Consider the following 54,280-nt stretch of genomic DNA (forward strand, 5'->3'; position numbering starts at 1 on the left):
AGGGTGGTGGTGTGGGAGTCGCAGCAGACGATCGTCATCCCGGGCCGTACGAGGCCGAGCTCGGGTCCGATGACGTGCACGATGCCCTGGCCCGCGGAGCCCAGCCGGTGCAGCGGGATGCCGAACTCCTCGCAGTTCGCCCGCATCAGCGTGGTCTGCCTGCGGCCCGCCGGGTCCTTGATGATCTTGTCGATGGCGACGGTGGGGGTGTTGTGGTCCTCCGTGCCCACCGTCAGATCGGGCCTGCGCACCGTGCGTCCGGCTGCCCGCAGGTCGTCGAAAGCCTGCGGGGTGTTGACCTCGTGCAGCAAGTGCATATCGACGTAGAGGAGATCGTCGCCGGACCTGCCGGGGCGTACGACATGGGCATCCCACGTCTTCTGCGCCAATGTCGAACCCATGGAACCTTTAACTCCTTGTGAATTGCTGCGTTCGCTTCTACGAGGGCGTGGCACCCGACGGGCGCCCCCTGTGCGGCGGCGTCCGATCCCGGGTGAAATCCGGCCGACCGGCCGGGTTTCGTCGGTCTTTTCCCCGTCTGGCCAGGTCAGAGCGTTCCCCCGCGGCGGGTCACCGTCCGGTTCGCGCCATGGGTTTTCGGCCACGTGGGCGTCAAGTGCCGTGCGCCCGACGCCCGTTGAACTGTGAAATTCCCCTCACTGACAAAGGAGGAAGCGAGGAGGACATGTATCCTTCCGGCTATTAACGAGGGGGGATCTCGTGGAAACGCATATCTTTGCTGATGATTGGTTTACAAACGGCCGGGTCGCCGAACCCGAAGCCCGCATTCTGCTCGCCGACCAGGACCCGATTTCCCGGCACGTGCTGGGCGGAGTGGTCCACCGGGCCGACCGGCTGACCCTGGTGGCCAGCGTCGACATCCGCCAGCCGCTCACCCAGTGGCCGCTCGGCCAGGTCGACGTCGCGGTGCTGGGAATGGGCTACCACTGCGAACCCGCCGACACGGTCCGCGAACTCGTCGCCCACCATGTCGCGGTCCTGCTGATCGGGGTCGGCTGGACCAGGGAGAAACTGGACACCGTGCTGGAGGCCGGCGCGAAGGGCTGCCTGCTGAAGGACACCCGGATCGGAGGTCTGGCGGCGGCCACCCGGGCGGTGGCGTCCGGCCACACGGTCCTCTCGCCGGAACTGGACGCGATGTACCGCTCCCCGTCCGCCCGGCGCCCCGTGCGGCACGCCGCCGAGGCGCCGCCGAAGGCCGACGCGGACCCGGCGCAGCAGATACTGGGCGTGCTCACCGAGCGCGAGCGCGAGGTGCTCGGGCTGCTCACCGACGGCCTGTCCACGGTCGAGGCGGCGGACCGCCTCCAGGTCTCCTCGGCGACCATCAAGAGCCACATCTCGCACACGCTCACCAAGCTGGGCGTGCGCAACCGGCTGGAGGCCGTCCTGCTGATGCGCGGCACCGGCACGCCCAAGCCGCAGCACACCCCGCACGGCCGCCCGGGAGAGACGCGGACCCCGCGCGAACCGGTCCCCGGCCGGAGCCCGTCCCGACCGGGGACCGGCCGGGGCCCGTCCCGGCCGGGGTCCGCTCTCGCCGGGACCCAGGGCCTGTCCTAGTCGCCCACGCGGCCGCGGACGCCGTCGACCCACTTGTCCGCGTGCTGCTCGGCCATCGCCTCGTCGCGGAAGGCGTACGTCTTCAGCAGCCACCGCGAGCGGGCCCGCTCCGGGTCGATGACCTCGATCTTGTCGCGGCTGTGCAGACCGTCCTGGTTGGCGAAGGAGAACAGGTCGCCGGTGAGGATCCGGTGGCGCTTCTTCTCCGCGCGGACCAGGGCGTTCTTCAGCGCGATCAGGGTGTCCTTGGCCTCCGGCGGACTGTCGGGGGCCACGGTCGTGTGGGTGTCCAGGTAGCGGATGCTGTGCGCGCGCTCCAGGATCGGGTGCGCCTCGGACACCGTGAGGTTCTTGTTGTTGTCCCGTGAGAAGACGTCGAACGGCGTCACGAAGTACGGCTTGCGCAGGATCTCCTGCTCCTCGGCCGTCAGGTGCGCCAGCAGCGCGCGTCCCTCCACGAACCCGGTGTAGGTGAGTTCGCCCTCGGGGCAGCGCATGCCCACGAGCGAGATGAAGTCCGCGCGCACCGGGTGGGCGGTGCGGTCGTTGTGGAAGACCAGTTCACCGTCGCTGAACCCGGTCTGCTTGCCGCTGTAGCGGTTGATCGCGATGACGTCCGTGAAGAAGTCGCCGTTGAAACGGGTGTCGTACGCGAGCAGCGGTGTGCCGGCGAGCTGCGCGAACAGTTCGAGCAGCACCTCGGCCACGAAAGTCGTCTTCTTCGCGTACTTGTCCGCGAGGGGGTCGTCGTGCCCCAGGACCGGGACTTCCTCGTCGATGGGGCAGTTGCGCAGCACGTGCGCGTCCGAGGCGCCCGCCTCGCGCTCCGCGCGGATTCCCGCCACGGCCTCGGAGAAGAACGCCGGAACGTCGCCGCGGTCCACCAGGTCGCTCACCGAGCGGGAGAAGGCCGGGTAGTCCTCGTACGGGCTCTTGGTGACCGAAGCCAGAGCTGCGCCGAGCTCATCGCGCTCGGCGTCGGTGAGTACATAGAAGGGCTGCATTGCTCGCAATTCCGATTCGAGGGGCGATCGCTTGGACGATCGCTGTGGCGGCCATTCTGTGCCCGGCCGGCGGCCCCGGGCATCGGCCGAAGGAGGAAGTCCGGGGCCCCGTCTCCACCTTGGTGGAGACCTCCACCCCCGAAAGTGGAGGGAATTGACCGGGCTGCTCCTTTGGGCGTAGGCGGGATTATGGAAGCGCCGAACCATGCTTGACAAGGCTTTCGGCAGGTTGCTTTGATCCAGCGGCGCAGCGAGGAACTTTCCCCGAGCCGGGCAATTCATGCCTTCGATTTCCTTCCGGCCCCGGGGCGCGAAATGAACTCTGCCTATTCTGCGCGATTTTCCAGGCGTGACGCCCGAGAGGTTCAGGTAAAAGAAGTGGGCATGTTGAGCAGGCGGACGGTCCTCACCGGGGCCGCCGCGGGGGTCGCCGGCGCGACCGTACTGGGGAACCCGTCGGCCGCGGTCGCGGACGACGCCACCGTGGTGGAGCCCGCGGCTACCGTCCTGCCGGGCGACGCCCGGTACCAGGAGATGACGGTCGGCCACAACACCCGCTGGGTCGGCACCCCGGACGCCGTGAAGGTGGTGCACAACACCACCCAGGCGGTGGCCGCGGTGCAGGAGGCGGTCACCGCGAACAAGCGCCTCGCGGTGCGCGGCGGCGGCCACTGCTACGCCGACTTCGTCTTCAACCCCGCGGTGCGCACGCTCATCGACATGACGCAGATGGACGAGGTCTACTACGACACGTACCGCAAGGCGTTCGTGGTCGAGGCGGGAGCGACCCTCCTGCACGCCTACCAGGCCCTCTACAAGGGCTGGGGGGTCGCACTGCCCGCCGGCCTGTGCTACTCGGTGGGCATCGGCGGACACGTGGCGGGCGGCGGCTTCGGCCTGCTGTCCCGGCAGTACGGTGTCACCGTCGACCACCTCTACGGGGTCGAGGTGGTGGTCGTCGACGCCACCGGCCGGGCCAAGAGCGTGGTGGCCACCCGGGAGGCCGCCGACCCCCGGCGCGACCTGTGGTGGGCCCACACCGGGGGCGGCGGCGGCAACTTCGGCCTGGTGACGCGGTACTTCTTCCGCTCGCCCGACGCCACCGGCACCGCGGCGAAGGACCAGCTCATGAAGCCGCCGAAGGACGTCTACCTGAGCGCGGTCTCACTGCCCTGGGCGGACTTCGACAAGGCCAGGTTCACCGCCCTGGTACGCCACTACGGCGACTGGCACGAGCGCAACAGCACGATGGAGTCGCCGAGTTCGGGCCTGACCAGCCTGCTGGTGATGAACCACAGGTCCAACGGCGGCATAGGCATCATCACGCAGCTCGACGCCGCCGTGCCGAACGCCCAGCAGTTGATCGAGAGTTACCTCGCCGAGATCACCGACCCGACCGGGGTGGACACCGCGCCGCTGGCCAAGGCGGTCGGCGAACAGGGCCCGCTGCCCGCGTTCTTCACCCCGCGCAAGCTGCCCTGGCTGACCTCGGTGCGCCTGCTCGGCACGAACAACCCGGCGCTGACCAACCCGACCCTGCGGTCGGCGAACAAGTCGGCCTACCACCGCAAGGGCTTCACCGTCGCCCAGGCCGGCGCGCTCTACAACCACCTGACCCGCACCGACTTCAGCAACCCGGTGGCCAACGTGATGCTCTTCGGCTACGGCTCGAAGGTCAACACCGTCCCCGCCGCGGACACGGCGTCCGCACAGCGGGACTCGGTCTTCAAGGCGCTCTACGCCACCCAGTGGTCGACGCCCGCCGACGACGCCAGGAACACCGCCTGGCTGCGCGAGGTGTACGCCGAGGTGTACTCCTCCAGCGGCGGCTACCCGGTGCCCAACGCGAGCACCGACGGCTGCTACGTGAACTACCCCGACGTGGACATCACCGACCCCGCGCAGAACACGTCCGGGGTTCCCTGGACGACGCTCTACTACAAGGAGCACTACCCGCGCCTGCAACAGGTGAAGAAGGCGTACGACCCCAAGAACGTGTTCCGGCACGCCCAGTCGATCGCCCTCCCGTAACGCAGGCCGCGCCCACAGACCGCAGCTGCCCGTCGCTGTGTGCGGCCGGCCGGCCGACGGGCCCCGTGCCGACGGCCGACCGCACTCCCGGCTCCCCCGAGCCGCACCCCGGCTTCAGAGGGCCGTACCCCGGCCCGGCAAGCCTCCTCCGCACCGGTGGTCCCACCGGTTCCCCACAGACAGGAATCCACCTCTCATGTCCAAGAAGCTCGCATTCTTCGGCGCCACCGGCACCTTCGGCTCGCGCATCCTGACCGAGGCGCTGAACCGCGGCTACGACGTCACCGCGGTCGTCCGGCCCGGCGCGTCCGAGCCCGCCGTGTCGCACCCGAACCTGAAGGTCACCACCGGTGACGTGCTCGACCCCGCGTCGGTCGCCGAGGCCGCCAAGGGCGCCTACGCGGTCGTCTCCGCGGTCGGCGGCGGCTACACCGACGGCAAGGCGCACGCCGCCTTCGTGCGCCAGGCCGCCCAGTCCCTCGTCGAGGGCCTGCGCACCCTCGGCGCCGACGCCCCGCGCTTCGTCTCGGTCGGCGGCGCCGGCTCCCTCAGCACCCCTGACGGGAAGAAGGTCTGGGACACCCCGGGCCTGCCGGAGCTGGTCACCCAGGTCATGCACGGCCAGGGCGAGGCCCTGGACTACCTGCGCACCGTCACCGACGTGAAGTGGACCCACTTCTCCCCGGCCGCGCAGATCGAGCCGGGCGAGCGCACGGGCGCCTACCGCCTGGGCCTCGACGACCTGATCATCGGCGCGGACGGCAACAGCCGCATCAGCGCCGAGGACTACGCGGTCGCGTTCGTCGACGAGCTGGACGAGCCCAAGCACGTCCAGAAGCGCTTCACCGTCGGCTACTGAGCCACCGGTGAACCGGCTCCCGGGACACCCGTCACCGTGAGCCGCCCCCGCCGGGAAAGGGGGAGGCGTGCCCCCACGAGCGCCTCCCCCGCCCCGCGCGCCGCGCCCCGCGCCGCTCCAGACGACCCGCCCGTGCACCGCACGACGATCCGCCCGAGGGGAAACTTCCGTGAAGAGCCGTATGGCGACCCGCTTCTCGCAGCTGGAGAGGTCGGCGACCGTCGCCCTCCTGGACCAGGTCCACGCACTGCGGGCGCAGGGCGTCGCCGTCCTGGACCTCAACGGCGGGGAGCCGGACTTCGCCACCGCGGACCACATCGCCGCCGAGGCGGGCGCCGCCCTGCGCGAGGGGTTCACCCACTACACCCCCAGCCGCGGTCTGCTCGCGCTGCGCGAGGCCATCGGCGAGAAGCTGGCGAAGGACAACGGGATCACGGCGGACCCCGCGACGGACATCATCGTCACCCCGTCCGCCAAACACGCCCTCTTCATCTCCCTGCTCGCGGTACTGGACCCGGGCGACGAGCTGATCGTCCCCACCCCGGGCTGGGTCAGTTACTCCTCGATGGCGCAGCTCGCGGGGGCACGCGCCGTGCCCGCCGAGCTCAGCGCCGACGACGGGTTCCGCCTCACCCGGGAGATCCTCGAAAGCCGGGTCTCCCCGCGCAGCAAGGCCGTCCTGATCAACACCCCGAACAATCCGACCGGTCGCCTGCTGACCCGCGAAGAGGCCCGGACCGTGGCCGAGTTCGCCGTCGCGCACGACCTGTTCGTCATCGCCGACGAGATCTACGAGAAGATCCGCTACGACGGCGCCGAGCACCACTCGCCCGCCGTGCTCCCCGGCTGCGCCGAGCGCACCCTCACCGTGAACGGATTCTCCAAGGGCTACGCCATGACCGGCTGGCGGCTCGGCTACGTCGCGGGCTCCGCCGACGTCATCTCCCAGGTGCTCAAGGCCCAGGAGCACACGGTCGGCTGCGCCGGCTCCTTCGTCCAGCGGGGCGGCGTCGCCGCGCTCACCGGTCCGCAGGACACCGTGGCGGAGATGGCCGCCGAGTACGCCGTGCGCCGCGACCTCCTCGTCAGCGGCCTCAACTCGCTCCCCGGCGTGCGCTGTCCGCTGCCGGAGGGCGCCTTCTACGCCTTCGCCGACATCCGCGGCACCGGCTTCCCGACGAGCGCCGACTTCGCGTCCTGGGCGCTGGACGCGGCCGGTGTGGCGCTGACCCCCGGGTCGGCGTTCGGGCCCGGCGGCGAAGGACACGTACGCCTCTCCTTCGCGACGTCGCAGCAGGTCATCGAGGAAGCGGTGACCCGCCTCTCCGCGGCCCTCGCCCGTCGCTAGACCGCGTCTCCGCGGCTCTCGCCCGTCGCCGGACCGCGTCTCTCCGCGGCCCTCGCCCGTCGCCGGACCGCGCCTCACCACGCTTTCGGACCGTGCCACTCATCTCAGTCCCAGGGGGAACAATGTCCCACCCGCCCGCCACCCGACGGATATCCGTCTTCGACACCACACTGCGTGACGGCGAGCAGGCGCCCGCCAACGCGATGAGCCCCGAACAGAAGCTGGACATGGCCCTGCGCATCGAGGCGCTCGGCGTGGACTCGGTGGAGGCGGGCTTCCCCGCCTCCTCGCCCAGTGACTTCGAGGCCACCCAGCTCATCGCGAAGGAGCTGACCCGGGCCCGCTTCGCCACCTTCTCCCGCACCGTCCGGCGCGACGTGGAGACCGCGGTGGAGGCCGGCGGAACGGTGAACCACGAGGTCCAGATGGTCGCCACCGGCAGCGACCTGCACCTGAAGTACAAGCGCGGCATCAGCCGCGAGCAGTCCGTCGCCGAGGTGACCGACACGGTGGCCTTCGCCCGGTCACTGGGCATCGAGCACATCTCCGTCGGCATCGAGGACGCCACGCGCAGCGAGGACGTCTTCCTCCAGGCGCTCACCGAGAGCGCCGTCGAGGCGGGCGCGACCTGCATCATCATCGCCGACACCTCGGGCTGCACCACCCCCGACCAGTACGGCACCCTCATCGGCAAGATCCGCCGCTGGGCCCCGGCCCCCATCCGGCTGTCCACCCACTGCCACGACGACTTCGGCCTCTCCCTCGCCAACGCCCTCGCCGGCATCGAGGCGGGTGCGGACGAGGTCCAGGCCACCCTGGGCGGCATCGGCGAACGCGCGGGCAACACCGCCCTGGAGGAGCTGGCCGGGCTCCTCGCGTACAAGAGCGACCACCTCGGCGTGCACACGGACATCGACATCTCCGCCATGTACGACGCCTACACGGCGCTGCGCGGGATCATCGCGCTGGAACAGCCCCGCAACAAGGCGATCTTCGGTACGTACGCCTTCGGCACCACGGCGGGCATCCACCAGCAGGGCATCCTCGCCAACCCGGAGACGTACGAGTACGTGGAGCCCTCGCGGTTCGGGCGCGAGCGCTCCCTGCTCATCGGCCGCCACTCCGGCCGCGCCGTGCTGCGCCACCTGCTGGAGCAGTTGGGCATCGAGGTCGACGACGAGCGGCTGCACGAGCTGTACCGGGTGCACATCGCCGAGCGGGCCGGAGGCGACTGCGAGGACCTGGACGTCGTCCGGGCGCGGCTGGCCCTGGAGCTCGGGCAGACGCCCGTACTGGTGTCCTGACCCGGCCCCGGCCCCGCCGTCCGACCACGCACCCATCCGCCGAAGGAGACCTGCCGTGTCCCACGCCACCGCCGCACCCCGCACCGGAGTCCCCGCCCACGCCCCGGACGCCGACGCCGCCGTCCTGCGCCTCCGCGACCGCATCGACGAGATCGACGGACGGCTGATCGCCCTGGTCGAGGAGCGCGTCGCCGTCTCCTCCGAGGTCCAGCGCATCCGCAAGGACGCGGGCGGGCCGCATCTCGCCCTGTCCCGCGAGGCACAGGTCATCGGCCGCTACCGCGCCCGCCTCGGCAGGCTCGGCACCGACCTCGCGATGCTCGTGCTGCGGCTGTCCCGCGGCGGAACCGGTGAGGGCTGAGCACCGGTGACCTACGCCTATCTGGGCCCCCGCGGAACCTTCGCCGAGGCCGCCCTGCGACTGCTCCCGGCGGCCGAGGGCGCCCCCTGGACACCGTGCGCCACGGTCCGCGCGGCACTGGACGCCGTGCGTGACGGCACGGCCTCCACCGCCGTGGTGCCGCTGGAGAACTCGGTACGGGGCGTGGTGCCCGCGACGCTCGACGAGCTCGCGGTGAGCGGCAGCGCCCTGCACATCACCGCCGAGATCGAACTTCCCGTCGGCTTCGCGCTGATGGCCAAGCCCGGCACCGCGCTCGAAGACGTCGACCGCGTGCTGAGCCACCCGCACGCCCACGGGCAGTGCCGCCAGTGGCTGTCCGCCCGGCTGCCGGACGCCCGGGTGCTGCTCTCCACGTCCACCGCGGGCGCCGCCCGGGAAGTGTCCGAGTCCGGTCTGTCGTGCGACGCGGCCATCGCCGCCCCCGTCGCCGCCGAACGGTACGGGCTGCGCGTCCTGGCCACGGACATCGGGGAGCGCGTCGACGCGGTCACCCGGTTCGTCGCCCTGCGCAAGGGCGGCCCCGCGGCGGCGCCCACCGGCCGGGACCGCACCTCGTTCCTCGTGCCGTCCGAAGCGGTCGCGGGACGCCCGGTGACGGAACTGCTGACCACGTTCGCGGCCCGGGGCGTGGACGTGACCTGGATGCAGTCCTGGCCCGCCGGTACGCGGCTGGGCAGTTACCACTTCTTCCTGGACGTCGACGGCCACATCGACGACGAGGGGGTGGGCCGCGCGATCACCGCCCTGCACCAGAAGGGGATCGACGTGCGCTTCCTGGGCAGTTACCCGCACGCGCGCGCCCTGGAGCCGGTGCCGAAGGCGACGGAGGAAACCCTCCTGGCATGACGCCGGGTTGCACCTCTCGCAGCGGCATGTGATCCGGTGGACCTCCGTCCCGCTCCACCGAAAGAGGTCCGGCCGTGCACGCGTCCTTCGTTCCGCCCCGGCAGGTCAAGATCGGTGACGCGGCGGCCTTCGTCGGCGTCACCCCCCGGGCGATCCGGCACTACCACGCCGTCGGCCTGCTCCCCGAGCCCGAGCGCGGTGGGGACGGCCGTCGGCGCTACGGCTACGAAGACCTGGTCCGGCTCCTGTGGGTCCGGCGCATGGCCGACGCCGGTATCGCCCTGGAGGACATCCGTGACGCCGCCGACGGCGAGGCCCACGGCCGTGCGGGCGGTACGGACATCGCGCACGTCCTGGAACGGCTGGAGCAGTCCCTCGCCGCCCAGCAGGCCGAACTGCGCCACCGGCGCACCGCCGTCCGGCGCATGCGCGCCGAAGGCAGCCGGCTCGGCCTGCTCTCCGACTTCGTCGCCCGCCGCCTCCAGGACCTGCCCGACGGCTCCCTGCGCCAGGCGGACCTGGACAGCCTGCTCGTCACCGAGCGCGTCTTCGGGCCGCTCGGCGCGGCCGTCCAGGCCGGCCGGTTCCTCGCCCTGGCCACCCACCCGGACCTGCGCGAGCGGTCCGACCGGGTCGACGCGGCCGAGGAGGCACTCGACGACGCCGTCGCCGTCGACGACCCCCGCGTCGCCCAAGTGGCCGCCGAACGCCACGCCTTCGAGGAGGCCCTGCACGCCCGCATCGAGGACTCCGGCCTGGCCCGGGACGACGACACGCTCTTCGACGCCTGGGAGGCCCTGCACCCCGCCCCCGCCCCGGGCCCCGGCGCGATGAGCGCCGCCGCCGCCCTCGGGAAGCTGCCCCACGGCCTCTCCCCCGCCCGCCTGCGCTGCATGGAGCTGGCCGCGGAACTCGACGCCCAGGAGCCCCGGAAATCCAAGGAGCCCCAGGAGCCCTAGCGGTCCCGGGCCGCCCTGTTCGCCCGGACCGACGCCGCGCCGAGCAGGCCCAGCACCGCCACCAGTCCGCCGACGGGGACGGCCAGGACCGCCGCGCTCCCGTCGCCGCCCGCCACCCCCGTCACCAGCACCGTCGCCACCCCCGCCGCGTACGCCGTGCGGAACGTCGCCGTCAGCAACGGGCCCGCCGCCGCATGGCCCCGCTCCCAGCCCTCGTCCGAAGCCAGCGTGGCCCTCGTCCTGATCCCGATCATCGAGTTCCGCCCCAGGCCCCCGGCCCCTCCCCCCGCGTGCCGCCGCACGAACTGGACGCACGCGCCCAGCACCAGCAGCCCCACCCCGCACACCCATCCCGCGACCAGGTCCATTCCCTCTCCCGACGGCCTCTGCCCGTGCCACCACCCTGTGGCGCCACACTTACGACGATCCTTCCCCCTCCCCGCCCCGCACTTCACTGCCGCCTCCCGGCAGACCCGCACCCCTCCCCGCTGCCGCCCCCGGCCACTTCAGTTCCGCCCACACCGTCTTGCCGGGGTTGCGGTCCGTGACGCCCCAGTCGTCGGCCAGTTCCTCCACCAGGACCAGCCCGAGCCCGCCCTCGACCACCTGCGGCGGGTGCGGGCGCGGACGCCGTACGGGCCGCCGTTCACCCCGCGTGTCCGACACCTCGATGCGCAGTACGTCACCGAGCGCCATCCGCAGCGCGAAGTCCCGCCCCTGCACGTGCCCGTGCAGCACGGCGTTCGCGGCCAGCTCCGCCACGACCGCCACCACCGCGTCCGCGAACTCGCATCCGTACGGCACCCCCCACTCCTGGAGCTGCCGCTCCGCCAGCAGCCGTGCGAGCCGGGCCCCCCGCCGCGTGGAACTGATCCGCTGCCCGAACTCCACGTCCCGCGTACTCATTTCGCTGTTCATGTGACGCAGCGTGGTCGGTCGGCTCTACGCTGAACAGGTGCGGCGTGGCGACCGTGAGTAGTTGTACGGGTGCGTCACGCGTGTTGTACGGCCAGTCCACCGTGACCCCCCAAGGCGGCCCGCGTGCTCGTGAACCCGGACAAGAACCCCACCCCCGAGACTCCGTCCCAGGAGGACGGAACCGCCCATCTGTTCAGCGCCCTCGGCAAGCAGATCAAGGCCCTGCGCGAACACCGGGGCATGAAGCAGGTCGAGTTGGCCACCGCCGTGTGCTTCGGCCCGGACCTCGTCTCCGCGATCGAACGCGGCGCGCGCACCCCCCAGCCCGACTTCCTGCGGGCCGCCGATCCGGTGCTCGGTGCGCACGGGGCCCTCATCGCGGTGATCCCGGACGTGGAAGAGGCGCTCAAGCGCAGTCGTACCCGGCACCCCGACTGGTACCGGAACTACGCCAAGCTGGAGGCTGAGGCGCTGGAGATCCACCACTACGGGAACCAGGTCGTGCACGGGCTGCTCCAGACGGAGGCGTACGCGCAGGCCATCTTCACCCAACGCCGTCCCCTGTACAGCGAGGAGACCGTGGAGAAGCGGGTGGCAGACCGGCTGTCGCGGCAGGTGGTGCTGGAGAAGTGGCCGCCGACTCAGTTCGGCTTCATCTTCGAGGAGGTCGTCCTGCGGCGTCCGATCGGCGGCCGTGCAGTCCATCACGAACAGTTGCATCGGCTACTGACACTTGGAAGTCAGCGCCACATCACCCTCCAGGTCGTGGAAACCGGCTGCGAGGAACATCCCAACATGGATGGCGCGCTCACGCTGCTGACGGCTAAGAATGAACAACGCGTGGCGTACACGGAGGTACAAGGCCATCCGCGCCTGATCGTCGATCCCACCGAGGTAAGAGAGATCCAAGAGCGTTATGGAATCATGCAAACGCTGGCTCTCAGGCCGGACGCCTCCATGGCGATGATCGAGAGAATTCTGGGAGACCGATGAAGACGGAAACGCTCACCTGGTTCAAGTCGAGCTACAGCGGCGGCGAGGGCGGCGAATGCCTCGAAGTCGCCTACGAGTGGCGCAAGTCGAGTTACAGCGGCGGCGCGGGCGGCGACTGCTTGGAGATCGCCTACGACTGGAAGAAGTCCACCCACAGCAGCGGCGAAGGCGGCCAGTGCGTCGAGGTTGCCGCGCACCCCGCCACCATCCACGTCCGCGACTCCAAGCTCGACGACGCCGGTCCGCAGCTCGGCCTCTCCCCCGCCGCCTGGAGCGACTTCCTCGCGTACGCGCGCGCCTGATCACCCACACGAGGGAAGATTCCCAAAGAGCAGCAGGAGATGGGGAGTTGATGCGCTAGCGTCAGCGCTCCATCACGCTCCGCATGCCGTACGGCACGTAGAGCGGCCCCCGCAGGTGTTAGCAGCACCAGACGCGAGGGCCTCACCCCCGAAGGCTTACAAGGAGCCCCAGGAATGTTCCTGCATGCTATCTCGCCCTCGCGTTCCTTCACCAAGGTGCCGAACGCCCTCTTCCGCCGCACCGAACTGGACGCCGCCTCCCGTCTGCTCCTCGCGCACATCGGCGGGCTCCCGTCCGCCGAGCGGTACGCGCCGCTCAGCAAGCACGCCGAGGACCTCGGGCTGAAGCCGGGAACGTACAAGAGGGTGAAGAAGGAACTCCTCCAGCACGGTTACGTGCACGACTACCGGGCGCAGGGCGAGGACGGGCGCTGGTACACCGACCAGTGGGTCAGCAACGTACCGCTGACCAAGGAGGAGTTCACCGCGCTGCGCACCGGCGCGGCGACGGCGGCTCCGGGTGGGCCGGAACCGACGGCCGGTGCGCCGGGTGACCGATCCGTCGGCCGCTCCACCGGTACTGCTCAGACGAACAGCAAGACATCTCCCACCCGCCCACCCCAAGACACCCGGGAAGCCCCGGCGGTGGCGGAGACGGCCGCGAACACCCCGCAGTCCGGCGGCAACACCGACCGCGCTCCGCACTTCGCCCGCGCGGAACAGATCCTCTGGGGGCTCAAGACCGTTCGCAAGGACCTGTCGCTCACCTTCCGCGACGTGCGCTACCTGGCCGCGAACATCGCCGACCGGCTGCACCTCGGCGTCCCGGCCTGGGAGATCCACAGCGCGCTGACCCACGGCCTTCCCGCCGACCCCATCCGCAACGCGGCGGGCTTCGTCACCCACCGCCTCGCGACCCAGGTCCCGGACGCTGCTGCCCTCGCCGCCGCCGACGCGGCCAGGCAGCAGCAGGCGGCGGAAGCGGAGGCCGCACGGGCCGCCGTCGCGTCCCGGCAGGGGCCCAGGGAGTGCGGAGGGCCGGGGCGGCCCGGACCGCACGCCTTCGTGCCCCTCGGGGACGAGACGCTGTGCGACCCCTGCCGCCGCGAGTACCCGATGCTGGCGGAGCTGGTGGAGGAGGAACGGGGCGGCGCCTGGGCCCCGTTGCGGGCCCGGGTCCACCCGGACCCCGCCTTCTGACTCAGCGCGGGTCCAGGCGTCCCAGGAACTCCACCACGCGCGCGGTGAGGAGTCCGGCGGCCTCCGGGTCGTACGACGGCAGGGAACTGTCCATGAAGAGGTGCTGGTCGCCGGGGTAGAGGCACAGCTCCGCGTCGTCGGCCTCCGCGACGAGCGCGCGGGCGGCGGCCAGGTCCTCGGCGACGAGCGGATCGGCGTCCTTCGCGTGCACCCGCACCGGCACGCCCGCAGGCCACGGCGTACCGAACTCCTCGGGCGGGACGCAGGCGTCGACCAGCAGCGCGCCGCGCGCGCCCGTCCGCGTCTGCGCGAGCTTCTGGGCGGGCAGCACGCCGAGCGAGAGCCCGGCGTACACGACGCCGTCCTGCGGCAGCCGCTCGGCCGCGCGGACGCCCCGCTCGACGACCTCCCCGAACCCGACCTTCTCGACGTACGCCATCCCGTCCCGGAGGGAACCGAAGACGCGCCCCTCGAAGAGGTCGGGCGTACGCACGGCGTGCCCGGCCGCGCGCAACGCGTCCGCGAACGCGAGGACTCCGGGCGTCAGCCCCTGCGCGTGGTGGAACAGTACGACCTCGACCATGCCCGGACTCCTCGCCTGCGGCCAGCAACGGAGCCGCCACCCTATAGCTTTCGAACACCCATACGGGTACAGAGGAGTGCAGGCGCGCACGGGGCGGGAGGGGGCGGCATGGGGTGGGGACGGAAGCTCGCGGTGGCGGTCGTGAGCGGGGCCCTGGTGACGGGCCTCGCCGGATGCGAGGAGGCACGGGAGCCGGTCCGGCAGAAGGCCGAGGTCCCCGTACGGGAGGAACGGCGGCCGGTGGAGCGCCGCTTCCCCGCGTTCGGGGAGTTCGTCCGGGCACGCTGGGTGGGCGTCACGCTCAGCGACCCCCGGCTTCCCGGGCCCACGGACGTCCGGATGGCCGGCGTGGTGGACCTCTCGTCGCGGGACGCCGAGCGGCTGCGCACGGGGTACGAGTGGCGGGAGGCCACCGCGCCTTCCGTCCCCGAGGCCGTCACCCCGCTGCTGCCGGCCGGCGCCCGATGGCGGACCAGCGAGGGCTTCGAGGGGGCGGTGACCGGGGGCGGCCGGTACGCCGCGAGCTTCCACGTCGACTTCGAGAAGCGCGTCCTCGTCTTCGACGCCCTCGATCCGGTCCCGGTGGACCTGGCGACACCGTCCAGCGAACCTTCCAACTCACCGTAAAGCGGACGATGATCATCCTGATGTAAAGGTGTTGTGAGGGCCGGTCTACCCTGAGGCGACCATTCCTGCCTTTCTTGATCACCTCGGGGAACCACTCGTGAAGTACACGCGCATGTCCGCGCTCGTCGCCTCCGCCGCCATCGCGCCGGCCGTCCTGTTCGCCGCACCCGCCCAGGCCGCCGACCTCCGGGCCGCGTTCGTCGCGGCGCCGCAGGCCGCCTCCCCGTCGGCGGAGGACGACCGCGTCGAGGTCGTCCGCATCTACGGGTCCAAGGACTCGGGTCCGGGCGTCAAGGAGGCCGCGCTCAAGGCGCTCGACGGCACCCCGGCGGACCTCCGGGAGTTCCTGGAGAAGGGCCAGTTCCAGGCTCGTGTCGTCGACAACCGGGTGCTGGCCACCCGGATCTACGGCAAGGGCGGGCCGGGCGTGAAGGAAGCCGCCCTGAAGGCGCTGAAGGGCACGCCCGAGGACGTGCAGGCGTTCCTCGACAAGGGCCAGCACGAAGCCCGCGCGACCGACAACCGGGTGCTGGTCGGCCAGGTCATGAGCACCGGCGGCCCCCGGGTGCGGGAAGCCGGGAAGAAGGCCCTCCAGGGCACGCCCGCCGACGTACAGGCGTTCCTCGACAAGGGCCAGCACGAGGCCCGCAAGCAGGACGAGGCCGACGCGGCCGGTTCGAAGGAGCCGGGCAAGGAGACGGGCAAGCCGTCCCCGAAGCCCTCCAAGGACGCCACCACGGGCGCCCCCGGCGACAAGGGCACCCCCGCGCCCGACGCCTCCAAGGGAACCGGCACGGCCGGCACCACCGGTGCCCCGGGCACCTCGGGCACCGGCGGCGCCGGAGCGGGCGAGACCTCCGGCAAGCCGGCGGCCGAGGGTGACAAGAACACCCCGGTCCCCGCCACCGGCGGCTCCGACCTCGCCTCCACCGGCGCGGGCGACTCCCTGCCGTGGGCGGCCGGCGCCACCGCCGCCGCGCTGGCCGTGGGCGCGGGCCTGCTGGTGGCCTCGCGCCGCCGCCGCAACGCCCGGGGCTGAGCCAGGGGTCCGGTCGGACCGGCTCGCGGTCCTGGAGGGTGCGACCGCCCTCCAGGACGCGCGCGTCGGGGGCCGGGGCCGCGCACGGCCTCAGGGCGTCCTCGCGCTTGATGTGCGCGCCCGGGAGCCGGTCGGGACGCTTTTTGGCCGAACATCGCGTAGACCGGATAGATGCTTGGGGCATCTAGTGGAAGGTGATCGGTAGAGGTTCCTCCGCTTGCCCGTGAGTGAGGTTGTCCGTGACGCAGTCGCCCGCACCCGCATCGTCCGCACCCGCATCTCCCACGCCCGGATCGTCCACGCCCATATCGCCCACGACCACGCCGCCCGTCGTCTTTCCGCAGAGCCGCACCTGTCCGTACGACCCCCCGCCCGGCTACGACCCCGTGCGGGTCACCGGACAACCCCTGAACCGGGTCGAACTCTTCGACGGCACCGAGGTGTGGATGGTGAGCGGCCTCGCCGAGGCCCGCGCACTCCTCGCCGACCAGCGGCTCTCCTCCGACCGCGAACGGCCCGACTTCCCCGTCTTCGCCGAACGGCTCGTCGGCATCGAGCGCCGCCGCGTCGAACTGCTCGGCGTGGACGACCCCGAACACAACGCCCAGCGGCGCAAGTTGATCCCCGGCTTCACCCTGAAGCGCACGGCGGCGCTGCGCCCGGCCATCCAGGCCACGGTGGACCGCCTGCTGGACGACATGGTCGCGCAGGGCTCCCCCGCCGACCTGGTCGCCTCCTTCGCCCTGCCGGTCCCGTCCATCGTCATCTGCGCGCTGCTCGGGGTCCCGTACGCGGACCACGACTTCTTCGAAGGGGCTTCGCGGCGGCTGCTGCGCGGGCCCGGGAAGGAGGACGTGGAGGCGGCGCGGGACGCGTTGGACGCGTACCTCAACGACTTGGTCGACCGCAAGCAGGCCGCCGAGCCGGGGCTCCCCGAGGGTCTGCTCGACGACATGACCGGCGTCTTCGACGACCGCGACGAACTGGTCAACCTGGCGCTGATCCTGCTGCTCGCCGGGCACGAGACGACCGCGAACATGATCGCGCTCGGCACGTACACCCTGCTGGAGCACCCGGAGCAGCTCGCCCGCTTCAAGGCGGCGGACCCGGCCGGAGTGTCCCTGGCCTGCGAGGAGCTCCTCCGCTTCCTGTCCATCGCGGACGGGATGACCCGGCTGGCGACCGAGGACATCGACATCGCCGGGGAGACGATCCGGGCCGGGGAGGCGGTCGTCCTCGCCACCTCCCTGATCAACCGCGACCCGGCCGTCTACGCCGCCCCCGACACACTCGACCTGACCCGGCCCGACCGCCACCTGGCCTTCGGCTTCGGCATCCACCAGTGCCTGGGCCAGAACCTGGCCCGCGCGGAACTGGAGATCGCCCTGCCCGCCCTCTTCCGCCGCCTGCCGGGCCTGCGCCTGGGCGCCCCGGCGGACCGCATCCCATGCAAACCGGGCGACCAGATCCAGGGGCTGGCGGAACTGCCGGTGGAGTGGTGAGGAGAGACGTGGACAGGCGTATCGCGATCGACACGGACGTGTGCATCGGGGCGGGCCAGTGCGTCCTCACCGCGCCGGAGACCTTCACCCAGGACGACGACGGCTTCTCGGAGGTACTGCCGGACGCCAACCCCCGGAGCCCCCGGGTGACCCTGGCGATCCAGGCGTGCCCGGTGGGGGCGATCTCGGTGCGGGAGGCGGGATAGAGGGGGCGCTCCGCCAGGGGCGCGGGGAACTCCGCGCCCCACCCCAACGCTCCCGCACGGCTTCCACCCGGGGCGACGCCCCTTCAGGGGCGCGGGGAACTGCGCGACCAGCCACGACGCTCCTGCACGGCTTCCACCCCGGGTGACACCCCGCCAGGGGCGCGGGGAACTGCGCGACCAGCCACCCACTCACCTGCACGGGAACCGTGCGCCTGGCCGCGCGGCGAGCGCTTTAGGGAAAGGGGCGGGTCCGGGGCCTCTCTGCCCGAGCCGGGCGGGGCTGACGCGTCCGGTACGGGGCTGGGGTCTCGACCTTGACGGGGTCGGCGTCCGGCACAGGCGCTGACGCGAGGGGCGGCACCCGGGCGGGCCGGGAGCGGGAGGGGCCGCCCCCTTGCCCGCCCGTCCCGCCCCCTTGGGGCGGCCCCGTCGCCCAAGGGAGCGGGGGTGCAGGGCGGCTGCGAAAGCCCAAGGGGACGGGGGGCAGGGCGGCTGCGACGCCCAAGGGGACGGCGGCCCCGTTGTCCGGGAAGGTGTCGCGTACGGGCCCCCGCAGCGGGCAAACGGGAGGCGAACGCCGCCGATCACCCCGCAGGGAGTAGGACCATGGCCGATCGCTATCTGCACTTCACGGGCACCGCACCCGGCCGCTTCCTCACCCGCAGACTCGGCCTCCCACAACCGGCCCCCCTGCCCCGCTGGTCCCCCGAACGCCCCACCTTCGAGGGCGAGTTGCTGCACCTCACCGCGGGAACCTCCCCGCACACGGACGCCCTCGACGACCTCCTCCCCCGCACCGGCCTGCGCGTCGCACGCCCCGGCTCCGCCTCCGCCGCCACGCCCCCCGCCGTGGTCCTGGACGCGACGGGCGTGGGCACCGTGGAGGACCTCGCCGGGGTCCACGCCGCCCTGCACCCGGTCGTACGGTCCATAGCCGCCGGCGGCCGCGTCCTCGTGCTCGGCGCGCACCTCTCCCCCGCCGACCCCGAACAGGCCGCCGCCCAGCAGGCCCTGGAGGGCTTCACCCGCTCCCTCGCCAAGGAACTCGGGCAGGGCCGCACCGCCCAGCTCCTGCGGCTCGCCCCCGGCGGCCTCTCCGGTGCGGAGTCCACCCTGCGCTTCCTGCTGTCCCCGAGGTCGGCGTACGTGAGCGGGCAGGTCGTCCAACTCGCCGACGCCGGGGGCCCGCTGCCGTACGACATCGACTGGGACCGCCCGCTCGCCGGCCGTACGGCACTGGTGACCGGCGCCGCCCGGGGCATCGGCGCGGCCGTCGCGACGACGCTGGCCAGGGACGGGGCGCACGTGGTGTGCCTGGACGTGCCCCAGGTGGCCGAGGACCTGGAGCGTACGGCGGTACGGGTCGGGGGCACGGCCCTGCCGCTGGACATCACCGCACCGGACGCCGCCGAGCGCATGGTGGCGGCGGGCCCGCTGGACGTCCTGGTCCACAACGCGGGCATCACGCGCGACAGACGCCTCGCCGGCATGACGGCGGAGGCGTGGAGTTCGGTTCTCGACGTCAACCTCGGCGCGGTCATCCGCACCACCCAGTCGCTCGTGAAGTCGGGCGCGCTGGGCGAGGGCGCGCGGATCGTCGCCACCTCCTCGATCGCGGGGATCGCGGGCAACGCGGGGCAGACGAACTACGCGGCGAGCAAGGCGGGCGTCGCGGGCCTGGTGCGGGCCCTGGCGCCGGGCCTCGCCGCGTACGGCATCACGGTGAACGCGGTGGCCCCCGGCTTCATCGAGTCGCGGATGACGGCGGCCGTCCCGCTGATGATCCGCGAGGCGGGCCGCCGGATGAACTCCCTCGGCCAGGGCGGCCTCCCGGAGGACGTGGCCGAGACGACGGCGTGGCTGGCGCATCCGGGGTCGGGCGCGGTCACGGGGCAGGTGGTCCGGGTGTGCGGGCAGAGCCTGCTGGGGGCCTGAACCCGGCCGAGGCCGACCACCGCTCCCCCTTCATCAGGTTCTCCAGCCCCGGCCAGGCGAAGTTCATCAGGGTGGCGGCGGCGTCCCGGGCGGTGACGCCGGGGGTGTCGTTCGCCCAGGCCGCGAGGGACTCGGCCGCGCCGACCAGGGCCTCGCCGAGCCCGGCGACCTCGCGGTCGGCGAGGTGGGGATCGCAGCGGGCCGCACGGGCGGCGTCCCCGATGAGGTGGTTCACGAAGGCCGTGATCTCCGCGCGCATCGCGGCGACCTCGGCGGCGAACGGCTCGCCGTGGGTGCGGGCCTGGCTGTGCAGGACGGACCAGCCGTCGGGGTTCTCGGCGGTGTGGGTGAAGAAGGCGGTGAGCCCGTCCCACAACTGCCGGTCGGCGGGCAGACCGGGCTCGACCCCGGCCCGTACCGCCGCCACGAGCGCGCCCGCCTCCCGCCGGATGCAGGCGGTGAACAGCTCGTCCTTGGAGTGCAGGTACAGGTACACCAGCGGCTTCGACACCCCCGCCAGCTCGGCGATCCGGTCCATGGAGGCCGCCCGGTACCCGTGCCGCGCGAAGGTCCGCACGGCGGCGTCCAGCATCTGCCGCTCCCGCACGGCCCGGGGCATCCGCCGGGTCCTCGCGGGGGCGCTCCCCGCCTGCTGCCCGGCGCCCGGCCCCGCCGCACCGCTCTCCTCGGACACCCCGTCCGCCCCCATCCGCTCGTCCCCTCCGCGCACCCGTCGTTGCCCCCCGGCAAGGGTACGCACGGAGCCCCCCGGCCCGGGGAGGGGCAGGGGGGCTCGGGTGCGTACGGGGAAGTACGGGAAAGCGGTCAGACCGTGACGGGCTGCTTGGCCGGGGCGGCGGCGTAGCTGTCGTCCAGCGGGGACGACGACGCCGAGTTGTACGCGTCGAGGTCGAGGATCTTCTCGCGGGCCGAGACCAGCACCGGGACCAGCGCCTGGCCCGCGACGTTGGTGGCCGTGCGGATCATGTCCAGGATCGGGTCGATGGCCAGCAGCAGGCCGACGCCCTCCAGGGGCAGCCCCAGCGTGGACAGGGTCAGGGTCAGCATGACCGTCGCACCGGTGAGACCGGCGGTGGCCGCCGAGCCGACGACCGACACGAACGCGATCAGCAGGTACTCCTTGACGCCGAGCTGCACGTCGAAGATCTGCGCGATGAAGATCGCGGCGAGCGCCGGGTAGATCGCGGCGCAGCCGTCCATCTTGGTGGTGGCGCCGAAGGGCACCGCGAAGGACGCGTACTCCTTCGGAACGCCCAGGCGCTCGGTGACCCGCTGGGTGACCGGCATGGTGCCGACCGAGGAGCGGGAGACGAAGGCGAGCTGGATGGCCGGCCAGGCGCCCTTGAAGAACTGGATCGGGTTGACCTTGGCGACCGTCGCGAGGAGCAGCGGGTAGACGCCGAAGAGGACCAGGGCGCAACCGACGTAGATGTCGATGGTGAAGGTCGCGTACGGGCCGAGCAGGTCCCAGCCGTACTGTGAGACCGCCTTGCCGATGAGGCCGATGGTGCCGATCGGGGCGAGCAGGATGACCCACCACAGGGCCTTCTGGAGCAGCTCCAGGACCGAGGAGGACAGCGTCAGGATCGGCTGGGCCTTCTCGCCGAGGGCGAGGGCGGCGATGCCCGCGACGACCGCCATGAAGACGATCTGGAGGACTTCCAGCTCCTGGAACGGCGTGATGACGTCGGTCGGGATGATGCCGGTGAGGAAGTCGAGCCAGGAGCCCGAGCCCTCCGGCTTCTTGCCGTCCGCCGGGGTCAGGCCGGTGCCGGAGCCAGGGTTGGTGAAGAGGCCGAGCAGCAGGCCGATCGCGACCGCGATCAGCGAGGTGATCATGAACCAGAGCAGGGTGCGTCCGGCGAGCCGGGCGGCGTTGTTGACCTGGCGGAGGTTGGTGATCGAGACGAGGATCGCGAAGAAGACCAGCGGGGCGACGGCCAGCTTCAGCAGGCCGACGAAGGTCTTGCCGATGGTCTCCAGGGTGGTGGAGAGCCAGGCGATCTCGAACTGGCGGGCCAGGTAGCCGAAGACCACGCCCAGGACGAGACCGGCGACGATCTGCACCCAGAAGGGTATGCGGGAGAGCGGGTTCTTCTTCTTGGCCTGGACCTGTGGCTGGGCGGCGGGCTGCCGATCGGCCTGGGAGACCTGCTGCGGCTCGTCGGGGGACGCGGACGCGGACACGGACACACTCCGGTGAAGGAAGCTGCGTAAAGGCAGGAGAGAGGGAAGAGAGGGGTCGCGCTGAAACTTCAGACGGAGCGGCGACAGGCGGCCGAGACGCGGCGGCAGAGATCGACATGCAGGCGCGCCACGAGCGGGACGCTCATGGGGTTCTGGGGCGCGGCGGATGTCGTCATGTCCGACACGTTAACACCGGTACTTTGAGAACATCAAAGGTCTTCTTTGGGCAGGAGCGGTGCGGAAGTGGCGCGGGTGCCGTGAAAAACGTGCGGCGCCCCGGGAGTTGAGCCAGTGGCTCACTCCCGGGGCGCCGTCGAGTGTGACGCAGCTTACCCGGCGCTCACGCCAGGTCCTCCTGGTTGCGGTTGGTCTCCAGGCGGGCCTTGGTCCGGTCGACCCTGGCCACGATGTGCTCCGACATCGCGTCCCGCTGCTTGCGCAGGAGCACGAAGCTCAGGGGCGCGGAGAGGACGATCGCGAGCAGCAGCACCCACAGCACGTTCGACATGCCGCCGAGGCCGGACGGCAGGACACGCAGGCTCACCAGGACCCAGACGACCGCGAAGCAGGCGGCGAAGACACCGAGGCGCAGGGCGGTGTAGCGGAGCGTGGCGTGCTTGGTGCTCACGGCGTGACCTTCTTCGTGGCGACGGAGACATACGGCTCCTCCAGTACAGCACAGGGGCCCGGCGGCGCTGCCGGGCCCCTGTGCTTCGCGGTACGGGCGGACCGCGCCCCCTGTCAGGCCCCCAGCTCCAGCAGCATGATCACGTCGTCCCGGTCGTCGCCCGGGGCCACCCGGATCGCGCCCGGCACCCGTCCGACCTCCTGGTATCCGCACGCCGTGTAGAAGGCGTCGGTGCCCGTGCCGCCCCGGCAGGTCAGGCGGATCGCCTCGACGCCGGGGAGCGTCCGGGCGGCGTCGGCGGCGGCGGCCATGAGGTCGCGGCCGCAGCCCTTGCCCTGGTGCCCGGGGTGGACCATCACGGTGTAGAGCCAGATCCAGTGGGTCATCAGGCGGTGGTCGTTCAGGGCCAGGAACGCCGCCGCGGCGACCGTGCCGTCCGCGTCGTACCCGACGAGCAGCCGGGTGCGGCCCCGCGCCATCGCGACGAGGTGGCGCACGAGTTCGGGCCGGATCTCCTCCGGGTCGGCGGGCGGCACGAAGCCGACCGACCCGCCCGCGTCGGTGACGTCGGCCCACAGGGCGAGGAGTCCGTCCCGGAGGGCCGCGTCGACGGGCGGGTCGAAGACGAAGCGGAGAGAGGTACGAGCTGTCATGCCCGGCACGCTAACGCCAGAAGCCGGGAGCCCCGGCCGCGGGGTCGGCCGGGACCCCCGTACGGAACGCGGGAGCCCCGGCCGTGGGGTCGGCCGGGGCTCCCGTGCGGAACGCGGAAGGACAGGTCAGACGCGCATCGCCTGCGGGCTCTCGCGGCGCGCGGCGTCCGGGCCCTCGTACTCCTTGATGATCTCGTAGCGCGTGTTGCGCTCGACCGGGCGGAACCCGGCGTCGCGGATCAGCTCCAGCAGGTCGTCGCGGCCGAGCTTGTTCGGCGTGCCGTAGTCGTCCGCGTCGTGCGTGATCTTGTACTCGACCACCGAGCCGTCCATGTCGTCCGCGCCGTGCTGGAGCGCGAGCTGCGCGGTCTGGACGCCGTGCATCACCCAGAAGACCTTGACGTGCGGGACGTTGTCGAAGAGCAGCCGGGAGACCGCGAAGGTCTTCAGCGCCTCGGCGCCCGTCGCCATCGTCGTCCGCGCCTGGAGCTTGTTGCGGACCTTGCCGTCCTTCATGTCCACGAAGTCGTGCTGGTAGCGCAGCGGGATGAAGACCTGGAAGCCGTTCGTCTCGTCCTGCATCTCGCGCAGCCGCAGCACGTGGTCCACGCGGTGGCGGGGCTCCTCGATGTGGCCGTAGAGCATGGTGGCCGGGGTCTTGAGGCCCTTCTCGTGGGCGAGGCGGTGGATGCGCGACCAGTCCTCCCAGTGGGTGTTGTGGTCCACGATGTGCTGCCTCACCTCCCAGTCGAAGATCTCGGCGCCGCCGCCGGTCAGCGACTCCAGACCGGCCTCGATCAGCTCGTCCAGGATCTCGGAGGCGGAGAGCCCGGAGATCGTCTCGAAGTGGTGGATCTCGGTGGCGGTGAACGCCTTGAGGGAGACCTGCGGAAGGGCCTCCTTCAGGGCGGACAGCGAGCGCGGGTAGTAGCGCCACGGCAGGGTCGGGTGCAGGCCGTTGACGATGTGCAGCTCGGTGAGGTTCTCGTTCTCCATCGCCTTGGCGAGGCGGACGGCCTCCTCGATGCGCATCGTGTACGCGTCCTTCTCGCCCGGCTTGCGCTGGAAGGAGCAGTAGGCGCAGGAGGCGGTGCAGACGTTCGTCATGTTGAGGTGACGGTTGACGTTGAAGTGGACGACGTCGCCGTTCTTCCGCGTCCGCACCTCGTGGGCGAGGCCGCCCAGCCAGGCCAGGTCGTCCGACGCGTAGAGCGCGATGCCGTCCTCGCGGCTCAGCCGCTCCCCGGCCCGGACCTTCTGCTCCAGCTCGCGCTTGAGTCCCGCGTCCATACCCGGCCGCCTCCTATGTCTGTACGTGCCAACAAGCCTTGACCACGGTACTCCCCCGCCCTTCGGGCGCGAGATGCCCCCGATGCGGCGCCCGCGCGCCTAGCTCTCCTCGGGCAGTTCTCCGACCCGGTTCTCCCACTTGGTGGAGAGCACGATGGTGGTGCGGGTCCGGGAGACGCCCCGGGTCCCGCTCAGCCGGCGGATCGTGCGCTCCAGGCCGTCCACGTCCCCGGCGCGGATCTTGAGCATGTACGAGTCGTCGCCCGCGATGAACCAGCAGTCCTCGATCTCCTCCAGGTCCTTCAGCCGGCGGGCCACGTCCTCGTGGTCGGCGGCGTCGGACAGCGAGATGCCGATCAGGGCGGTGACGCCGAGACCGAGCGACTTGGCGTCGACGGTGGCGCGGTAGCCGGTGATGACCCCCGCCGATTCGAGCCGGTTGATGCGGTCGGTGACGCTCGGGCCGGAGAGGCCGACGAGGCGTCCCAGCTCGGCGTACGAGGCCCTGCCGTTCTCCCGAAGGGCCTGGATGAGCTGCCTGTCCACGGCGTCCATATGCCTGAAGCCTTCCATTGTTCAGCGATACCGCGAGTTTATGAGTAGAACCTAAGGCACAGGGGCCGACTCCCCTGCGGATCTTCACCAACTGGGCCGAGCGGGGGTGAGGCGGTCCCTGCTACGGGTTGCGGGCGGCGGGGTTCCCCGGCGCCGGGGTGCCGGACGCGGGGTCGCGGGAGGCTCCGCCGAGCTCGCCCTCCCACCGGCGGTAGAGGCCGTGCGGCACACCGGCCGCGTCGAGCACCCGCCCCGCGACGAAGTCCACCAGGTCCTGGATGTGCGTCGCCCCGGCGTAGAACGCGGGCGAGGCGGGCAGCACCACGGCGCCCGCCTCGTCCAGCGTCACCAGGTGCTTGAGCGTCTGACCGTTCAGCGGGGTCTCCCGGACCGCCACCACCAGCCGCCGCCGCTCCTTGAGCGTGACGCTCGCGGCCCGCTGCAACAGGTCCTTCGACAGCCCCAGCGCGACCCCGGCGACACTCGCCGTGGAGGCCGGGACGATCAGCATCCCCTTGACGGCGTACGACCCGGACGACGGACCCGCCGCGAGGTCCCCGGCGCTCCAGTGCCGCACGTCGGACAGGTCCAGGCCGGTGAAGGTGTCCGGCTTGCCGTCCGCGCCCCGGGCCAGCCAGGCCGCGAGGTCCTCGCGCCAGTGGCTGTCGCGGTAGGAGATCCCCGTCTCGTCCAGGATGGTCAGCCGGGAGGCCCGGCTGACGACGAGGTCGACGGCCTCGCCCGCGGCGAGCAGACCACGCAGGACGGCGGCGGCGTACGGGGTTCCGGAGGCGCCGGAGACCCCTACCACCCAGGGGGTACGGGCGCGGTGCGCGGCGGGCTCAGTCATGGGCGGAGCTTATCGGGGGCCGGATCGGGGCCGGTTCCCGGGAACCGGGGAAGGCACGGGGACGTTCTAGGGAACACCAGGGGGTGACGGACATGACGTATCTGCCGCAGGCACAGCCACGACCGCCGGCCAGGGGTGCCCGGGTGAAGGCCGCCGCCGGGCTGATGCTGCTCTGGGCCGCCCTGCTGTGGGTCCTCGAAGCGGTCGACTCCGCGACCGGCGCGCTCCACACCTTCGGCCTGTCCCCGCGCTCGCTCCCGGAGCTGCGGGACGTGATCCCGATGGCCTTCCTGCACCACGGCTTCGACCACCTCGCGTCGAACACCCTGCCGCTGCTGGTCCTGGGCTTCATCGCGGCGCTCGGCGGGATACGCAGGTTCGCCGCCGTGGTCCTGACGATCATGCTGGTCGGCGGCCTGGGCGTCTGGCTGACGGCCCCCGCGTACTCGGTCACGGCCGGGGCGTCGGGCGTGGTGTTCGGCCTCTTCGGCTACCTGGTGGTGCGGGGCTTCGTGGACCGCCGCCCGTGGGACGTGGTGACCGGCCTGGTCGTCGCCGTCGTGTACGGGTCGATCCTGTGGGGCGTCCTGCCGACGAACCCGGCGGTGAGCTGGCAGGGCCACTTGTTCGGGCTGGTGGGAGGGGTGCTGGCGGCGTTCTGGTTCAGGCGGGGGCGGATACCCGCCTGAACCGCCGTGCGGTCAGGACACGGGCGGCGTTCCCGGGTCCGTGGGAAGCTTCGCGGTGTCGACGGTGAAGCTGCCGATACCGGATGCGACCACGACCGGCTTGCCGTACGGAATGGAGTCCCTGCCCAGGTAGCCGTCCGGGCCGGGGTTCCACATGGTCACGCAGTGGCCCCGGTACGGATCGAAGATCAGGTAGTGCGGGATGCCGCGACGGGCGTACTCGCGGACCTTGACTTCGTAATCGTTGCGGACGCTGCTCGGGGAGACGACCTCGACGGCCACCTCGATCAGCTCCGGCGCGTAGGCGCCGAGGTTCTTGGCCACCTCGGCGGCCGGGATCACGGCGAGGTCGGGGCAGAACTCGTTGTCGTCGTCAAAGGGGACCGCCACGTCCGAGATGAACGCCCAGCCCTCGGGGACCTGCTCCTCCAACGCGTTCCACACCCGCCGGATCGTCTCGCCGTGGTGCGGCTTGACCGGACTCATCACAATGTTGCCCTCGACAATCTCTGTCCGGTAACCGGGGAACTGGTCCTCGAACCGGCTGAGCTGCGAGTGCAGGCGGTCGATCTCCGAGATGGTCACGTCGGCTCTCCCTTCCCTGCTCTCGATGGTAGGCGGCAACGTACCTACACGGTCAGACCACGAACCAGGAGATCCAGCAGGGCGCACACGAACAGGGCAATGCCGATGAACCCGTTGACGGTGAAGAAGGCCCGGTTCAGGCGCGAGAGGTCGTGCGGGCGGACGATCGTGTGCTCGTACACGAAGGCCGCCGCCACGATCACCATGCCGATCCAGAAGAAGACACCGGCGTCGGTGCGCAGCCCGTACCAGACCAGCAGCGCGGTGGTGACCACGTGGCAGGCGCGCGCCCCGTGCAGGGCCGCCGGGATGCCGAAGCGCGCCGGGACCGACTTCACGCCGTGGGCGCGGTCCGCCTGGACGTCCTGCGAGCCGAAGATCAGGTCGAAGCCGCCGATCCAGACGCCGACCGCGAGGCCGAGCACGACCGCGTCCCAGGACCACTCCCCGGTGACCGCGATCCACGCGCCGACCGGGCCCATCGCCTGGGCCAGGCCCAGGATCGCGTGCGGGAAGTTCGTGAAGCGCTTGCCGTACGGATAGACGACCATCGGGACGACCGCGACGGGGGCCAGCGCCAGGCACAAAGGATTCAGCAGCGCCGCGGCGCCCAGGAAGAAGAGCAGGGCGATGCCCGCCCCCGTCCACGCGGACTTGACGCTGACGGCGCCCGTGACGATCTCGCGGTGCGCGGTGCGCGGGTTACGGGCGTCGATCTCGCGGTCGATGATGCGGTTGGCCGCCATGGCGAAGGTCCGCAGGCCGACCATCGCGACGGTCACCAGGAGCAGCCGGCCCCAGTGGATGTTCCCGTCGAGCCGGTACATGGCCGTCAGCGCGGCGATGTACGCGAAGGGCAGCGCGAAGACCGAGTGCTCGATGAGCACCAGGTTCAGGAACGCGCGGACCTTCCCGGGCGGGGGCCCCGGCTGCGGCTGCGGGATTGCTGCTGCGGCGCTGCTCACAGGCCGTATTCCTTCCAGCGGCGGTCGACCTTGGAGGCCGTCGCCGGGTCCGACTCGACCATGTTCGGCCAGCCACCGTCTCGGGTGTATCCCTCTTCGGGGAGCTTCTTCGTGGCGTCGACGCCCGCCTTGCCGCCCCAGTACTGCTGGTAGGAGGCGTGGTCGAGGTGGTCGACCGGGCCCTCCACGACGACCAGGTCGCGGGAGTAGTCGACGTTCCCGAAGGCCCGCCAGGACACCTCGTGGTAGTTGCGTACGTCGCAGTCGCTGTCCACGACCACGATCAGCTTCTCCAGGGACAGCATGTGCGCGCCCCAGATCGCCGACATCACCTTCTGCGCGTGCTTCGGGTACTTCTTGTCGATCGACACGATGATGCAGTTGTGGAAGCCGCCCGACTCGGGGAGGTGGTAGTCCACGATGTCCGGCACGATGATCTTCAGCAGCGGCAGGAAGAAGCTCTCGGTGGCCCGGCCCAGCGGCCCGTCCTCGGTCGGCGGCCGTCCCACCACGATCGACTGCAACAGGGGCCGCTTGCGCATCGTGATCGTGTCGATCGTCAGCGCGGGGAAGTCCTCCTGCGGCGTGTAGAACCCGGTGTGGTCGCCGAACGGCCCCTCGGGCAGCATCCGCCCCGGCTCCAGCCAGCCCTCCAGGACGACCTCGGCGTGCGCCGGCACCTGGAGCGGCACGGTCTTGCAGTCGACCATCTCCACCCGCTTCCCCTGGAGGAACCCGGCGAAGAGGTACTCGTCGATGTCCCCCGGCAGCGGCGCGGTGGAGGCGTACGTCACGGCGGGCGGCGCGCCGAAGGCGATCGCGACCGGCAGCTTCTCGCCCCGCTTGGCGGCCACCTGGTAGTGGTTGCGGCTGTCCTTGTGGATCTGCCAGTGCATGCCGATGGTGCGCTTGTCGTGGCGCTGGAGGCGGTAGAGCCCGAGGTTGCGGATCCCGGTCTCCGGGTGCTTGGTGTGCGTCAGCCCGAGGTTGAAGAACGACCCGCCGTCCTCCGGCCAGGTGAACAGCGCCGGGAGCTTGTCGAGGTCGACCTCCTCCCCCCGCAGCACGACCTCCTGGACCGGGGCCTCCTTCACCTTCTTCGGCGGCACGTGGGCCATCGACCCCAGCTTGCCGAAGGCCTCCCGGACCCCCACGAAGCCCTGCGGCAGCTCGGGCTTCAGCAGCCCGCCGATCTGCTCGCTGATCTCGCCGTACGACTTCAGGCCGAGGGCCTTGAGCAGGCGCCGGTCGGTCCCGAAGACGTTCATGGCCAGCGGCATCGCCGAGCCCTTGACGTTCTCGAAGAGGAGGGCCGGGCCCCCGGCCTTGTTCACCCGGTCGACGATCTCCCCGACTTCCAGGTGGGGGTCGACTTCGGCGGTGATGCGCTTGAGGTCGCCCTCGCGGTCCAGGGCACGGAGGAACGAGCGAAGATCGTCGTAAGCCATGCCGTCCAGTATCGGACACCGACTACCCTGGGCCCCTCACCGGGGCCGCCCGTACGGCCCGTCTGACGTTCCCAGGGGGAAGCACTCCATGCTCAGGGCACTGATGTTCATCCTGCCGCTGGCGCTGACGATCTACGCGTTCATCGACTGCCTGAACACCCCCGAGGACGAGGCCAAGCACCTGCCGAAGGTCGCCTGGGTCTTCATCATCCTGCTCTTCTGGATCGTCGGCCCGATCGTCTGGCTCGCCGCGGGCAAGGACCGCCGCCCGCCGCGGGGCGGGCGCACCCCCTCCGAGTGGCACCGGGGTCACCGCTCGGCCTGGGTGGCGCCGGACGACAACCCCGAGTTCCTGAAGTCCATCAAGGACGAGAACAAGAAGGACGAGTCCCTCCTCAAGGACTGGGAGGCCGACCTGCGCCGCCGCGAGGAGGAACTGAAGCGCCGCGACGGCAACGAGGACGGCCCCAAGGGCCCGGAGGACCCGGCGAAGTAGCCCGCGCCGCATATTCGCTGGCCGCCGCGCCCGCCGGTGCGTCACTGTGACGCGCATGGCATCCCTCGAAGTGCCCCAGCGGCAGATACGCGCCCTGCACACCGACGAGACCGTCACCGTGTACCAGGCCTACCGGCCCGGGATCGGGCTGGCGGCGGCGCGGGACGGGCGGTTCCCGGGGAGTTGGAAGCGGGACCGGATGACGTGGATCAAGCCGTCGTTCCTGTGGATGATGTACCGCTGCGGCTGGGCCCGGAAGGAGGGCCAGGAGGTCGTTCTCGCCGTGGAGATCCGGCGCGAGGGCTTCGACTGGGCGCTGCGCAACGCCGTGCTGTCGCACTACGCGCCCGGAGTGCACCCCGACCGGGCGGCCTGGCAACGGGAGCTGAAGCACTCGTCGGTACGGGTCCAGTGGGACCCGGAGCGGGACGTGCGGCTGCGTCCGCTGCCCTACCGCTCGCTCCAGCTCGGCCTCGCCGGGGAGGCGGCGCGGCGGTACGCGGACGAGTGGATCGTCGGCATCCGGGACGTGACCCCGCTGGCCAGGGCCATGGCCGGCAGCGCGGAGAGCGCGGCGTCGCTGATGCCGGCCGAGTCGCCGTATCCGGTGCCGGACGGCGTGCGGGCGGGGGTCAGCGGGACGTGTACGCCCTGAGCAGTTCCTCGTAGCGGGACGGGGACCAGGTGGACCAGTCGTGGGGGGCGCCCGCCAGGGACCGGGCCAGGAGTTCCAGGTGGAGGTGCCAGCCGACGAGGCGGCCGGCGCGTTCGGCGGCGGTGAGGTCGGGGACCTCGTTGGTGAGGCGCAGCACGGTCCCGGCGGGCCCGTTGGGCTCCAGGTGGAAGCGGAGGCGGCCGTGGACGGCGAGGGTGTACTCGGCGACCCGGCCGGGGTCCCAGGCGGTGATCCGGCCCTCGTCGACCGTCGGCGGGTCGCCGTCCCGGCCGGTGTCCTGCCAGGTGAAGGCGGTGGCCGCGCCGGGTCTCGGGTCCCAGGGGTCGGGGACGGCCAGCCACTGGCCCAGCCCGGCCGGGGTGGCCACCGCGGCCCAGACGTGGTCCAGGGGATGGGGCAGCGGCAGCTCGTGGCGGAGGTACCAGACGTTTCCGGGGCGCGGTTCGGCCGTGCCGTACGGGACTTCGGTCATGGCAGACAGCGTGGCCCGGCCGCGTGCGGGACGCGACCGGGCCGGGCTGGATGGAGCAGCGGCGGCTACACGCCCGCGTAGGAGTGCTTGCCGGAGAGGAAGATGTTCACGCCGTAGTAGTTCCAGAGCCAGGTCGCGAAGGCGAAGAGGGCCAGGTAGGCGGCCTTGCGGCCCTTCCAGCCCGCGGTGGCGCGGGCGTGCAGGTAGGCGGCGTACGCGATCCACGTGACGAAGGACCAGACCTCCTTGGGGTCCCAGCCCCAGAAGCGGCCCCAGGCGTCGCCCGCCCAGATGGCGCCCGCGACGATCGTGAACGTCCACAGCGGGAAGACGCCCGCGTTGATGCGGTACGAGAACTTGTCGAGCGAGGCCGCCGAGGGCAGCCGGGAGACCGCGCTGTCCATGACGCGGCGCAGCGGGACGCGGGCGGCGCGGACGGTCGTCACGAAGGGGTTGGCCTTCGGGAGGGCGGCCAGGTGCGCCTTGAGCGTGTCGGCGGTCTCGCCCAGCTCGGCGCGGACCTCGTAGCGGTCGCGGAGCAGGTAGCCGATGGTGCCGACGGCGCCGACGTAGAAGATCGCACCGCAGATGATCGCGGTGGAGACGTGGATCCACAGCCAGTAGGAGTCCAGCGCGGGGACGAGCTGGTCGCTGTCGGTGTAGAGCCACTTGGTGGCGATGCCGAGGTCGAGCAGGACCGTGGTGACCAGCGGCAGCCCCACCCAGCGCACGTTCATCTTCGTGAGGAGGAAGGCGAGGTAGACGCCGACCGCGACCGTGGAGAAGGTGATCGAGAACTCGTACATGTTGCCCCAGGGGGCCCGCTGCACGGAGAGCGCCCGGGTGGCGACGCCGCCCGCGGCGACCAGGAACGCCAGCACCGTGAGGGAGATCGCGATGCGGCCGTAGAGGTCGCCCTTCTCGGTGCCGCCCGCCGCGCCCGCGCCGTCCTCGGCGTCCCGCGCACCGGCGGCGGCCCGGGTGACGACCTGGGGCTTGTCGAGGACCGCGGTGCCGCCCCGGGAGCGGACGGTCACGGCGGGGGCCGCGGCCGGGCGGGTCAGCGCGGCGGCGGTGCGGCCGACCTTGCTGCGGCTGCCGAAGGTCCACTCGGCGATGTGCGCCAGGAAGGCCAGGGTGTAGACGGCCATCGCGGAGTAGATCAGGACGTTGCTGGTCTCCGCCAGGCTCTGATTGGTCTCGGTGACTGCGGCGGCTGCGAGGATCACGCGCGCGCTCCTTCGGCAGGGGGTTCTTCGGCGGGCGAGGCGGACGGGGCGGGAGGGGGCGTCGCGGTCGTCGGCGCCCGGGTGTGCAGGGTTTCGGCCAGGGCGGCCAGCTCCTCGGGGAGGCGGCCGGACTCGCTGCGCCCGAGGCCCGCCATCTCGACGAGGGTGGTGCCGTCGTCGGACCGTACGGCACGGACCCAGACGCGGCGGCGCTGGATGAAGAGCGAGCCCGCGAGTCCCAGGATGGCGGCGATCGCGCCCGCGAGGGCCCACATGTTGCCGGGCTGCTGGGAGACCTGGAAGGTCGCCCACTCCTTGATGTCCTTCTCGAAGGTGACCGAGCCCGCCCCGTCGGGCAGGGTCATGGTCTCGCCGGGCAGGAGCATCTTGGCGAAGGGGCTGCCGTCGGGCTTCTTGAACTGGGTCATCTTGCGGGTGTCGAGCTGGTACACGTTCTGCGGCAGGCCCGCGTCGACGCCGAGGCTGCCGTGGTAGCCGGTCAGGGCGAGCGCCGGGTAGTCCAGGCCCGGGTACTTGGAGAACATGCTGCCCTTGCCCGCACCGCCGAAGGTCGGCACGAAGACCGCGGTGAAGCCGAGCTGGGTCCGCTTGCCGTTCTTGTCCCGGTAGCCGTCCATCACCTTGATCGCGCCGGTGGAGGTGACATTGGAGTCGGTGGGCAGGAGCGGCGCGGGGCCCCGGAAGACCGCCTTGCCGCGGCCGTCGCGGACGGTGATCGTGGGCGCGTAGCCGTGGCCGATGAGGTGGACCTTGGAGCCGCCGACCGTCAGCGGGGTGTTGACCTCGATGACGCCCTTCTTCTCCTTGCCGTCGGCGCCCTCGGAGTACGTGATGTGGGCCTCGTAGACGCGGGGGGTGCCGCGCTGCGGGCCGGAGCGCTCGTAGGTGCCGACGAAGTCGTCGAGGCGGAAGCCGAAGGGCTCCAGGTCGTGGTCGCGGTCGAAGAGCGAGCCCGACTTGAAGTCGTCGTACTGGGTGAGGGTGTTGGAGAAGCCGCTGCCCTCGGTGATCAGCTTGCCGCCCTCGGACTTGAAGAGCTGGCCGGTCGCGAAGGCCAGGAGCAGCACGATCAACGCGATGTGGAAGATCAGGTTCCCGGCTTCGCGCAGATAGCCCTTCTCGGCGGTGACGGCGGTGCCGTCCACGTGCGCGCGGAAGCGCTTCTTCTTCAGCATCGCCAGCGCGAGCGCGCGGACCTCGTCGGGGGTCTTGTCCGTGCGCCAGCTCGTGTACGCCGGCATGCGCGTCAGGCGGCCGGGCGCGCCCGGCGGACGGCCGCGGAGCTGGCCGACGAACTGCCAGCTCCGGGGCACGATGCAGCCGATGAGGGAGACGAACAGCAGGATGTAGATCGCGGAGAACCACACCGAGCTGTAGACGTCGAAGAGCTGCACCTTGTCGTAGAGCGGTGCGAGCGTCTCGTGCGCCTTGAAGAAGTCGTCGACCTTCGTCTGGTCCACGCTGCGCTGCGGGACCAGCGAGCCGGGGATCGAGGCGATCGACAGCATGAACAGCAGGATCAGCGCGACCCGCATCGAGGTGAGCTGCCGCCAGAACCAGCGGGCCCAGCCGACGACGCCGAAGGACGCGGGAGCGGGCCCGCCGCCCTGGGGGTCGCTCTCGCGGTCGTCCTTGGGGGCGGTGGAGAGCCGGTCTCCGGCCACCCGCTCGTCCGTCTCGGCGGCCTGCTCTTCGGTCTTGCTCATGGAACTAGATCCCCACCTGGAAGCTGTCGGTCCAGCTTTGCATGGACAGCAGGACCGTCTCCCAGAGGCCCGTGAGGAGCAGGAGGCCGGTCGCGATCATCATGACGCCGCCGATGCGCATGACCCAGACGTAGTGCTTCTTCACCCAGCCGAACGCGCCGAGCGCCTTGCGGAAGGCCACGGCCGCCACGATGAACGGCAGCCCGAGGCCCAGGCAGTACACCGCGGTGAGCAGCGCCCCGCGCCCCGCGCTGGCCTCGTGCCAGGCCAGACCCTGGATCACGCCGAGCGTGGGGCCCAGGCACGGCGTCCAGCCGATCCCGAAGAGCACGCCGAGCACCGGCGCCCCGATCCACCCGGCGACCGGCTTCCGGTGGAAGCGGAACTCACGCTGGGTCAGGAAGGGGAAGGCCCCCATGAAGAACAGGCCCATCAGCACCATCAGGACGCCGAGGACGATGTTCGTGGTGCTCTTGTAGCCCTGGAGGACGGTGCCGAAGTAGCCGAAGAGCACACCGCCGGAGACGAACACGGCACTGAAGCCGAGGACGAACAGCAGCGCCCCGACCGCCATCCGGCCGCGCCGCTGCTCGGCGAGGTCGGTACCGCTCGTGCCCGTGACGTACGACAGATAACCGGGCACCAGCGGCAGCACGCACGGCGAGAAGAAGGAGACGAGACCGGCCAGCAGCGCGATGGGCAGGGCGAGCAGCAGCGCGCCCGACTGCACCGTGCCGGCGGCGTCGGCGAGGGAGACGGCGTTCACGTGCGTCACTTCTCGGCGATCAGGGGGTCGATCAGCTTGCGCAGCTTCTTCTCGCTGAGCGCGGCCAGCGAGCGGCCCGCGATCCTGCCGTCCTTGTCGAGGACGATCGTGGAGGGGATGGCCTGCGGGTTGAGGCTGCCCTTGGGGAAGCGCAGCATCAGCTTGCCGTCCGGGTCGTACAGGCTGGGGTACTCGATGCCCGCGTCCTTCTCGAAGGCGAGGGCCTGGTCCTTCTGCGGGTCACGGGCGTCGATGCCGAGGAACTCCACGCCCTTGCCCTTGAGTTCCTTGGAGACCTTCGCGAAGGTCGGCGCCTCGGCCCGGCAGGGCGGGCACCAGGAGCCCCAGACGTTGATGACGACGACCTTCCCCTTGAGGGAGGTGGAGTCGAAGTCCTCGCCCTGGAGGGTCTTGCCGTCGAGCTTCGGGGCGGCCGCCCGGTCCGCCGCGGGGACCGTGTCCAGGTTGTCCTTGCCCGCGACGAAGTTGGTGCCGCCGCCCCCGCCGGACGACGTGTCGCCGTCACCGCCGCAGGCCGACAGGGCGAGGGCGCCGGCGAGCGCCGCGGAGACCGCGAGCGCGGTGCGGGAGGCGCGGGCCGGGCGACGGCGGGGGGCACGGGCAGGACTCATGTGAAAAGTTTCGCATGGCAGTTCCTACGATCTTGCCCGCCCCCCTACGTGCCTGCAAAGCCCCTTGTCAAGGGCACATAAGGGGCCATGCGCCGTTCTCAGGACGCGGGCGGGGTGGGCGGCGCGGTCTTGGAGCCCGGCGTCAGGAAGCCCTGCCAGCCGCCCGCGGGCTTCTGGCCGACCTCCAGGGTGCGCAGCTTGGCGAGGACCTGCGGGTCCTGCACGTCGAGCCAGTCGACGTACTGCCGGAAGGAGACCAGCCGGGTGTCCTTCGTGCCGGCGATGTGCTTGATCGCCTCCTCGACGGCGTCCATGTAGATGCCGCCGTTCCACTGCTCGAAGTGGTTGCCGACGTAGAAGGGGGCGCGGTTGGTGGAGTGCGCGCGCTGGAAGCCCTTGATGTAGGCGCCGGTGGCCTGCTTCTTCCACTCGGGGTAGCGGGCGGTGGGGCCCTTGGTGGAGTTCTTGGACTGGTTGGCCAGCATGTTGTAGTCCATCGAGAGGACCTCGAAGCCGCGGCCGGGGAAGGGCACCTGCTGGAGCGGCAGGTCCCAGACGCCGCCCCGCTTGACCGGCCACATCTGGCGGCCGCCGGGCGAGGAGGCGTCGTAGCGCCAGCCCAGCTTCTTGGCGACCGGCAGCAGGTTGTCCTGGCCGAGCAGGCAGGGGGTGCGGCCGCCGACCAGTTCCTTCGAGTAGTCGAAGGGCAGCGGGTCCAGGTCGCTCCAGCCGGTGTTCGTCTTCCACTGGGTGACGAACTTCACGGCCTGGTCGATCTCGCTCTCCCACTGCGCGGGGGTCCACTTGGCGACCGAGCCGGAGCCCGTGCAGAAGTGGCCGTTGAAGTGGGTGCCTATCTCGTGGCCCTCGAGCCAGGCCTGACGCACGTACTGGAGCGTCTGCTTGATGTGCTCGTCGGTGAGGTAGCCGATGTCGGAGGCGCCGACGCGGTTGTTCGGGGGCTTGTAGAGGTTCTTCTTGCTCTCCGGCAGGAGGTAGAGCCCGGAGAGGAAGAAGGTCATCGCCGCTTCGTGCTCCTCGGCGAGCTTCAGGAAGCGCGGGAAGAGTCCGTTGCCGACCTCGCCGGCGCCGTCCCAGGAGAAGATCACGAACTGCGGCGGGGCCTCGCCGGGCTGGAGCGGCACCGGCTTGTCGGGCTGGTTGGGCTGCTTGCCGGTGTCGGCGGTCGAGCCGTCGCCGATCGGCTTCGCCTCCGCGGTGGGCGCGGGAGTGCCGCCCTTGCCGGGCCGCTCCGTGCCCTGCCCCTTGCCCGCGGGCGCGGGGCCGTCGCCGTCGCCGCCCTTGCAGGCGGCGAGGCCTATCGCGGCCGCTGCTCCCGCACCGGCTCCGAGCAGTCCCCTTCGGGTGATGTCGCGCATAACTCCCCATCCGCATTCGTCGCGCCTTCGGCCCATCAGATGGACACGTACTGAGAGGGCCCGGCGAACGCTCAGGTTCCGGCAAATTGCACATAATTCGCTGAGTGTTCGTGAAGACACGAAGCGATCATGTGCGGTTCGCGTGTACGTGCGACTGCTACCCGACCGGCCGGACGCGGAACGTCCGCATCCGGCCGGTTTCGCGTGCTCCGGACTCAGGCGCCGAACGCCTTGTCCTTGCCCTTGACCGGCTTCGCCCCCGCCAGCAGGTGCGCCGGCACGAGGTCCCGGGCGGGCTCCGTGTAACCCACCGAGACGATCTTGTCGCCCCGGTAGGTGAACGTGGTCAGCGAGGCCAGCGTGCACTGCCGCTTGCGCGGGTCGTGCCACAGCCGGCGGCGCTCCACGAAACTGCGCACGATCCAGATCGGCAGTTGGTGGCTGACGCACACCGCCTCGTGGCCGCGCGCGGCGTCGCGGGCCGCGTTCAGGGCGCCCATCATCCGTACGACCTGCTCGACGTACGGCTCGCCCCAGGACGGGCGGAACGGGTTGGTGAGGTGCCGCCAGTTCGCCGGGCGGCGCAGCGCGCCGTCGCCGACGCCGAAGGTCTTGCCCTCGAAGACGTTGCCCGCCTCGATCAGCGCGGCGTCGGTGGCCAGGTCCAGGCCGTGCGCGGTCGCGATCGGCGCGGCCGTCTCCTGGGCGCGCTCCAGCGGGGAGGCCACGACGTGGGTGATGTCGCGGTCCGCGAGGTGCTCGGCGACCCGCTCGGCCATCTTGTTGCCCAGCTCGGAGAGGTGGTAGCCCGCGCGGCGGCCGTAGAGGACGCCGTCGGGGTTGTGGACCTCGCCGTGCCGCATCAGGTGGACGACGGTGAGATCGCTCTTGCTGCTGGTGGAGCTGCTCATGCGGTGGCCTCTGCTGCGGCTCGGGCGGCGGCGGGCAGGGCGGCGGCGACGCGCTCGATCGCCCGCTCGTCGTGGGCGGTGGAGACGAAGTACGACTCGAAGGCCGAGGGCGGCAGGTAGACGCCCTGCGACAGCATCGAGTGGAAGAACGCGGTGAAGCGGAAGGACTCCTGCCGGCGGGCGTCGTCGTAGTCGCGCACCTGGTCGGGGGTGAAGAAGACGGAGAACATGTTGGACGCCGTCTGGAGGCGGTGCGCCACGCCCTCCTTGGTCAGCGCCTCGGTGAACAGGCCCTGGAGCTCGGCGGAGACCGCGTCGACCTTCTCGTACGCCGCGTCGTCCAGCAGCCGCAGCTGCGCGAGACCGGCGGCGGTGGCGACCGGGTTGCCGGACAGGGTGCCCGCCTGGTAGACCGGGCCGACCGGGGCGAGGTGCTCCATGACGTCCTTGCGGCCGCCGAAGGCCGCGGCCGGGAAGCCGCCGCCCATGACCTTGCCGAAGGTCATCAGGTCGGGCGCGACGCCGTCGACGCCGTACCAGCCCGCCTTGCTCGTACGGAAGCCGGTCATCACCTCGTCGGAGATGTAGAGCGCGCCGTTCTCGGCGCAGGCGTCCTTCAGACCGGCGTTGAAGCCCTCGTGCGGCGGGACGACGCCCATGTTGCCGGGCGAGGCCTCGGTGATCACGCAGGCGATCTCGCCGGGGTGCGCGGCGAAGGCGGCGCGGACCGCGTCCAGATCGTTGTACGGGAGCACGATCGTGTCGCCGGCCTGGGCGCCGGTGACCCCGGGGGTGTCCGGCAGCGCGAACGTGGCCAGGCCCGAACCGGCGGCGGCGAGCAGCGCGTCCACGTGCCCGTGGTAGCAGCCGGCGAACTTGATCACCTTCGCGCGCCCGGTGAATCCACGGGCGAGCCGGATGGCCGACATGGTCGCCTCGGTGCCGGAGGACACCAGGCGCACCTGCTCGACGGGGGCGATGCGGGCGACGATCTCCTCGGCGAGCGCGACCTCGCCCTCGCCGGGCGTGCCGAAGGAGGTGCCGCGGGCGACCGCTTCCTGGACGGCGGCGACGACTTCCGGGTGCGCGTGCCCGAGGATCATCGGACCCCACGAGCACACGAGGTCGACGTACTCACGGCCGTCGGCGTCGGTGAGGTACGGACCCGTACCGGACACCATGAACCGGGGCGTACCGCCCACGGCCTTGAAGGCCCGTACCGGGGAGTTCACGCCGCCGGGCGTCACGAGGGACGCGCGGTCGAAAAGCGTCTGCGAAACTGGGGCGTCATAGGGGAGGCTCACACAGCAATGGTGTCAGAGGCCCGCCCGGTCTTGCGGACAGGTGTTTCACCGCACGGGTGCTGGGGAGGTCACTGGTCACCAAACCAAGACGATGATCGGGCCGCGCGGCCGGGGCTGAGCCCGTGGGCCGGACACGGCAACAAGCGCTGACACAGCACAGTCGGGTGAGAGATATGCATCGCGGTGGCGGACTGGGCGAGGGGACCGACGACCTGGGTCCCGAGCGGGCCCGGCGCGGACGGCACCGGCGACGGGAACGTGCGGCACGTGCGGAGGCGGGCGAGGCCCCGGACGCGGCCCCGGTCGCCGACGGCCGCAGCGCCGACGCCCTCGGCGGCGACGCCCGGAGCCTGGACGCACGCGGCGCGGAGCCCCGGGCCTTCGACGCCCTCAGCGGTGACGCCCGCGGCGCCGACGCCCTGGCGCACGGCTCCCCGGCGGGTCACGATTCCCTGGCAGGATGGAGCGCTGGGCCTCAGTCGTCGGGTACGGGAAGCAGGGTTGGCCGCGTGGGGGTGACCTACAAGTACTTCGGCGCCCCGAACGGCGCGACGGCCGCCCGCGTGCCGATCTCTATGCGCCCGGAGGAGCTGGGCGGCGACGAGCTGGGCATGGGCGGCATGTTCACCAAGATCAAGCCGGAGACGATGGCCGCGATGGTCCTCACCGGCATCCAGGGCATACCCCTGCACAAGGTCCCGCCGCTGGAACTGGTCGTCCTGCATCCCGACTACGCCGTGGTGAAGCTCCCCATGACCGTGGTCGACCCGCTGCGCGGCGTCGGCGAGGAGTCGGTGGGCGCGGCGGCCTTCATCTGGTCGACGGTCCCCGACCGGGGCGGCCCGAGCGACGCGTTCAACGTGTACCGGCTCCTGCACGAGTGGCAGGACTTCTCGCACCGGCTGCACGAGGCGGGACACCAGGCGTACTGCCTGGTCTGGCCGTAGGAATCCCGCACCGCCGACCGCGCGCCACCCGCGCCCCCGACCGCCCTCCGCCCCCGCCCCGCCCGCATCCCACTCGCGTCCCGCCCCCCGGTTACGCACTCCGGCGTACGCCCGGCGGATTTTCAGGCCATTCTCAGCCGTCCGGAACGACGACTGTCAGTGGCAGCCCCTACGCTTGTACACATGTCCTCCACTTCTTCGAGCCCTGGTTCCGCGCGTTCCGTACGTTCCGCCGCCGCCGTCAACGCGGAGATCCGTGCGCTCTGGTCGCGCACGGACGGCGCGCTGTCCGCAGCCGACGAGGCGCGCTACCAGGAGCTGCTCGTGGAGTGGGCCGCCGCGGTGCGTGAGGCCCTGGTCAAGGCCGCGTAGCCACGACTGCGCACCGCCAGGCCCTGGTCAAGGCTCGGCAAGGAACTGGCCTGGACGGCGGCGGGCGGGGCAGACTCCCCGGCATGCCGCTCATGCACCGCCTGCGCAGTGCCGCCCGCCGACGCCTCCGGGCGGTCCGCGCGACGGTGGATCTCAGCCATCCCGCCCGTTCCCCGCTGGGCAGCGCGGTCGAGAACTGCGTGGTCTTCGAGGAGGGGGTGCGCACCCCCCGCGACTGCTCGGCCGCCGAGGCGCTGGAGCGGGTCCGCAAGGGGGACGGCAGGGCCTTCGTCTGGCTCGGCCTGCACGAACCCGAACCCTCCGAACTCGACGCGCTGGGCGCCCTCTTCGGCCTGCACCCCCTCGCCCTCCAGGACGCCGCGGGACCGCACCGCCGACCGCGCCTGATGCGATACGACGACACGCTCTGCGCGGTCTTCAAGACCGTCCGCTACGTCGAGCACGAGCAGCTCACCGCCACCAGCGAGGTCGTGGACACCGGCGAGCTGATCGCCTTCGCGGGCCCCGACTTCGTCATCACCGTCCGGCACGGCGGCTCCGGCTCGCTCGGACCCATCCGCGAGGCCCTCGAAGACGTGCCGGAACAGCTCAAGCTCGGCCCGGCGGCCGTCCTGCACGCCCTCGCGGACTTCGTCGTCGACGAGTACGAGCAGGTCACCGACGCCGTCCAGGACGACATCGACCTGGTCGAGTCCACCGTCTTCAGCCCCGGCTCGGGACGCGTCGACCCCGGCCACATCTACCAGCTCAAGCGCGAACTCCTGGAGCTGAAGCGGGCGGTGGCCCCCCTCGCCCGCCCGCTCCTCGCGCTCGCCGACCCCCTCAAGCCGCTGCCGCCCGTCGGACCCGGGCTCCAGCCGTACTTCCGCGACGTCGCCGACCACCTGGCCCGTACCGTCGACCAGCTCTCCTCGTACGACGCCCTGCTCGACTCGATACTCCAGGCGCACCTGGCCCAGGTGACCGTCGCCCAGAACGAGGACATGCGGAAGATCACCGCCTGGGCGGCGATCGTCGCCGTACCCACCATGGGCTGCGGTGTGTACGGCATGAACTTTGAGCACATGCCGGAACTGGAATGGACGTACGGCTATCCGCTCGCCCTGTCCGTGATGGCCGCGGCCTGCTTCACCGTGCACCGCGCCTTCCGCAGGAACGGCTGGCTGTGAGGCGGGGCGCCGGGACCGGCGCGGCTCAGGCCCGGCAGAGGCAGAACGGATGGCCCGCCGGGTCGGCGTAGACCCGGAAGGCGCGGTCCCGGTCCTCGGTGTCCAGCGCCCGGGCGCCCAGGGCCAGGACCCGGGCCTCGGCCTCGTCCAGGTCGGGGACGTCGAAGTCCAGGTGGAGCTGCTGGGAGTTGCGGGTGGCGCTCGGCCACTCGGGGGGCGTCAGGTCGGCGGCCCGCTGGAAGGCGATGCGGTGGCCGCCGGGGGCGTACAGGTCCCACCAGTCGTCGTCGTTCTGCTTGACCTCGCCGCCCAGGACCTCGCGGTAGAAGTCCGCCAGCGCGCGCGGGTCCGGGCAGTCGATGGCGACGAGGGCGTAGGTGGCGATGGGCATCGGAACTCCTCACGGATCGGGTGTGCCGCGCACGTGCGTCAGAGGTGCGTCAGCGGTGCGTCGGGGATACGCGTTCCCGTTCCGGCGAGGGGTCACGCTGCCGGGCAGGTGATTCCGGATCGTCCGGCGGCGGGTCACGCTGCCGAGCGGGTGATTCCGGGTCAACGGGACGCGATGTCCCGCCCGCAGGGGTGAACGGCCGCTTGGATCAGGGGCTGTCCCTTCCCCTCGGCCGGCCCGGCCGCCCGTGGGGGCGGGCCCTGTCCCCCGCGCCTCACCCGGAAGGCGGCCCCGTGACCGTCCTCGACCTGCCGTCCGCCCTCCGGCGCAGCCCCGGAGACGAGCCGTCCGGCGTCGGCCCGTCCGGGGTGCGGCTGCCCCGCGTCCCCGTCCGGGCGGCCCGCGCCCTGTTCCTCGTCTCGCTGGCCGGTCTGACCGGACTCATGGGCTGGCTGGCGTTCTGGCTCTGCCGCCTCACCGTCGACGACGCCTTCATCAGCTGGCGGTACGGCAAGTCCTTCGCCGGGAGCGGGGTGTGGGACTGGAACCCGGTCGTGGCGGGCTCCGGACTGCCGCGCGTGGAGGCGTACACCAACCCGCTGTACGCGGCACTCTCGATCGTCCCCGCCGTCGCCGGCTGGCCGGTGGAGGCGTTCTTCAAGGCGTTCGGCCTGCTGCTGCTGTGCGGCGGAGTCGCGGTCGCGGCCGTGCTGCGGGACGTGCCGCGTCACCAGCGGGTCGTCCTGGTGGCGGTGATGGCCGCCAACCCGGTGTTCGTCTCGCACTTCTTCCACGGCCTGGAGAGCGGCAGCTTCGCCCTCTTCATCGCGCTGCTGTACGGCGTCCTGTACCGGCGCGGAAGGCTCGGCGCGCTCGGCCGGACCGCCGCCGTCCTGGTCGCGCTGTCCCGCCCCGAGGGCATGGCGTACGCGTTCGCGGCCGTCGCCTGGGCGGCGCTGGCCAACCGCGGGGACCGGCGCGAGGTGCGCGGCGCGTTCGCCGTCGCGGGCGGGCTGGCGGGCTACTGGGCGCTGCGCGCCTGGTGGTTCGGGCGCCTGCTGCCCCACACGTACCTGGTGACCTCCGGGTCCGTGGACGCGTCCGGCGTCGTGCGGCAGCTCGTCCACCCGGTCCTGCCGGTCCTCGGGACGCTGGCCGGCGGCGCGGTGCTGTGCGCGTTCCTGTGGCGGCGCGCGGACGCCCGCCGCTGCCGCGAACAGGACGGCGGGGCGCGGGCCGCCCGCGGGCCGGGGCCGCGGGCGGGCGGGCGCGGCCCGCTGCCGCTCCAGGACCTGACGCCGGTCGTGCCGGCCGCGCTGACCTGCGGCATCGCGCTGGTCTTCTATCCGCTGTCGGCCCTGCACATGGACGTCGGCAACCGCTTCTTCTGGCAGCTCACCGCCCCGGTCGCCCTCGTGCTGCTGTGCCGCCCGCTGAAGGGGCGCAGGCTGCCGGGCGGAGCCAGGGCCACCGACGGAGCCGCCCCGAAGTGGGCCGCGCCGGCGCTCGGGCTGACCGGGGTCGCGGTGCTGCACTTCCAGGGGATGCCGGGCGTCGACCCGACGGCGGTCGTCGTCGGCGGGTCCGCCGCGGTCGTGGCGGCCCTGGTGCTGTGGGGGCGGACGGCGACGCCGCTGCTGGCAGCCGGGTCGGCCGGGCTCATGCTCGCGGTGTCGGCGATTCCGCTGGAGTCGCTGGTCGGCGGCATGACGTACCGCTTCCACCTGCGCGAGGCGCACGAGGAGCTGGGGCGGCTCATGGCCCGGGACCCCACCGTCAGGGGCCTGGTGGGCACGGGCGACGCGGGCGTCCTCCCGTACGCGCTCAACGAGCACCAGCAGGCCGTCGACCTGGGCGGGCTCGCCGACCCGTACCGGGCGGACCCCGGGGGCATCCCGCGCGAGGTGTTCGCGCAGCACGGCGCGGCGGTCGTCGTGCCGGCCGGGGGGCCGGACGAGGACAGGAACTGGTTCGGGACGGCCTCCTCGCGCACGGTCGTCGACCACGTCAGGAAGGAGAAGTGGACGTACTCGGCGGGGCTGCCGTTCGGCGGGGCGTACTGGCTGAACGTGTTCGTGCGGCCGGGGACCGGCGAGCGGTTCCTCCGCGAGCTGAAGGCCCGGCGGCCGGCCGCCGAGCGGGCCAACCTGTCACCGGAGCGGATCGGCTGGACGTACGCGGAGGCGCACCGATGGGACTTCCCGTTCCTGGACGATCCGGTGCGGTGAGGCGGGCGCATCGGGGGCGGGGACCCGCTCCCGGCGCGGACCCGGTGTCCCGGGCGGGGAAATTCCGGCAACTCCCGGCGCGGCCGGTGGCATTGTGGGGCGCGTGAATGGACCCCGGGTACACATCGCGTTCGCCCCCGAGCTGAACCTCTTCATCGCCGCCGACCGCCGCGCCGGACGCACCGAGACCGAGACCGACGGCGTCTCCAGCCTCGGGCACGTCGTCGAGTCGCTCGGCGTGCCCCTCACCGAGGCGGGGACGCTGTCCGTGGACGGGGCCGTCGTCACCGCGGGGCACGTGCCCCGGGAGGGCGAGCGGATCGAGGTGGCGGCGGTGACCCGGCCGCAGCGGGTCCCCGGCGCGCCCCTGCGGTTCCTGCTGGACGTGCACCTGGGCACCCTGGCCCGCCGCATGCGCCTGCTGGGCGTCGACGCCGCGTACTTCAGCGAGGACATCGGAGACCCGGCGCTGGCCACCTGCTCCGCCCGCGAGCAGCGCGTCCTGCTGTCCCGGGACCGGGGCCTGCTGCGGCGGCGCGAGCTGTGGGCGGGCGCGTACGTCTACAGCGACCGGCCCGAGGAGCAACTGCGCGACGTGCTGGGCCGCTTCGCGCCGCCCCTCGCGCCGTGGACGCGCTGCACCGCCTGCAACGGCGAGCTGAAGGAGGCCACGAAGGAGTCGGTGGCGGGACTGCTGGAGGGCGGCACGGAGCGTTCGTACGACGTCTTCGCGCAGTGCACGGCGTGCGAGCGCCCGTACTGGCGCGGGGCGCACCACGCGCGCCTGGCCGAGGTCGTCGAAGCGGCCGTGGCCGAATTCGGCTGAGCCCCCCCTTTCGGGGGTGGGGGCCCGGGCGGCGCGAACAGGCCGCCGCCCGCGATGTGCGCGCCCCCGGTGTACGCCCCGCGTCCGGCGGGGAGGGTGCGGACATGCCGACCCCCAAGGACGCTCCGGACCCCGTTCCCTCCGCCCCCGGCCCGGCCGCCCGCCACGCGGCCCCCGACGTGATCGTCGTCGGCGCGGGCCCCGCCGGCCTCCTGCTCGCGGGCGACCTCGCCGCCGCGAACCTGAAGGTCACCCTGGTCGAACGCCGCGCGCACACCGCCGGGAACCTCACCCGCGCCTTCGCCGTGCACGCGCGCACGCTCGAAGTCCTCGACGCGCGGGGACTGGCCGACGACCTCCTGAAGACCGGCCGCCAGGTCACCGAGTTCAACCTCTTCGGCTCCCGGGCCCTGGACCTCTCGCGTCTCCGCTCGCGCTTCCCCTTCGTGCAGATCACTCCGCAGTACGAGGTGGAACGCGTCCTGGAACGGCGGGCGCTGGCCGCCGGGGTCGACTTCCGCTACGACACCGAACTGACCGCCGTCGAGACGCACACCACCGGCGTCACCGCCCGCCTGCGCACCGCCGAGGGCGCTGTCTCCGACCTCACCGCCCCCTACCTGGTGGGGGCGGACGGCGTGCGCAGCCGGGTACGGGAATCGCTGGGCCTGCCCTTCCCCGGCGAGTCGGTCATCGCCTCGATGATCCTCGCCGACGTGCGCCTCGACGAGGAGCCCGAGGCGGTCCTGACCGTGGGCGGCAAGGGCGACGCGTTCGCCTTCATGGTGCCGTTCGGGGACGGCTACCACCGGGTGATGGGCTGGTCCCGCAGCCGGGAGGCGGCGCGGACGGAGCCGGCGGACCCGTCGAGCCCGGTGGAGCTCTCCGAGATCCAGGAGATCGCCCGCACCGCCCTCGGCGTCGACCACGGCCTGCACGACCCCCGCTTCCTCACCCGTTTCCACAGCGACGAACGCCAGGTCCCCTCCTACCGGGTGGGCCGGGTCTTCCTCGTCGGCGACGCCGCGCACGTGCACTCCCCGGCGGGCGGCATGGGCATGAACACCGGCATCCAGGACGCCGCGAACCTCTCCTGGAAGCTGGCGGCGGTGCTGCGCGGCCGGGCCGAGGACGAACTCCTCGACACCTACCACGAGGAACGCCATCCGGTGGGGGCCATGGTGCTGCGGGTCAGCGGGGCCATGGTGCGGGTCGCCCTGTCCGGCAACCCGCTGAGCCGGGCGGGCCGGACCCTCGCCACCCGGCTCGCGGGAAGCGTGCCGCCCCTGGCCGGCCGGGCGATGCGGATCATCTCGGGCATCGGCATCTCGTACGGCTCGGGCCGCGGCGAACACCCCCTCGTCGGCCGCCGGGTCCCCGACCTGACCCTGGTCGAGGGCCGCCTGTACGAACTCCTGCGCAAGGGCGAACACGTCCTGGTCGCCTCCGCGGACGGTCCCCTTCCGCTCGCGGTGCCCCCGCACACGGTCCGCGCGCACTGGGCCCGGGGCTCGTCCCTGCTGGTGCGCCCGGACGGATACGCGGCGTGGGCGGCGTACGAGCCGAGCGCACGGCAGCGGCGGCGGGCGGCGGCCGAACGCCGGGCCTCCGGTGGGAACTCCCGCCCGGACTCCCCTCAGAAGTAGTACGGGTCGCCCGTGGCCAGGGCCAGCACGCGCTGGTGGTCGTTCGCCGGGTTCAGGTCCCGTGTCGTGGGAGCGGCGGACCGCCCCAGCCGGGTCGTCCGGACGTCGACCCAGACCTCGTCCGGCGCCCCCGGCACGCGCAGGGCCAGGTCCAGGCCCCGGGAGGCGGCCGCGCCCGCGCGCAGGGCCCCGGTCTCGCAGTGCAGCACCGCGGGGGCCTGCCGCGCGCAGGTGCCGGGGAGCTTCCCGGTGACCGGCGCCGAGAAGGACAGCCGCACGGTTGCCGAGTCGAGGCTCGACGGGCCGTGGTTCCACGTCCGCAGGTGCACGGTGAGCTGCCCGCGCTGGTACACGACCCGCCCGTGATGCGCGAGGTCCACTTCGTCGGCGTCGGCGTTGGCACTGCCGTCGGCGTCGGCGGGGTGCTGGGGTCCCGGGTCGCCCGCGCGGGCGGGTCGGCCGAGGGCCGGGTCGCTTGCGCCCGTGGCCTGCGCGGGGGCAGGTTCCCTCGCGTGCGCGGCGGCCACCCCGCTGCCTGTCAGCACCCCGAGCCCCGCCAGCCCCCACACCAGTCCCTTGCGCCACACAGTTGTCATGGCCCCCTACGTACCCCCTCCTCCCGGGAACCGCTCCCGCCCCGCGCCCATGCCACCCTTATGACCATGCTCGTCGCCCGCTCAGCAGCACTCTTCGCCGTCGCCGCGCTCTTCGAGATCGGAGGCGCCTGGCTGGTCTGGCAGGGCGTCCGCGAGCACAGGGGCTGGATCTGGATCGGCGCGGGCGTCGTGGCCCTCGGCCTGTACGGCTTCGTCGCGACCCTCCAGTCCGACGGCGACTTCGGCCGCATCCTCGCCGCGTACGGCGGCGTCTTCGTCGCCGGGTCGATCGCCTGGGGCATGGTCGCCGACGGCTACCGCCCCGACCGCTGGGACGTGGTCGGCGCGCTGGTCTGCCTGCTGGGCATGGCCTTGATCATGTACGCCCCGAGGGGCCGCTGACCCGGCCTATCCTCGTACGCGTACCCACCCGTCCGTACGCCCGAGGAGTCCCCGCATGCCCAGCGCCCCCATCGCCGTCGTCACCGGAGCGAGCAGCGGAATCGGCGCGGCCACGGCCCGGCAACTGGCCGAGGCCGGTTACCGGGTGGTCCTCACGGCCCGCCGCAAGGACCGCATCGAGGCCCTCGCGGAGGAGCTCACCGCAGCCGGCCACCAGGCGATGCCGTACGCCCTGGACGTCACCGACCGCGCGGCCGTGGACGAGTTCGCCACCGCCTTCAAGACGATCGCCGTACTCGTCAACAACGCGGGCGGCGCACTCGGCGCGGACCCGGTCGCCACCTCGGACCCGGCCGACTGGCGCCAGATGTACGAGACGAACGTCCTCGGCACCCTCAACCTCACGCAGGCCCTGCTGCCCGCCCTGACCGCGTCCGGCGACGGCACGGTCGTAATCCTCTCCTCGACGGCGGGCCACGGGACGTACGAGGGCGGCGGCGGTTACGTGGCCGCCAAGCACGGCGCGCACGTCCTGGCGGAGACGCTGCGCCTGGAGATCGTCGGCACGCCGGTCCGGGTCGTCGAGATCGCTCCCGGGATGGTCAAGACGGAGGAGTTCGCGCTGACGCGTTTCGAGGGGGACGCGGAGCGGGCGGCGAAGGTCTACGCGGGGGTGGCGGATCCGCTCACGGCGTCCGATGTCGCCGAGACCATCGCGTGGGCGGTGTCCCGCCCGAGCCACGTCAACATCGACCTGCTGGTGGTGCGTCCCCGGGCCCAGGCCTCCAACACAAAAATCCACCGCACCCTCTGATCCCCCTCGGGCAACGTGGTCGCCCTGCCCCCTCCGCCCCCTTGGGCGACGGGGCCGCCCCAAGGGGGCGGGACGGGCGGGCAAGGGGGCGGCCCCTCCCGCTCCCGGCCCGCCCGGGTGCCGCCCCTCGCGTCAGCGCCTGTGCCGGACGCGCGACCCCGCCAAGGTCGAGACCCCAGCCCGTACCGGACGCGTCAGCCCCGCCCGGCTCGGGCAGAGAGGCCCCGGACCCGCCCCTCCACCTAAAGCGCTCGCCGCGCGGCCAGGTGCACGGTTCCGTGCAGGAGCGTCGTGGCTGGTCGCGCAGTTCCCCGCGCCCCTGAAGGGGCACCGCCTGGTGGGAAACGTGCGGGGGTGTGAGGGGGCGCAGTCCCCCGCCCCCGGGAGAGCCACCCCTACCCCCAGTGCTCCGGCCTCCGCAGCGCCCCCGGCAGTCCCGTCCCCCCGTCCCCCCTCCCCGCATTCACCTGCGTCTGCGTCAAGAAGAGCGCCTCGCTCAGATCCGCCCCCCGCACATCCGCGTCCCGGAAGTCCGCCCCGATCACGTCCGCCCCCCGCAGATCCGCCCCGCTCAGATCGGCCGCGATCAGATACGCCCCCCGGAAGTTCATCCCCCGCAGATCCGCCCCGGCCCGGCGCGCCCCCATCAGGTCCGCCCCCCGGAAATCCACCCGCCGCTTCTTCCCCTTCTTCCTCGCCGGCGGCACCCGCCCCGCCCACTCCCCCCGCACCAGCTCACTCACCTGCACCAGCACCGCGTTCACCTTCAGCCGATGCCCCTCCGCGTCGAGCGCGACCAGTTCCTCCGCGCTCCCCCGCGTCAGCGCCTCGGTCTCCTCCCGCAGGGCCCGCAGCTCCCCCCACACCGGCCGCGCCGCGTCCCGCCGCAGCCCGTCCCCCACGTACCAGAGCAGCTCGTGCAACTGCTTCATCACCGGCAGCAGCGGAAACATCAGCTCCGCGCTCCCGGGCTCCTCCCGCCACCCCACCCCGTCGAAGGTGACCTGCGACAGCTTCTGGCCCGCGCCGAAACAGTCGTAGACCGTGCACCCGGGGAACCCCTCGCCCCGCAGCTTCGCGTGGATTCCGCATCCGAAGTCCTCCCCGAGATTCGGGCACGGCTTCCCGGCGGGCTTGTCGATCGCGAAGTCCGACGACTTCGTCAACGTCAACGCCACACAGCACAACCCGAAGCAGCTCCCGCAATCGGAACGCAGGTCGGACGTCATCTCGGACATGTGCGGAACTCCACGGGTGCGGCTACGGCGGTACGGACGAACCCCGGCACCATAGCCAGAACCCCCGTCCCACGCCGGGAACGGGGGCCCCGCCGGTCATCCCTTGACGCAGACGACCTGCTTCAGCTTCGCGACGACCTCCACCAGGTCCCGCTGCTGGTCGATGACCTTCTCGATCGGCTTGTACGCGCCCGGGATCTCATCCACCACCCCGGAGTCCTTCCGGCACTCCACGCCCTGCGTCTGCTCCGCCAGGTCCTTGACGGAGAAGCGCCGCTTGGCCGCACTCCGGCTCATCCGGCGGCCGGCGCCGTGCGAGGCGGAGTTGAAGGAGGCCGCGTTGCCGAGCCCCTTCACGATGTACGAACCCGTGCCCATCGAGCCCGGGATGATCCCGAACTCCCCGGACCCGGCCCGGATCGCGCCCTTCCGGGTGACCAGGAGGTCCATCCCGTCGTAGCGCTCCTCGGAGACGTAGTTGTGGTGACAGGAGATCACCGGCTCGAAGCTCACCCCGGCCTTCTTGAACTCCTTCCGGACCACGTCCTGGAGAAGGCTCATCATGACGGCCCGGTTGTACTTCGCGTACTCCTGCGCCCAGAAGAGGTCGTTGCGGTACGCCGCCATCTGCGGGGTGTCGGCGATGAAGACCGCCAGGTCACGGTCGACCAGGCCCTGGTTGTGCGGGAGCTTCCGGGCCTGCCCGATGTGGTGGTCGGCCAGTTCCTTGCCGATGTTCCGGGAACCGGAGTGCAGCATGAGCCAGACCGAACCCGACTGGTCGATACAGACTTCTGCGAAGTGATTTCCGGATCCGAGCGTTCCCATCTGCTTTTCGGCACGTCCCTGACGGAATTTGACCGAATCGGCGACCGTCTCGAACCTCTTCCAGAAGTCGTGCCACCCCGCCGTCGGGAACCCGTGCAGCCGCCCGGGGTCGACCGGGTCGTCGTGCATGCCGCGGCCCACCGGGACGGCCTGTTCGATCTTGGAGCGGAGGCGGGACAGGTCACCGGGCAGGTCGTTCGCCGTCAGTGACGTCCGCACGGCGGACATGCCGCAGCCGATGTCGACCCCCACCGCCGCCGGGCACACCGCGCCCCGCATCGCGATCACCGAGCCCACCGTCGCGCCCTTGCCGTAGTGGACGTCCGGCATGACCGCGAGGCCCTTGATCCAGGGGAGCGCGGCGACGTTGCGGAGCTGCTGCATCGCGCCCTCCTCGACCGTCGTCGGGTCGGTCCACATCCGGATCGGGACCTTCGCTCCCGGCACTTCTACGTACGACATGACTTCTCGATCCCCCGGAACCGTAAGAAAGGCAGAAAAGGTGGCAGAGCGCAAAAAAGGGTGGGAACGGCCGCGAACGGGACAGCGGACCGGCGTCCACACCAGTGCGTGCGATACACATTGTGGTCATCGGCCACCGCAGGGCGGCAAACACTTTTCCTTCGAAGGGGGCCTGGACTGTGCCACGACAGGCGGGCGGGCAAGCGGGCGTCACGGCGGGCGGCAGGGCCGCCGGCAGGGCTCGCGCGAAGGTCTCCGTGCCCGGCATCGCGCTCCTCGCGGCCCTGGCCGCCGGGGTCAGCGGATGTTCCGGCGCCGATCCGGGGACGGACACCGCGGGTGACGCCAAGTCCGGCGAGTCCGCCGCCCCGGCCGCACCCCCCGGCAAGTACCGCACGCTCCCCGAGCCCTGCCGGATCGTCGACCGGGGTGTGCTGAGGGCGATGCTGCCCGGCGCGGAGAAGCTGCCCGAGGAGCAGCAGCGGAAGCTGTTCGCGGGCGAGCCGGCGGTGACGTACGACACGGACCGCAGGGTCGGCTGCCGCTGGAAGGCGGAGTCGCCGGAGGCCACCCACCTGCTGACGGTGGACTTCGAGCGGGTGGTGTCCTACGACGCCGCGGTGAGCGACGACGACCGCGCCCAGGCCGTGTACCGCGAGCAGTTGACGGCCGCCGATCTCCCCGCGCCGGTGGACCCGCCGCCCGCGTCGAGCGCCCCGCCGGCCTCGCCGACGGCGCCGGTGACGCCGCCCGCGGATTCCGCCGGGGCCTCCGGTTCGCCGGGCGCTCCCGATGCGGCGTCCCTCCAGCCACGTACCCTCGAAGGGCTCGGGGACGCCGCCTTCCTCGACGACGTGCGCGCGCCGGGCGGGTCGACGGCGGCCAAGGACCGTACGGTCTCGATCGTCTTCCGTACGTCCAACGTGCTCGTGAGCGTCACGTACGGCGAGCAGCCGGGCCGGCCCGACCAGCTTCCGGACGGCCGGGCGCTCCAGGACCGGGCGCAGGCCATGGCCCGTAAGCTCGCCGAGCAGTTCTCCGACAGCGGCGAATAAACGAACAGCGGTCCCTCACAGAGAACACGTCAGTCACAGCAATCGGAACCCGCAGCGATCCGAAGTTAAGGAACTCCACGAACCATGTACCGAAAAGCTCCCCGTATCGCCCGCATACTGACCTGCGCGGTGGCCGTCCCGGCACTGCTCGTCGTGGCCGGCTGTTCGTCGGACTCCGGTTCTGGTTCCGGTTCGGACGGCGGGAAGAAGGACGCGGGCGCGCAGCAGCAGCAGAAGAAGCCGTCGGCGCCGCCGACCGTGGCCGCGGCGAAGTTCGCGGCGCTGCCGGACGCGTGCAAGGCGCTCAAGAAGGACACGGTCGAGGGCCTGGTGCCGAAGGCCGACAAGGCGGAGGGCACGGCCGACGAGTCCTCGGACCCGCAGTCGCGGCGGGGCTGCTCGTGGGGCGGTCTGGACGACAAGGGCGTCAAGGGTTCGCAGTACCACTACCTGACGTACTCGCTCCAGCTCTTCGAGTCGAATCAGGCGCTGGGCAGCGGTGAGAAGCGTGCCACCGAGTACGTGACCAAGCAGGTCAACAAGGTGCAGGGCAAGGAGGGCGTGAAGGACGTGCGCGCCAACCCGGCCGAGGGCATCGGCGACCAGGCCTCGACGATCGGTTATGGCGCGCGCGAGGCCGGCACGGACTTCAACCACGCGGTGGTGGTCGCCCGCACCGGCAACGTGGTCGTGACGCTGGACTACAACGGCGCGGGTTACGCCGGCACGAAGGCGCCGGACCCGGCGGACCTGCTGAAGGGCGCGCAGACGGCGACGAAGGAGGTCGTGGCGTCGGTCGCCGCGGCGAACAAGTAGGGCCAGGCGGGGAGGCCCCTTCCGGAGGGAGGGGCCTCCCGAGCCTTGCCGTCGACGGGACCGCTCCGGGAGGGACCGCTCCGGCCGTGCCGGGCGTGCTCCGCGACGAGAACGAGAACGAGAAGGACGGCGGCGGTCAGGACGTGCCGTCCCGAGCGGACCCGCCCCATTCCTGACGATGCGTCAAATGAATATGTTCCGCGGCGGGTGCCACACCGGTACTGAATACGGGCGCTCCGTGCCCGCACCCCCTCCGGCACCGAATGCGCCGGCGCGCGCGACCGCGTGAGCCCGGGTTTCCGGCGTGCCGGACGGCGGTCCGTCCGCTGTCGTCCGCGCGCCGAGTGGCACCCCGCGAGCACGGGCCGGAGACTGGGAGGAGCCGGGTTCGGCCAGGAGCCACGGTCCCCGATGCCCGCCGGTCACGGTCCCTTCCCGCCGCCCCTCGCGCGCACCGCGAGGGGCGGCTCGGCACGGAAAGGCCAAGGCCCATGCTCATTCCCCACCCGGACGCCCGCACGGCGGCCCGGCTCGCGTACGGCGAACGCCCCAGCGAGCGGGTTCCTCCTGCGCGGGACAGGCGCAGGGCCCGCCCATGACGGCCGGTCCGGGAGGGGAACACAGTTCCGCAGGAGGCGTGGGAGGCAGCGAGGGGTTTGACGGCGCGCGAGCGGGAGACTCGTCCCGCCGACGCGGTCCGCTCGCTTCCTGCCCCACCGCACATGCCACGGACCACGCGGAACGGATTCCGATGAGCCCCTCGTACCCCGGGCCCCTGCCCGAACCCACCATGGTCGACCTGCTGCTGGCCACCGACACGCTGGAGGGGCTGCTGCACGGACTGGCGGAGGCGGCGCTGCGGCACGCCCCGGCCGCCGACGGCTGTGGAATCACCCTGGAGCGGCACGGCCACCCGCTGACCGTGACCAGCGCGGGCACCAGCGCCTGCGCCCTCGACGAGAAGCAGTACGGCCTGGACACCGGGCCCTGCCTGCAGGCCCTGCGCTCGGGCGAGGAGGTGCACGTACGCGACACGCTGGAGGAGACCCGCTGGGGCCCGTACCCCGCCCACGCGGTCGCCGCGGGCACCCGGTCCTCCGCGTCCTTCCCCGTCGCCCCGCACAGCGACACCGCCGGGGCGCTGAACCTGTACTCGCCCGAGGCCGACGGCTTCGACACGGCCGACCTGACCGCCCTGCGGGAACTCGCCGGGCAGGCCACCGGAGCCATCGCCCTGGCCCGGCGGACGGCCCGTTCCCAGCAGTTCACCGACGACCTGCGCAAGGCCGTCCAGCACCGCGCCGTCATCGACCAGGCGATCGGCATCCTCATGGCCCAGCAGCGCTGCACCAGCGCCGAGGCC

The 54,280-nt window shown here is 72.0% G+C and carries 57 protein-coding genes (2 of these 57 cut by a window edge); 30 read left to right on the forward strand and 27 right to left on the reverse strand.

Annotated features, from left to right (window positions below):
• A protein-coding gene (leuC, locus tag ACIP93_RS08720; RefSeq protein WP_401756883.1) for a 3-isopropylmalate dehydratase large subunit crosses the window boundary here: on the reverse strand, positions 1–401 show its start. The gene continues 1,000 nt to the left of window position 1, outside the view; only the first 401 of its 1,401 coding nucleotides appear in the window; the start codon lies at positions 399–401; its stop codon lies beyond the left edge, outside the window.
• A gap of 319 nt (positions 402–720) precedes the next feature.
• On the opposite strand from leuC, the gene ACIP93_RS08725 reads away from it, so the two are divergent.
• Positions 721–1,584 (forward strand): LuxR C-terminal-related transcriptional regulator, encoded by an 864-nt coding sequence (locus ACIP93_RS08725; RefSeq protein ID WP_401756885.1) that lies wholly within the window; start codon positions 721–723, stop codon positions 1,582–1,584.
• Here ACIP93_RS08725 and ACIP93_RS08730 read toward each other — a convergent pair.
• Positions 1,581–2,588 (reverse strand): TauD/TfdA family dioxygenase, encoded by a 1,008-nt coding sequence (locus ACIP93_RS08730; protein ID WP_401756887.1) that lies wholly within the window; start codon positions 2,586–2,588, stop codon positions 1,581–1,583. The two genes, ACIP93_RS08725 and ACIP93_RS08730, sit on opposite strands and share 4 nt — an antisense overlap.
• Positions 2,589–2,972: 384 nt before the next feature.
• On the opposite strand from ACIP93_RS08730, the gene ACIP93_RS08735 reads away from it, so the two are divergent.
• The 7 genes from ACIP93_RS08735 (at position 2,973) to ACIP93_RS08765 (ending at position 10,338) form a co-directional block, all read left to right on the forward strand.
• Positions 2,973–4,619 (forward strand): FAD-binding oxidoreductase, encoded by a 1,647-nt coding sequence (locus ACIP93_RS08735; protein ID WP_401756889.1) that lies wholly within the window; start codon positions 2,973–2,975, stop codon positions 4,617–4,619.
• 196 nt (positions 4,620–4,815) lie between these two features.
• On the forward strand, positions 4,816–5,478 hold the full coding sequence (locus ACIP93_RS08740; RefSeq protein WP_401756891.1) for an NAD(P)-dependent oxidoreductase: 663 nt from the start codon (positions 4,816–4,818) through the stop codon (positions 5,476–5,478).
• A gap of 169 nt (positions 5,479–5,647) precedes the next feature.
• Positions 5,648–6,826 carry a pyridoxal phosphate-dependent aminotransferase gene (locus ACIP93_RS08745; protein WP_401756893.1) on the forward strand — a complete coding sequence of 393 codons (1,179 nt, stop codon included), beginning with the start codon at positions 5,648–5,650 and terminating at the stop codon, positions 6,824–6,826.
• A 122-nt stretch (positions 6,827–6,948) separates the two neighbouring features.
• Positions 6,949–8,130, forward strand: coding sequence for a LeuA family protein (locus ACIP93_RS08750; protein WP_401756895.1), 1,182 nt, complete (start codon positions 6,949–6,951; stop codon positions 8,128–8,130).
• Between the two features lie 55 nt (positions 8,131–8,185).
• Positions 8,186–8,491, forward strand: coding sequence for a chorismate mutase (locus ACIP93_RS08755; RefSeq protein ID WP_401756897.1), 306 nt, complete (start codon positions 8,186–8,188; stop codon positions 8,489–8,491).
• Positions 8,492–8,497: 6 nt separating this feature from the next.
• A complete protein-coding gene (pheA, locus tag ACIP93_RS08760) occupies positions 8,498–9,379 on the forward strand; it encodes a prephenate dehydratase (RefSeq protein ID WP_401756899.1) in 882 nt (293 codons plus the stop codon).
• Between the two features lie 74 nt (positions 9,380–9,453).
• Positions 9,454–10,338, forward strand: a complete 885-nt coding sequence (locus ACIP93_RS08765; protein WP_401756901.1) for a MerR family transcriptional regulator — start codon at positions 9,454–9,456, stop codon at positions 10,336–10,338.
• Here ACIP93_RS08765 and ACIP93_RS08770 read toward each other — a convergent pair.
• Together ACIP93_RS08770 and ACIP93_RS08775 are read right to left on the reverse strand one after the other, a co-directional pair.
• Positions 10,335–10,706: an SdpI family protein gene (locus tag ACIP93_RS08770; RefSeq protein WP_401756903.1), complete on the reverse strand. Its 372-nt coding sequence runs from the start codon at positions 10,704–10,706 to the stop codon at positions 10,335–10,337. The two genes, ACIP93_RS08765 and ACIP93_RS08770, sit on opposite strands and share 4 nt — an antisense overlap.
• A 49-nt stretch (positions 10,707–10,755) precedes the next feature.
• Positions 10,756–11,256, reverse strand: coding sequence for an ATP-binding protein (locus tag ACIP93_RS08775; protein ID WP_345229036.1), 501 nt, complete (start codon positions 11,254–11,256; stop codon positions 10,756–10,758).
• A gap of 123 nt (positions 11,257–11,379) precedes the next feature.
• Between ACIP93_RS08775 and ACIP93_RS08780 the strand changes: the two genes are divergently transcribed.
• From ACIP93_RS08780 to ACIP93_RS08790, 3 genes are all read left to right on the forward strand, one after another.
• A complete protein-coding gene (locus ACIP93_RS08780; protein ID WP_401756905.1) occupies positions 11,380–12,249 on the forward strand; it encodes a helix-turn-helix domain-containing protein in 870 nt (289 codons plus the stop codon).
• Entirely contained in the window at positions 12,246–12,551 is a 306-nt protein-coding gene (locus tag ACIP93_RS08785) for a DUF397 domain-containing protein (protein ID WP_401756907.1), read from the forward strand. Before ACIP93_RS08780 ends, ACIP93_RS08785 begins: the two co-directional genes overlap by 4 nt.
• A 174-nt stretch (positions 12,552–12,725) precedes the next feature.
• Positions 12,726–13,751, forward strand: a complete 1,026-nt coding sequence (locus ACIP93_RS08790) for a hypothetical protein (RefSeq protein ID WP_401756909.1) — start codon at positions 12,726–12,728, stop codon at positions 13,749–13,751.
• Position 13,752: 1 nt separating this feature from the next.
• Here the strand turns inward: ACIP93_RS08790 and ACIP93_RS08795 are convergent, their stop codons facing one another.
• The gene (locus ACIP93_RS08795) at positions 13,753–14,334 is read right to left on the reverse strand and encodes a dienelactone hydrolase family protein (protein WP_345229039.1); all 582 of its coding nucleotides are present in this window, start codon (positions 14,332–14,334) and stop codon (positions 13,753–13,755) included.
• Positions 14,335–14,442: 108 nt separating this feature from the next.
• On the opposite strand from ACIP93_RS08795, the gene ACIP93_RS08800 reads away from it, so the two are divergent.
• From ACIP93_RS08800 to ACIP93_RS08820, 5 genes are all read left to right on the forward strand, one after another.
• Positions 14,443–14,961, forward strand: a complete 519-nt coding sequence (locus tag ACIP93_RS08800) for a hypothetical protein (RefSeq protein ID WP_401756911.1) — start codon at positions 14,443–14,445, stop codon at positions 14,959–14,961.
• A 97-nt stretch (positions 14,962–15,058) separates the two neighbouring features.
• On the forward strand, positions 15,059–16,000 hold the full coding sequence (locus tag ACIP93_RS08805) for an ALF repeat-containing protein (protein ID WP_401756913.1): 942 nt from the start codon (positions 15,059–15,061) through the stop codon (positions 15,998–16,000).
• A gap of 239 nt (positions 16,001–16,239) precedes the next feature.
• Positions 16,240–17,502, forward strand: a complete 1,263-nt coding sequence (locus ACIP93_RS08810) for a cytochrome P450 (RefSeq protein WP_401756915.1) — start codon at positions 16,240–16,242, stop codon at positions 17,500–17,502.
• Between the two features lie 8 nt (positions 17,503–17,510).
• Positions 17,511–17,708 (forward strand): ferredoxin, encoded by a 198-nt coding sequence (locus tag ACIP93_RS08815; protein WP_401756917.1) that lies wholly within the window; start codon positions 17,511–17,513, stop codon positions 17,706–17,708.
• Between the two features lie 606 nt (positions 17,709–18,314).
• Positions 18,315–19,643 (forward strand): 3-oxoacyl-ACP reductase, encoded by a 1,329-nt coding sequence (locus tag ACIP93_RS08820; RefSeq protein WP_401756919.1) that lies wholly within the window; start codon positions 18,315–18,317, stop codon positions 19,641–19,643.
• Here ACIP93_RS08820 and ACIP93_RS08825 read toward each other — a convergent pair.
• The 7 genes from ACIP93_RS08825 to ACIP93_RS08855 all read right to left on the reverse strand — a co-directional run bounded on the left by ACIP93_RS08825 (position 19,594) and on the right by ACIP93_RS08855 (position 25,827).
• A complete protein-coding gene (locus tag ACIP93_RS08825) occupies positions 19,594–20,262 on the reverse strand; it encodes a TetR/AcrR family transcriptional regulator (RefSeq protein WP_345229045.1) in 669 nt (222 codons plus the stop codon). The two genes, ACIP93_RS08820 and ACIP93_RS08825, sit on opposite strands and share 50 nt — an antisense overlap.
• A gap of 206 nt (positions 20,263–20,468) precedes the next feature.
• Positions 20,469–21,743 carry a dicarboxylate/amino acid:cation symporter gene (locus ACIP93_RS08830; protein WP_345229188.1) on the reverse strand — a complete coding sequence of 425 codons (1,275 nt, stop codon included), beginning with the start codon at positions 21,741–21,743 and terminating at the stop codon, positions 20,469–20,471.
• A 448-nt stretch (positions 21,744–22,191) separates the two neighbouring features.
• Positions 22,192–22,479, reverse strand: a complete 288-nt coding sequence (locus ACIP93_RS08835) for a DUF4229 domain-containing protein (protein ID WP_345229046.1) — start codon at positions 22,477–22,479, stop codon at positions 22,192–22,194.
• A gap of 113 nt (positions 22,480–22,592) precedes the next feature.
• Positions 22,593–23,132 carry a GNAT family N-acetyltransferase gene (locus ACIP93_RS08840; protein ID WP_401756921.1) on the reverse strand — a complete coding sequence of 180 codons (540 nt, stop codon included), beginning with the start codon at positions 23,130–23,132 and terminating at the stop codon, positions 22,593–22,595.
• Between the two features lie 126 nt (positions 23,133–23,258).
• Positions 23,259–24,422 (reverse strand): aminofutalosine synthase MqnE, encoded by a 1,164-nt coding sequence (mqnE, locus tag ACIP93_RS08845; protein WP_345229048.1) that lies wholly within the window; start codon positions 24,420–24,422, stop codon positions 23,259–23,261.
• Positions 24,423–24,521: 99 nt separating this feature from the next.
• Entirely contained in the window at positions 24,522–24,977 is a 456-nt protein-coding gene (locus ACIP93_RS08850) for an Lrp/AsnC family transcriptional regulator (protein WP_345229049.1), read from the reverse strand.
• A 121-nt stretch (positions 24,978–25,098) separates the two neighbouring features.
• Positions 25,099–25,827 carry a UbiX family flavin prenyltransferase gene (locus ACIP93_RS08855; protein ID WP_401756924.1) on the reverse strand — a complete coding sequence of 243 codons (729 nt, stop codon included), beginning with the start codon at positions 25,825–25,827 and terminating at the stop codon, positions 25,099–25,101.
• 92 nt (positions 25,828–25,919) lie between these two features.
• On the opposite strand from ACIP93_RS08855, the gene ACIP93_RS08860 reads away from it, so the two are divergent.
• Positions 25,920–26,516: a rhomboid family intramembrane serine protease gene (locus ACIP93_RS08860; protein ID WP_401757044.1), complete on the forward strand. Its 597-nt coding sequence runs from the start codon at positions 25,920–25,922 to the stop codon at positions 26,514–26,516.
• A 12-nt stretch (positions 26,517–26,528) separates the two neighbouring features.
• On the opposite strand, the gene ACIP93_RS08865 is transcribed toward ACIP93_RS08860, so the two are convergent.
• Genes ACIP93_RS08865 through ACIP93_RS08875 form a run of 3 tightly spaced genes read right to left on the reverse strand, consistent with a single transcriptional unit; the run spans position 26,529 to position 29,514 of the window.
• The gene (locus ACIP93_RS08865; protein WP_401756926.1) at positions 26,529–27,101 is read right to left on the reverse strand and encodes a Uma2 family endonuclease; all 573 of its coding nucleotides are present in this window, start codon (positions 27,099–27,101) and stop codon (positions 26,529–26,531) included.
• 44 nt (positions 27,102–27,145) lie between these two features.
• Positions 27,146–28,066, reverse strand: a complete 921-nt coding sequence (gene mqnP / locus ACIP93_RS08870; RefSeq protein ID WP_345229052.1) for a menaquinone biosynthesis prenyltransferase MqnP — start codon at positions 28,064–28,066, stop codon at positions 27,146–27,148.
• Positions 28,063–29,514, reverse strand: a complete 1,452-nt coding sequence (locus ACIP93_RS08875) for a menaquinone biosynthesis decarboxylase (protein ID WP_345229053.1) — start codon at positions 29,512–29,514, stop codon at positions 28,063–28,065. Before ACIP93_RS08875 ends, mqnP begins: the two co-directional genes overlap by 4 nt.
• Positions 29,515–29,602: 88 nt before the next feature.
• On the opposite strand from ACIP93_RS08875, the gene ACIP93_RS08880 reads away from it, so the two are divergent.
• Together ACIP93_RS08880 and ACIP93_RS08885 are read left to right on the forward strand one after the other, a co-directional pair.
• Entirely contained in the window at positions 29,603–30,010 is a 408-nt protein-coding gene (locus ACIP93_RS08880) for a PLD nuclease N-terminal domain-containing protein (RefSeq protein ID WP_345229054.1), read from the forward strand.
• Between the two features lie 55 nt (positions 30,011–30,065).
• Complete coding sequence (locus ACIP93_RS08885) at positions 30,066–30,665, forward strand: DUF4291 domain-containing protein (protein ID WP_401756929.1); 600 nt, start codon at positions 30,066–30,068, stop codon at positions 30,663–30,665.
• Here the strand turns inward: ACIP93_RS08885 and ACIP93_RS08890 are convergent.
• The 8 genes from ACIP93_RS08890 to hemL form a co-directional block, all read right to left on the reverse strand.
• Positions 30,643–31,158, reverse strand: a complete 516-nt coding sequence (locus tag ACIP93_RS08890; protein WP_401756931.1) for an SRPBCC domain-containing protein — start codon at positions 31,156–31,158, stop codon at positions 30,643–30,645. The genes ACIP93_RS08885 and ACIP93_RS08890 overlap by 23 nt on opposite strands.
• A gap of 65 nt (positions 31,159–31,223) precedes the next feature.
• On the reverse strand, positions 31,224–32,387 hold the full coding sequence (gene ccsB / locus ACIP93_RS08895) for a c-type cytochrome biogenesis protein CcsB (protein WP_345229057.1): 1,164 nt from the start codon (positions 32,385–32,387) through the stop codon (positions 31,224–31,226).
• Positions 32,384–34,114 carry a cytochrome c biogenesis protein ResB gene (locus ACIP93_RS08900; protein ID WP_401756933.1) on the reverse strand — a complete coding sequence of 577 codons (1,731 nt, stop codon included), beginning with the start codon at positions 34,112–34,114 and terminating at the stop codon, positions 32,384–32,386. Before ACIP93_RS08900 ends, ccsB begins: the two co-directional genes overlap by 4 nt.
• 4 nt (positions 34,115–34,118) lie before the next feature.
• Positions 34,119–34,880 carry a cytochrome c biogenesis CcdA family protein gene (locus ACIP93_RS08905; RefSeq protein ID WP_401756935.1) on the reverse strand — a complete coding sequence of 254 codons (762 nt, stop codon included), beginning with the start codon at positions 34,878–34,880 and terminating at the stop codon, positions 34,119–34,121.
• A gap of 5 nt (positions 34,881–34,885) precedes the next feature.
• Complete coding sequence (locus ACIP93_RS08910; RefSeq protein WP_345229060.1) at positions 34,886–35,512, reverse strand: TlpA disulfide reductase family protein; 627 nt, start codon at positions 35,510–35,512, stop codon at positions 34,886–34,888.
• Positions 35,513–35,610: 98 nt separating this feature from the next.
• Positions 35,611–36,891 carry a hypothetical protein gene (locus tag ACIP93_RS08915; protein ID WP_345229061.1) on the reverse strand — a complete coding sequence of 427 codons (1,281 nt, stop codon included), beginning with the start codon at positions 36,889–36,891 and terminating at the stop codon, positions 35,611–35,613.
• Between the two features lie 215 nt (positions 36,892–37,106).
• Positions 37,107–37,802 (reverse strand): histidine phosphatase family protein, encoded by a 696-nt coding sequence (locus ACIP93_RS08920; RefSeq protein WP_345229062.1) that lies wholly within the window; start codon positions 37,800–37,802, stop codon positions 37,107–37,109.
• Positions 37,799–39,106, reverse strand: coding sequence for a glutamate-1-semialdehyde 2,1-aminomutase (hemL, locus tag ACIP93_RS08925; RefSeq protein ID WP_345229063.1), 1,308 nt, complete (start codon positions 39,104–39,106; stop codon positions 37,799–37,801). Before hemL ends, ACIP93_RS08920 begins: the two co-directional genes overlap by 4 nt.
• Positions 39,107–39,279: 173 nt before the next feature.
• On the opposite strand from hemL, the gene ACIP93_RS08930 reads away from it, so the two are divergent.
• The 3 genes from ACIP93_RS08930 to ACIP93_RS08940 all read left to right on the forward strand — a co-directional run bounded on the left by ACIP93_RS08930 (position 39,280) and on the right by ACIP93_RS08940 (position 41,615).
• The gene (locus ACIP93_RS08930) at positions 39,280–40,053 is read left to right on the forward strand and encodes a hypothetical protein (RefSeq protein ID WP_401756939.1); all 774 of its coding nucleotides are present in this window, start codon (positions 39,280–39,282) and stop codon (positions 40,051–40,053) included.
• Between the two features lie 183 nt (positions 40,054–40,236).
• On the forward strand, positions 40,237–40,425 hold the full coding sequence (locus tag ACIP93_RS08935) for a hypothetical protein (protein WP_345229064.1): 189 nt from the start codon (positions 40,237–40,239) through the stop codon (positions 40,423–40,425).
• 83 nt (positions 40,426–40,508) lie between these two features.
• Positions 40,509–41,615: a magnesium and cobalt transport protein CorA gene (locus tag ACIP93_RS08940; protein ID WP_345229065.1), complete on the forward strand. Its 1,107-nt coding sequence runs from the start codon at positions 40,509–40,511 to the stop codon at positions 41,613–41,615.
• 25 nt (positions 41,616–41,640) lie between these two features.
• On the opposite strand, the gene ACIP93_RS08945 is transcribed toward ACIP93_RS08940, so the two are convergent.
• The gene (locus tag ACIP93_RS08945) at positions 41,641–42,006 is read right to left on the reverse strand and encodes a VOC family protein (protein WP_345229066.1); all 366 of its coding nucleotides are present in this window, start codon (positions 42,004–42,006) and stop codon (positions 41,641–41,643) included.
• Between the two features lie 293 nt (positions 42,007–42,299).
• Between ACIP93_RS08945 and ACIP93_RS08950 the strand changes: the two genes are divergently transcribed.
• From ACIP93_RS08950 to ACIP93_RS08960, 3 genes are all read left to right on the forward strand, one after another.
• Complete coding sequence (locus tag ACIP93_RS08950; RefSeq protein ID WP_401756941.1) at positions 42,300–44,234, forward strand: hypothetical protein; 1,935 nt, start codon at positions 42,300–42,302, stop codon at positions 44,232–44,234.
• A gap of 103 nt (positions 44,235–44,337) precedes the next feature.
• Entirely contained in the window at positions 44,338–45,060 is a 723-nt protein-coding gene (locus ACIP93_RS08955; RefSeq protein ID WP_345229068.1) for a Mut7-C RNAse domain-containing protein, read from the forward strand.
• Between the two features lie 104 nt (positions 45,061–45,164).
• On the forward strand, positions 45,165–46,706 hold the full coding sequence (locus ACIP93_RS08960; RefSeq protein WP_401756944.1) for an FAD-dependent monooxygenase: 1,542 nt from the start codon (positions 45,165–45,167) through the stop codon (positions 46,704–46,706).
• Here the strand turns inward: ACIP93_RS08960 and ACIP93_RS08965 are convergent.
• A complete protein-coding gene (locus tag ACIP93_RS08965) occupies positions 46,697–47,302 on the reverse strand; it encodes a hypothetical protein (RefSeq protein ID WP_401756945.1) in 606 nt (201 codons plus the stop codon). The two genes, ACIP93_RS08960 and ACIP93_RS08965, sit on opposite strands and share 10 nt — an antisense overlap.
• Before the next feature lie 66 nt (positions 47,303–47,368).
• On the opposite strand from ACIP93_RS08965, the gene ACIP93_RS08970 reads away from it, so the two are divergent.
• Both ACIP93_RS08970 and ACIP93_RS08975 read left to right on the forward strand, forming a co-directional pair.
• Entirely contained in the window at positions 47,369–47,704 is a 336-nt protein-coding gene (locus tag ACIP93_RS08970; RefSeq protein WP_345229071.1) for a YnfA family protein, read from the forward strand.
• A 55-nt stretch (positions 47,705–47,759) separates the two neighbouring features.
• On the forward strand, positions 47,760–48,518 hold the full coding sequence (locus ACIP93_RS08975) for an SDR family NAD(P)-dependent oxidoreductase (RefSeq protein WP_345229072.1): 759 nt from the start codon (positions 47,760–47,762) through the stop codon (positions 48,516–48,518).
• A gap of 395 nt (positions 48,519–48,913) precedes the next feature.
• Here ACIP93_RS08975 and ACIP93_RS08980 read toward each other — a convergent pair whose 3' ends face one another.
• Positions 48,914–49,756 (reverse strand): pentapeptide repeat-containing protein, encoded by an 843-nt coding sequence (locus ACIP93_RS08980; RefSeq protein WP_401756947.1) that lies wholly within the window; start codon positions 49,754–49,756, stop codon positions 48,914–48,916.
• 96 nt (positions 49,757–49,852) lie between these two features.
• Positions 49,853–51,046, reverse strand: a complete 1,194-nt coding sequence (locus tag ACIP93_RS08985; protein ID WP_401756949.1) for an RtcB family protein — start codon at positions 51,044–51,046, stop codon at positions 49,853–49,855.
• A 179-nt stretch (positions 51,047–51,225) separates the two neighbouring features.
• Between ACIP93_RS08985 and ACIP93_RS08990 the strand changes: the two genes are divergently transcribed.
• The 3 genes from ACIP93_RS08990 to ACIP93_RS09000 form a co-directional block, all read left to right on the forward strand.
• On the forward strand, positions 51,226–52,101 hold the full coding sequence (locus ACIP93_RS08990; RefSeq protein ID WP_401756951.1) for a DUF3558 domain-containing protein: 876 nt from the start codon (positions 51,226–51,228) through the stop codon (positions 52,099–52,101).
• Between the two features lie 84 nt (positions 52,102–52,185).
• Positions 52,186–52,917: a DUF3558 family protein gene (locus tag ACIP93_RS08995; RefSeq protein WP_401756953.1), complete on the forward strand. Its 732-nt coding sequence runs from the start codon at positions 52,186–52,188 to the stop codon at positions 52,915–52,917.
• Positions 52,918–53,668: 751 nt separating this feature from the next.
• A protein-coding gene (locus ACIP93_RS09000; RefSeq protein ID WP_345229077.1) for a GAF and ANTAR domain-containing protein crosses the window boundary here: on the forward strand, positions 53,669–54,280 show its 5' portion. The gene runs 129 nt beyond the window's last position; 612 of the gene's 741 nt are visible here — the first part of the coding sequence; the start codon lies at positions 53,669–53,671; the stop codon falls past the right edge of the window.

The sequence above is a fragment of the Streptomyces sp. NPDC088745 genome, from assembly GCF_044751045.1.
Taxonomy (GTDB): Bacteria; Actinomycetota; Actinomycetes; order Streptomycetales; family Streptomycetaceae; genus Streptomyces; species Streptomyces cremeus.

Bases quoted from the DNA above. Each gene is read 5' to 3' on its own strand.
- ACIP93_RS08915 (WP_345229061.1), bottom strand. From the start codon at position 36,891: ATGCGCGACATCACCCGAAGGGGACTGCTCGGAGCCGGTGCGGGAGCA.
- ACIP93_RS08785 (WP_401756907.1), top strand. From the start codon at position 12,246: ATGAAGACGGAAACGCTCACCTGGTTCAAGTCGAGCTACAGCGGCGGC.
- ACIP93_RS08795 (WP_345229039.1), bottom strand. From the start codon at position 14,334: ATGGTCGAGGTCGTACTGTTCCACCACGCGCAGGGGCTGACGCCCGGA.
- ACIP93_RS08980 (WP_401756947.1), bottom strand. From the start codon at position 49,756: ATGTCCGAGATGACGTCCGACCTGCGTTCCGATTGCGGGAGCTGCTTC.
- ACIP93_RS08995 (WP_401756953.1), top strand. From the start codon at position 52,186: ATGTACCGAAAAGCTCCCCGTATCGCCCGCATACTGACCTGCGCGGTG.
- ACIP93_RS08730 (WP_401756887.1), bottom strand. From the start codon at position 2,588: ATGCAGCCCTTCTATGTACTCACCGACGCCGAGCGCGATGAGCTCGGC.
- ACIP93_RS08775 (WP_345229036.1), bottom strand. From the start codon at position 11,256: ATGAACAGCGAAATGAGTACGCGGGACGTGGAGTTCGGGCAGCGGATC.
- ACIP93_RS08850 (WP_345229049.1), bottom strand. From the start codon at position 24,977: ATGGACGCCGTGGACAGGCAGCTCATCCAGGCCCTTCGGGAGAACGGC.
- ACIP93_RS08920 (WP_345229062.1), bottom strand. From the start codon at position 37,802: ATGAGCAGCTCCACCAGCAGCAAGAGCGATCTCACCGTCGTCCACCTG.
- ACIP93_RS08800 (WP_401756911.1), top strand. From the start codon at position 14,443: ATGGGGTGGGGACGGAAGCTCGCGGTGGCGGTCGTGAGCGGGGCCCTG.
- ACIP93_RS08860 (WP_401757044.1), top strand. From the start codon at position 25,920: ATGACGTATCTGCCGCAGGCACAGCCACGACCGCCGGCCAGGGGTGCC.
- ACIP93_RS08855 (WP_401756924.1), bottom strand. From the start codon at position 25,827: ATGACTGAGCCCGCCGCGCACCGCGCCCGTACCCCCTGGGTGGTAGGG.
- ACIP93_RS08930 (WP_401756939.1), top strand. From the start codon at position 39,280: ATGCATCGCGGTGGCGGACTGGGCGAGGGGACCGACGACCTGGGTCCC.
- ACIP93_RS08825 (WP_345229045.1), bottom strand. From the start codon at position 20,262: ATGCCCCGGGCCGTGCGGGAGCGGCAGATGCTGGACGCCGCCGTGCGG.
- ACIP93_RS08770 (WP_401756903.1), bottom strand. From the start codon at position 10,706: ATGGACCTGGTCGCGGGATGGGTGTGCGGGGTGGGGCTGCTGGTGCTG.
- ACIP93_RS08890 (WP_401756931.1), bottom strand. From the start codon at position 31,158: ATGACCGAAGTCCCGTACGGCACGGCCGAACCGCGCCCCGGAAACGTC.
- ACIP93_RS08740 (WP_401756891.1), top strand. From the start codon at position 4,816: ATGTCCAAGAAGCTCGCATTCTTCGGCGCCACCGGCACCTTCGGCTCG.
- ACIP93_RS08985 (WP_401756949.1), bottom strand. From the start codon at position 51,046: ATGTCGTACGTAGAAGTGCCGGGAGCGAAGGTCCCGATCCGGATGTGG.
- ACIP93_RS08750 (WP_401756895.1), top strand. From the start codon at position 6,949: ATGTCCCACCCGCCCGCCACCCGACGGATATCCGTCTTCGACACCACA.
- mqnE (WP_345229048.1), bottom strand. From the start codon at position 24,422: ATGGACGCGGGACTCAAGCGCGAGCTGGAGCAGAAGGTCCGGGCCGGG.
- ACIP93_RS08735 (WP_401756889.1), top strand. From the start codon at position 2,973: ATGTTGAGCAGGCGGACGGTCCTCACCGGGGCCGCCGCGGGGGTCGCC.
- ACIP93_RS08790 (WP_401756909.1), top strand. From the start codon at position 12,726: ATGTTCCTGCATGCTATCTCGCCCTCGCGTTCCTTCACCAAGGTGCCG.
- ACIP93_RS08975 (WP_345229072.1), top strand. From the start codon at position 47,760: ATGCCCAGCGCCCCCATCGCCGTCGTCACCGGAGCGAGCAGCGGAATC.
- ACIP93_RS08875 (WP_345229053.1), bottom strand. From the start codon at position 29,514: ATGGCTTACGACGATCTTCGCTCGTTCCTCCGTGCCCTGGACCGCGAG.
- ACIP93_RS08900 (WP_401756933.1), bottom strand. From the start codon at position 34,114: ATGAGCAAGACCGAAGAGCAGGCCGCCGAGACGGACGAGCGGGTGGCC.
- ACIP93_RS08840 (WP_401756921.1), bottom strand. From the start codon at position 23,132: ATGACAGCTCGTACCTCTCTCCGCTTCGTCTTCGACCCGCCCGTCGAC.
- ACIP93_RS08910 (WP_345229060.1), bottom strand. From the start codon at position 35,512: ATGAGTCCTGCCCGTGCCCCCCGCCGTCGCCCGGCCCGCGCCTCCCGC.
- ACIP93_RS08965 (WP_401756945.1), bottom strand. From the start codon at position 47,302: ATGACAACTGTGTGGCGCAAGGGACTGGTGTGGGGGCTGGCGGGGCTC.
- ACIP93_RS08885 (WP_401756929.1), top strand. From the start codon at position 30,066: ATGGCATCCCTCGAAGTGCCCCAGCGGCAGATACGCGCCCTGCACACC.
- ACIP93_RS08960 (WP_401756944.1), top strand. From the start codon at position 45,165: ATGCCGACCCCCAAGGACGCTCCGGACCCCGTTCCCTCCGCCCCCGGC.
- ACIP93_RS08820 (WP_401756919.1), top strand. From the start codon at position 18,315: ATGGCCGATCGCTATCTGCACTTCACGGGCACCGCACCCGGCCGCTTC.
- ACIP93_RS08940 (WP_345229065.1), top strand. From the start codon at position 40,509: ATGCCGCTCATGCACCGCCTGCGCAGTGCCGCCCGCCGACGCCTCCGG.
- ACIP93_RS08970 (WP_345229071.1), top strand. From the start codon at position 47,369: ATGCTCGTCGCCCGCTCAGCAGCACTCTTCGCCGTCGCCGCGCTCTTC.
- ACIP93_RS08880 (WP_345229054.1), top strand. From the start codon at position 29,603: ATGCTCAGGGCACTGATGTTCATCCTGCCGCTGGCGCTGACGATCTAC.
- ACIP93_RS08945 (WP_345229066.1), bottom strand. From the start codon at position 42,006: ATGCCCATCGCCACCTACGCCCTCGTCGCCATCGACTGCCCGGACCCG.
- ACIP93_RS08935 (WP_345229064.1), top strand. From the start codon at position 40,237: ATGTCCTCCACTTCTTCGAGCCCTGGTTCCGCGCGTTCCGTACGTTCC.